This window comes from Desulfogranum mediterraneum DSM 13871 (assembly GCF_000429965.1).
Classification (GTDB): domain Bacteria; phylum Desulfobacterota; class Desulfobulbia; order Desulfobulbales; family Desulfobulbaceae; genus Desulfogranum; species Desulfogranum mediterraneum.
In genome coordinates this window covers 57,672-115,342 of record NZ_AUCW01000014.1, presented here as the reverse complement: position 1 = coordinate 115,342, position 57,671 = coordinate 57,672, and the positions used below count along the sequence as shown (strand labels likewise).

General features: G+C 61.4%; 34 protein-coding genes and 1 tRNA gene (2 of these 35 cut by a window edge). 19 read left to right on the top strand and 16 right to left on the bottom strand.

Features of this window, described 5'->3' with window-relative positions; genetic code table 11:
• A protein-coding gene (locus G494_RS0106965) for a PfkB family carbohydrate kinase (RefSeq protein WP_028583954.1) crosses the window boundary here: on the bottom strand, positions 1–589 show its 5' portion. 278 nt of this gene lie to the left of the window's left edge; only the first 589 of its 867 coding nucleotides appear in the window; the start codon lies at positions 587–589; its stop codon lies off the left edge, out of view.
• 613 nt (positions 590–1,202) lie between these two features.
• Here G494_RS0106965 and G494_RS0106960 point away from each other — a divergent pair.
• On the top strand, positions 1,203–1,787 hold the full coding sequence (locus G494_RS0106960) for a thioredoxin family protein (RefSeq protein WP_028583953.1): 585 nt from the start codon (positions 1,203–1,205) through the stop codon (positions 1,785–1,787).
• Positions 1,788–1,969: 182 nt separating this feature from the next.
• Here the strand turns inward: G494_RS0106960 and G494_RS0106955 are convergent, their stop codons facing one another.
• Positions 1,970–2,563: a nucleoside deaminase gene (locus tag G494_RS0106955; protein WP_028583952.1), complete on the bottom strand. Its 594-nt coding sequence runs from the start codon at positions 2,561–2,563 to the stop codon at positions 1,970–1,972.
• Between the two features lie 255 nt (positions 2,564–2,818).
• Between G494_RS0106955 and G494_RS0106945 the strand changes: the two genes are divergently transcribed.
• Together G494_RS0106945 and G494_RS0106940 are read left to right on the top strand one after the other, a co-directional pair.
• A complete protein-coding gene (locus G494_RS0106945) occupies positions 2,819–3,340 on the top strand; it encodes a CYTH domain-containing protein (RefSeq protein WP_028583950.1) in 522 nt (173 codons plus the stop codon).
• Positions 3,337–3,792 carry a YaiI/YqxD family protein gene (locus G494_RS0106940; RefSeq protein ID WP_028583949.1) on the top strand — a complete coding sequence of 152 codons (456 nt, stop codon included), beginning with the start codon at positions 3,337–3,339 and terminating at the stop codon, positions 3,790–3,792. The genes G494_RS0106945 and G494_RS0106940 overlap by 4 nt, the downstream gene beginning before the upstream one ends.
• A gap of 51 nt (positions 3,793–3,843) precedes the next feature.
• On the opposite strand, the gene G494_RS0106935 is transcribed toward G494_RS0106940, so the two are convergent.
• Genes G494_RS0106935 through G494_RS0106925 form a run of 3 tightly spaced genes read right to left on the bottom strand, consistent with a single transcriptional unit; the run spans position 3,844 to position 7,707 of the window.
• Entirely contained in the window at positions 3,844–4,755 is a 912-nt protein-coding gene (locus tag G494_RS0106935; protein WP_028583948.1) for a TIGR02285 family protein, read from the bottom strand.
• Between the two features lie 59 nt (positions 4,756–4,814).
• The gene (locus G494_RS0106930) at positions 4,815–6,842 is read right to left on the bottom strand and encodes a hybrid sensor histidine kinase/response regulator (protein ID WP_028583947.1); all 2,028 of its coding nucleotides are present in this window, start codon (positions 6,840–6,842) and stop codon (positions 4,815–4,817) included.
• A gap of 4 nt (positions 6,843–6,846) precedes the next feature.
• Positions 6,847–7,707, bottom strand: coding sequence for a substrate-binding periplasmic protein (locus tag G494_RS0106925; protein WP_028583946.1), 861 nt, complete (start codon positions 7,705–7,707; stop codon positions 6,847–6,849).
• Between the two features lie 449 nt (positions 7,708–8,156).
• On the opposite strand from G494_RS0106925, the gene G494_RS0106920 reads away from it, so the two are divergent.
• The 3 genes from G494_RS0106920 (at position 8,157) to G494_RS0106910 (ending at position 16,340) form a co-directional block, all read left to right on the top strand.
• A complete protein-coding gene (locus tag G494_RS0106920; protein ID WP_028583945.1) occupies positions 8,157–12,410 on the top strand; it encodes a PEP/pyruvate-binding domain-containing protein in 4,254 nt (1,417 codons plus the stop codon).
• A 105-nt stretch (positions 12,411–12,515) separates the two neighbouring features.
• Positions 12,516–15,440 carry a heavy metal translocating P-type ATPase gene (locus G494_RS0106915; RefSeq protein WP_051305485.1) on the top strand — a complete coding sequence of 975 codons (2,925 nt, stop codon included), beginning with the start codon at positions 12,516–12,518 and terminating at the stop codon, positions 15,438–15,440.
• A gap of 24 nt (positions 15,441–15,464) precedes the next feature.
• Positions 15,465–16,340, top strand: a complete 876-nt coding sequence (locus tag G494_RS0106910) for a hypothetical protein (RefSeq protein ID WP_028583943.1) — start codon at positions 15,465–15,467, stop codon at positions 16,338–16,340.
• A gap of 69 nt (positions 16,341–16,409) precedes the next feature.
• Here G494_RS0106910 and G494_RS0106905 read toward each other — a convergent pair whose 3' ends face one another.
• The 3 genes from G494_RS0106905 to G494_RS25230 form a co-directional block, all read right to left on the bottom strand.
• Positions 16,410–19,199 (bottom strand): MlaD family protein, encoded by a 2,790-nt coding sequence (locus tag G494_RS0106905; protein ID WP_028583942.1) that lies wholly within the window; start codon positions 19,197–19,199, stop codon positions 16,410–16,412.
• A 5-nt stretch (positions 19,200–19,204) separates the two neighbouring features.
• Positions 19,205–20,476: a paraquat-inducible protein A gene (locus G494_RS0106900; protein WP_028583941.1), complete on the bottom strand. Its 1,272-nt coding sequence runs from the start codon at positions 20,474–20,476 to the stop codon at positions 19,205–19,207.
• A 61-nt stretch (positions 20,477–20,537) separates the two neighbouring features.
• On the bottom strand, positions 20,538–23,480 hold the full coding sequence (locus G494_RS25230) for an EAL domain-containing protein (RefSeq protein ID WP_051305471.1): 2,943 nt from the start codon (positions 23,478–23,480) through the stop codon (positions 20,538–20,540).
• A 435-nt stretch (positions 23,481–23,915) separates the two neighbouring features.
• Between G494_RS25230 and G494_RS0106885 the strand changes: the two genes are divergently transcribed.
• Positions 23,916–25,295, top strand: coding sequence for an MFS transporter (locus G494_RS0106885; RefSeq protein WP_028583939.1), 1,380 nt, complete (start codon positions 23,916–23,918; stop codon positions 25,293–25,295).
• Between the two features lie 87 nt (positions 25,296–25,382).
• Here G494_RS0106885 and G494_RS0106880 read toward each other — a convergent pair whose 3' ends face one another.
• Complete coding sequence (locus G494_RS0106880; RefSeq protein WP_028583938.1) at positions 25,383–28,529, bottom strand: efflux RND transporter permease subunit; 3,147 nt, start codon at positions 28,527–28,529, stop codon at positions 25,383–25,385.
• Between the two features lie 61 nt (positions 28,530–28,590).
• Positions 28,591–29,781 (bottom strand): efflux RND transporter periplasmic adaptor subunit, encoded by a 1,191-nt coding sequence (locus tag G494_RS0106875; RefSeq protein WP_161629949.1) that lies wholly within the window; start codon positions 29,779–29,781, stop codon positions 28,591–28,593.
• Positions 29,782–30,173: 392 nt separating this feature from the next.
• On the opposite strand from G494_RS0106875, the gene G494_RS0106870 reads away from it, so the two are divergent.
• From G494_RS0106870 to G494_RS22315, 3 genes are all read left to right on the top strand, one after another.
• Complete coding sequence (locus G494_RS0106870) at positions 30,174–31,544, top strand: TolC family protein (RefSeq protein WP_028583936.1); 1,371 nt, start codon at positions 30,174–30,176, stop codon at positions 31,542–31,544.
• Positions 31,545–31,727: 183 nt separating this feature from the next.
• On the top strand, positions 31,728–34,031 hold the full coding sequence (locus tag G494_RS25225; RefSeq protein ID WP_161629948.1) for a mechanosensitive ion channel family protein: 2,304 nt from the start codon (positions 31,728–31,730) through the stop codon (positions 34,029–34,031).
• Between the two features lie 216 nt (positions 34,032–34,247).
• A complete protein-coding gene (locus G494_RS22315) occupies positions 34,248–36,452 on the top strand; it encodes an alpha/beta fold hydrolase (protein ID WP_051305469.1) in 2,205 nt (734 codons plus the stop codon).
• A gap of 120 nt (positions 36,453–36,572) precedes the next feature.
• On the opposite strand, the gene G494_RS0106855 is transcribed toward G494_RS22315, so the two are convergent.
• From G494_RS0106855 to G494_RS22305, 5 genes are all read right to left on the bottom strand, one after another.
• Entirely contained in the window at positions 36,573–38,387 is a 1,815-nt protein-coding gene (locus G494_RS0106855; RefSeq protein WP_028583935.1) for an AMP-dependent synthetase/ligase, read from the bottom strand.
• Between the two features lie 150 nt (positions 38,388–38,537).
• On the bottom strand, positions 38,538–40,580 hold the full coding sequence (locus tag G494_RS0106850; RefSeq protein ID WP_028583934.1) for a 3-hydroxyacyl-CoA dehydrogenase NAD-binding domain-containing protein: 2,043 nt from the start codon (positions 40,578–40,580) through the stop codon (positions 38,538–38,540).
• Positions 40,581–40,615: 35 nt separating this feature from the next.
• Entirely contained in the window at positions 40,616–41,947 is a 1,332-nt protein-coding gene (locus G494_RS22310) for an acetyl-CoA C-acetyltransferase (protein WP_051305468.1), read from the bottom strand.
• The gene (locus tag G494_RS0106840; RefSeq protein ID WP_035245738.1) at positions 41,944–44,367 is read right to left on the bottom strand and encodes an acyl-CoA dehydrogenase; all 2,424 of its coding nucleotides are present in this window, start codon (positions 44,365–44,367) and stop codon (positions 41,944–41,946) included. Before G494_RS0106840 ends, G494_RS22310 begins: the two co-directional genes overlap by 4 nt.
• A 369-nt stretch (positions 44,368–44,736) precedes the next feature.
• Complete coding sequence (locus tag G494_RS22305; protein WP_084456507.1) at positions 44,737–45,759, bottom strand: mechanosensitive ion channel family protein; 1,023 nt, start codon at positions 45,757–45,759, stop codon at positions 44,737–44,739.
• A gap of 536 nt (positions 45,760–46,295) precedes the next feature.
• Between G494_RS22305 and G494_RS0106825 the strand changes: the two genes are divergently transcribed.
• The 7 genes from G494_RS0106825 to thpR all read left to right on the top strand — a co-directional run bounded on the left by G494_RS0106825 (position 46,296) and on the right by thpR (position 55,545).
• On the top strand, positions 46,296–47,171 hold the full coding sequence (locus tag G494_RS0106825) for a hemolysin family protein (protein WP_028583931.1): 876 nt from the start codon (positions 46,296–46,298) through the stop codon (positions 47,169–47,171).
• A complete protein-coding gene (gene lnt / locus G494_RS0106820) occupies positions 47,158–48,762 on the top strand; it encodes an apolipoprotein N-acyltransferase (RefSeq protein ID WP_028583930.1) in 1,605 nt (534 codons plus the stop codon). Before G494_RS0106825 ends, lnt begins: the two co-directional genes overlap by 14 nt.
• A gap of 276 nt (positions 48,763–49,038) precedes the next feature.
• Positions 49,039–50,149, top strand: a protein-coding gene (prfB, locus tag G494_RS0106805; protein WP_153305783.1) for a peptide chain release factor 2 whose coding sequence is annotated in 2 segments (ribosomal slippage) — positions 49,039–49,122 and positions 49,124–50,149 — 1,110 coding nt in all. Because the reading frame shifts where the segments join, the coding sequence is not laid out codon by codon here.
• Positions 50,150–50,259: 110 nt separating this feature from the next.
• Positions 50,260–51,342 carry a deoxyguanosinetriphosphate triphosphohydrolase gene (locus G494_RS0106800; protein WP_035245735.1) on the top strand — a complete coding sequence of 361 codons (1,083 nt, stop codon included), beginning with the start codon at positions 50,260–50,262 and terminating at the stop codon, positions 51,340–51,342.
• Positions 51,343–51,443: 101 nt separating this feature from the next.
• Complete coding sequence (locus tag G494_RS0106795) at positions 51,444–54,128, top strand: valine--tRNA ligase (RefSeq protein WP_035245776.1); 2,685 nt, start codon at positions 51,444–51,446, stop codon at positions 54,126–54,128.
• 1 nt (position 54,129) lies between these two features.
• Complete coding sequence (nadC, locus tag G494_RS0106790; protein WP_028583925.1) at positions 54,130–54,987, top strand: carboxylating nicotinate-nucleotide diphosphorylase; 858 nt, start codon at positions 54,130–54,132, stop codon at positions 54,985–54,987.
• A 12-nt stretch (positions 54,988–54,999) separates the two neighbouring features.
• Complete coding sequence (thpR, locus tag G494_RS0106785; RefSeq protein ID WP_028583924.1) at positions 55,000–55,545, top strand: RNA 2',3'-cyclic phosphodiesterase; 546 nt, start codon at positions 55,000–55,002, stop codon at positions 55,543–55,545.
• A 231-nt stretch (positions 55,546–55,776) separates the two neighbouring features.
• Here the strand turns inward: thpR and G494_RS0106780 are convergent.
• Positions 55,777–55,851, bottom strand: a tRNA-Cys gene (locus G494_RS0106780).
• 61 nt (positions 55,852–55,912) lie between these two features.
• Between G494_RS0106780 and rnc the strand changes: the two genes are divergently transcribed.
• Both rnc and G494_RS22300 read left to right on the top strand, forming a co-directional pair.
• A complete protein-coding gene (gene rnc, locus G494_RS0106775; protein WP_028583923.1) occupies positions 55,913–56,653 on the top strand; it encodes a ribonuclease III in 741 nt (246 codons plus the stop codon).
• A gap of 6 nt (positions 56,654–56,659) precedes the next feature.
• Positions 56,660–57,671, top strand: partial view of an elongator complex protein 3 gene (locus G494_RS22300; protein WP_051305466.1) — the 5' portion only. It continues 23 nt past the right edge of the window; the window shows 1,012 of its 1,035 coding nt (coding positions 1–1,012); its start codon is at positions 56,660–56,662; its stop codon lies beyond the right edge, outside the window.

Sequence of the window (57,671 nt, the reverse complement as noted above, 5' to 3'; positions counted from 1 at the left end):
TGACCTCCTCCTGATTGCTGCAACCAGGGGGACTGAAGTCCGCGGAGCAGATGGCATAGTCGATGAAAGGGAGCAGCTCTTCCTCACCCTCCTTCCAGCTGCCCCCGTCCAGGACCGTAGGGATCCCCATGGACCTGGCCCGTGCTGCCATCTCCACTGCCCGGCGGATATAGTGGCCGTCCAAAAGGAGGATGTCGGCGTCTTCCAGGAGGCTCTGGTGGGCGGCCTTTCGCCTGAGACGTCTGGCATCGGTGTTGGCGTAGACCACGGTCCGGCTGCCGGAGGAGAGGTCGACGATGATCGAGGCGATCACCGGGGGGCGGTCGGGTTGATCGGTATAGTCCTTTAGATTAACGCCAAAGCGGTTGATCTCTTCCCGCACATACTGACTGGCGGTGTGGTTGCCCAGGCCGCTGATCAGGGAGCAGGGGTTGCCAAAGGAGGCAAAGGCGATGGCTGCGTTGGTCGCCGGCCCTCCGGCATAGGAGAGCAGCCGTTCACTCTTCAGCTTCTCGTTGATCCCAGGAAAACGGGGGACATAGTGAATGATATCAAGGGTTGCTAAACCAAAAAAAACGCCATGGTGCATGGGCTGACCTGTGCTGTGGGTAGGGTGTCAAAAGGGTATCGTGTTCAAGCTCTGCTGAGCGCCAGCACCAAGGCCTGGAAAAAAGGGGCCGCAGGCATCTGCCTGGTGTTGCAGGCTCGGTGCAGCTCAGAGAAAAAGAGTATTGGCCAAAGATTGGCCAAAAGAGCAACTGTGTAGGCTGGTCTCAAACCCCTTGCAGCTCTTTCCGGCAGAAGCTCCCGGGGCTATTTGCTTGGACTTTGCCAGGACTCTGCCAGGACTTGCTCATCCCTGCTCATCCCTGGTCCGAGCAGTCTCCTGCTGCTTGTCTTGACTGTATCCTATATCCTATAATAAGATCCTGTGGTTATCAATAGATAACTGTTGAGCACCGGAGCAGAGAGCCCGCGGGAATGGTTTGGGCTCCCTCGATTCAGTGGACCCTTCTCTGGCAAGGTCAGGGGGGAATCTGGTAAAAGGATGGATCATGGTTATGGTTTGGCTGCAATCAGAGGTGGTGATCTGCTCCAGCTTTCCTGCCGATATCTAGCGGCGGGTGATCTTGCCCGCGGCCGGAGCAAGCAGAGCACTCTATCTGCCTCAGCCTGCCCATTTTTTTGTGGAGGAGCATACCATGGTTTTGACCGCTTCAAATATGTTGGCCCTGGGCACCAGGGCCCCTGCCTTTTTCCTGGCCGATACCAGCGACCGCATGGTTGCCTTGGACGATATCCCCGCCACCAAGGGGCTGCTGGTGGTGTTTATGTGCAACCACTGCCCCTATGTGCAGCATGTCCTGGCCGAGCTCATTGCCCTGGGCCGGGAGTATGTTGCCAAGGGGATCGGTATGGTCGGCATCAACGCCAACGATGACCAGGCCTACCCCAATGACAGTCATGACCAGATGAAGACGCTGTTTCGGCGGAAAGGATTATCCTTCCCCTACCTCCACGACGCTTCCCAGGAGGTGGCCAGGCGTTATCAGGCGGCCTGTACCCCGGATATTTTTCTCTTTGATGGCGACAAGAGGCTGGTGTATCGTGGTCAGTTGGATGATGCCCGGCCCGGCAATCAGGTGGCGGTCAGCGGCAGGGACCTGCGCAGGGCCCTGGACGCCCTGCTCAAGGGGGAACCTATAGCCGGGGAGCAGAAACCTGCCATGGGCTGCAACATCAAATGGCGGCCCGGCAACGAGCCTGATTATTTTTCTCTGGCTTGAATAACGCGGCTCCAAAACCGATCGAGCCGCTGAGCCAGCAGAAGCACCCGTTTCGTCGCAACTCCCGGAGCAGGCGTCTACCGCAGCGGCCGCCCTTCAGGCTCATGGCCCTGTTCAGGAGAACGGTGGTGCTGAAAAAGAGGCCTGCCAACAGGCCGATGAGGATGACACGGATCAGAGGGCTAGCCTTGGCGGCCGTTGTAGACCGGTTGTCCGGAGGCGGCAAAGGTCTTGAACTGGGCGATGGCCTCTTCCCGGAGGATATTTTCCTGAAGGGTTATACCCCGCCGGGCCAGTTCCTCCCGCCATTGGGGGTGAAGGGGGCCTTCGTCAAAGCCGGTGAGTTCCTCCAGGGGGGGGCCTGAACCGGAGATGGCCAGGGAACGGATCCCGGACCAGAGCAGCGCGCCAAAGCACATGGCACAGGGGCACCAGTTGACCACCAGCTGATGGGCGTCGGATCCCGGGGCACCCAGGTCGTAGCTGCCCAGCCTCTGCTGGGCCAGGGAGAGGGCCATGATCTCGGCATGGGCCGAAGAGCAGTTGCCGGGCATGACCCGGTTGACTCCCATGGCAACCAGTCGGCCTGAATCCGCGCTAAAGACCCCGGCGGCAAAGGGCCCTCCGCTCTGGTGTCGGACGTTGAGGCCTGCAAAGAGGAGCACTGCCTCCATCCGTTCTTCAAGGGTGGACAGCTTGGCAGGCAGGCTGTTCAGCTGGTCGGTGGCCCAGTGGGGGAGGGAGAGGGTGAATTGGTTGCTTTCTGGAGTGAACATGGGGGCGCTAAGGGCTGATGATTGAGGGAATGATAGGTGTCGGGACAGGGGAGAGGGGAATCGGTTTTTCGACCCAGCCCAGCTGCGTTGCTCTGGAAGCGGGCTGTGGCCCTCTTCATCCCTTTTCCGGGAGAGTAGCAAAAATCGGAAGCAAGGGCTTTCTTTATCTGCTCCGGACGAGGCTTCGGGGTCGCTGGGGAGCTTTTTTTTCAAGGGTTGAACCGTTTCAGGCTGAGGCCGAGATCGAGGTGAATGGTGGGTATTGAAATTGAACGAAAGTTTTTAGTCAGCAGTGAGGAGTGGAGGCAGCAGGGGCGGGGAAAGGTCTACTGTCAGGGCTATATCCACGCCTCCAAGGAGCGCACCGTGCGGGTACGGCTTGTCGGCGATCAGGGTTACCTGACCATCAAGGGGGCCAGTGTGGGACCCTCCAGGATGGAGTTTGAGTACCCGATTCCTCCGGAGGATGCCATGGTCATGCTGGAGCAACTCTGTGAGCCGCCCCTGATCGAGAAGAAGCGCTATCTGGTGGAGCATGAGGGCTTCACCTGGGAGGTGGATGAGTTTTTTGGGGAAAATCAGGGACTGATTGTGGCTGAAATAGAACTGGAAAGCGAAGAGCAGTCCTTTGCCCGGCCTCCCTGGCTGGGCATGGAGGTGACCGATGACTCGCGTTACTTTAATGCCAGGTTGGCCAGTTACCCCTATTCCAGCTGGCCCAGGGAGTCGCTCCCCAGGCAGGTTGATCCAGGATCCGGGAGCAGGGAACAGCGATGAAGATATGGGTGGATGGTGACGCCTGTCCGGCGGTGATCAAGGAGATCCTGTTCAAGGCTGCCGAGCGGGTGGGGGTGGCATTGACCCTGGTGGCTAATCGTCGCTTGCAGGTGCCGCCCTCACCCTGGATCTCTTTTCTTCAGGTGCCCTCGGGATTTGATGCGGCGGATAACGCCATCGTCCAGCGCCTGGAACCAGGTGACCTGGTGGTTACCGCCGATATTCCCCTGGCCGCCGAGGTGGTCGCCAGGGGAGGCGTCGGCCTCAATCCCAGGGGGGAACGCTATAGTGAAGAGACCATCGCCGCCCGTCTGAGCATGCGGGATTTCATGGAGGAGTTGCGCAGCAGCGGCGTCGATACCGGTGGGCCTCGCTCGCTCAGTCGGCGGGATCGTCAGCTCTTTGCCAATCAGCTGGACTCGCTCCTGGCCGCTCAGGCCGGGCAGAGCTAGAGGGGAGCTCCGGCCCTGTGACCTGTCGCCGTTTGCCCGGCTGGGCCGTTTTTATTGATGTTCCAAACTCTTCTCCGCAGTGTTGGCTTGCGGTTCGTCAAGGAACACCTCCTGATAGAATTTTCGGTACAGGGGGATGCTGGCGGGATCCAACCAGCGTTCATAGGCCCGGCGGTAGCGCTCTGTTGGGCGTTGCTGTTTGAGGACCGTGTTGATGACCGCAATGGTCTGCTGGCCCCACTCGGTCTTGGAGCAGGCCACATGGGTCAGCATGGCCCGGGGGTTGCTGAGGTTTTCGACAATCCCCAGGGTCATGATCCGGTCGCGGATCCCCATGGTCTCGGCCAGGTACATCGCCTCTTCCGGCAGCCCCGGGAGGGCGTCGATTCGGCCCGCTAAGAGCATCTTAAAGAGATTGAGGGTCAGCTCCGGTCCTTCATAGGAAAAGATGGTAGCCTCACTGCCATGGGTGTCGAGGATCTCATCCATGGTGGTGCCATAGGAACGGTTTCTGGCCCTGCCGATGAGGTAGCGTTTGCTGTTGAGCAGATCCTTCAACAGGACGGTGGATTGGTTGTCGAACTTTTCCCAGTTGTCCTTACTGATGATCAGCACCGGAGGGAGGGTGATCACGCTGGGGATGGAGAAGTAGGCAAATTCCTCTCGTTCCGGAGTCTTGTACATGGCCAGGCTGCAGGCGTTTTCGCCCTGTTTCCACTGCTGATAGTGTCTGGAGATGTTGGCCGGCAGGTGGCGGTGCTCATAGTCCGGGAGTTGTTCCTTTAAGAGTGCTGTGAGGAGATCTTCGTATCCCTGGCCCTTCAGCGCTCCCTGGTGAATGAAGAAGGGCGGCGCCACTGCCTCCAACCAGTAGAGGGGCTCCTTGGCCAGGCCGGCGGTGGCGCTGAGCAGACCGAGGATGGCGGCCAGGATAATCGGTCGGATAGGGCAGACGATGTTCATCGGCAAATCTCTCAAAAGGCAGAAGATCGTTGTTGCTTGGGGATTCCCCTCTGAGCGCATTAATGCAGGGTCTCGGAGAGCGCGGTCCCGATCTGATCAAGGGTGTATGGCTTGGCCAGAAAATGGGTGGCTCCCAGCTGCCGGGTCAAGCGGACGTCATGGTCTTCGGCAAAGCCGCTGACGATGATCGCCTTTTGGCCCGGCTTGACCTGGAGAATCTGCTCAAAGGTCTTGCGGCCATTGTATTGTCCGGGCGTCATCAACATGTCCAGGAGGATAACATCGGCGTGGTAGGATTTCAACCATTCCACAGCTGCTTCACCCGAGGAGACCGCATTGACGTTGTAGCCCAGGGAGTGGAGCAGCTGGCCGGCTATCTCCCGCTGGTTGGCTTGGTCGTCAATGATCAGGACCGTCTCACCCTGGCCCTGGTGGAGTTGTTGCCTGGCCCCGGGCAGCGGCTGGAGCTTCCGGCTGTCCACGCTTGGAAAGCTGAGGGTAAAGGTGGAGCCTTGGGCGGAGCTGACCACCTCGACGCTGCCGCCATGATCCCGCATGGTGTTCCAGACCACGGCCAGGCCCAGTCCGCTCCCGCTGCGGCCCATGATCTTCTTGGTATAGAAGGGCTCAAAGATGTGTTCGATTTCATGGCTGCTGATGCCCTGGCCGCTATCACTGACCAGGATCTGAGCAGAGATAGCTCCTGGCCCTGCTTCTCTGCTGCTGCTTTGCTGCTCCAGCTCGTTTCTGGTGACGATCTTGATCAATCCCTTGCCGTGAATGGCCTCCATGCCGTTGATGATCAGGTTCATCAGAGATTTGCGCACATGGATGGGAGAGCAGGAGATGGGGAGGAGCCCGGGCTCCAGCTCGGTCTCCACCGTGATCAGCGGATAACGACTCTGCAGTTGCCGAAAGTCGGGTGAGTCGAGATAGGCGAGGATCAGATCGTTGGCTGTGCTGATCTCTGTGGTGGCAGGCACCCCCCGGGCAACGGCGAGCAGGTCGGCGACCACCTCAGAGGCCTCCAGGCCTGCCCTGCGGATAGCCTCCAGCGGCGGACGCAGGGGGCTCTCTTCGTCCTGTTCCAGGAGCATCAGCTCCGGATAGCTGACGATGCCGGAGAGGATGTTGTTCAGATCGTGGGCCACCCCGCCGGCCATCAGGCCGATGGCCTTCATCTTCTGGTCCCGCCGCAGTTGCTCCTCCAGCTGATACCGTTCGCTGATGTCGATGGCTATGGACCTGGCCCCGGCGAGTTTGTTGCCCTGGATAATCGGCGCTGTCCGAAAGAGAATGGGAAAGGGGCGACCCTCGCGGTCCAGGGCCGTCAGCTCCTCCAGGCTGGAGTCAGGGGCCTGGAGAGCACGCTGGAAACCGTCCCTGGCCCTGTTGCGGAGCTGATCCTGGATAAAGGAAAACAGGTTGATCTCGGTGGAGCGGCCGGTGCTGAATCCCAGCCGCTCCTGGGCAATGGTGTTGGCATAGAGGATCGTGCCCTCCAGGTCGGTCTCAAAGACCATCTCCGGGAGCAGGTTGACCAGGTCCTGGAAGCGCCCCTCGCTCTCCCAGAGTTTGCGGGTACGTTCCCGGACCAGCTCCTCCAGGGTCCTGCGTCGCCTGAGCAGGTAGCCTATGAGGCCCAGGACCAGCACCACCAGCAGGAAGAGGGCCAGGATATTGAGCAGGGGGAAGATCACCCGCACATACTGTTTTCCCTGGAGGCTGCCGATGGTGAGTTCGCCATGGACGAGCTGCTCTTCAAGGGGCTTGAGGGCAATGATGCCGGCGGTAAAGAGCAGTTTGTTCAAGCCTTCCAGGTGGGGGGCCGTGAGTTGGAGGAATGCCGGGTTGCCCGGGATAGTGACCGTCAAGGACTCGTAGGCATGGGCCTCCATGGCCAAACGGAGGTAGTTTTTCGGTCCGGCGGGGTTGAGGGCCCAGATGTCGTCGCTGATGATCACGGCATGGTTGTGGAAGGTCTGCCGGTCAAGCAGCTCCTGGTGTCGGATATAGGCGGCGCAGATCAGGGCGTAGCTGAGGAGCAGGGCGAGGCCGGCGAGCAGGCAGCGGGAGGGAGTTTTCATCTCTTCACCTGGGCGCATCGCCTGGAGGCATAGCTGGGCTGCTCTCCCTGCCGTCCGGGGGGGCGGGTTGATACTGTGCGCGGATCTCCTGGAAGGTCCCGGCGGCGGAGAGGCTTGCCAGGGCCAGGTTGATCTCCTCCAGCCGCCGGGTCAGGGGCGACTTTTTCCCCAGGAGCAGGAAGAACTCGACGGGGCCAAAGCTGACCTCGGTCTGGACCAGGCCCTGGGAGAGCTGCAGCTGCCTGCTCATCAGGTTCATTGCCGCAGGGACCTCGATGGTGGCATCGGCCCGCTTCAGGGCCAGAAAGCGGATGATCTGCTCATCGGTGTTGACCCAGGTGGTGGGGATGCCTTGGGCCTCGATATTGGTCTTGAACCAGTTGTTGCCCTGGTTGCTCACCATCTGCAGGTCCAGCTCTCTGATCGCTTCAACCGAGCGGATCTCTCTGATCTGTTCCAGCCTGGGATGATCGGCATAGGTGTAGAGCTTCAGGGAGAGCCGGAGAAAGGGGAGGGCGGTGCTCCGGGTGTAGCCCAGTCTGGTCGCCGTGGGCACGGTGAGGAGAATATCGGCATTGCCCAGTCTGACCTCGTTCTGGGCCCGGCTCCACGGTTGGTAGAGGTAGCGGAGCTGCCAGCCCAGCTCCTCGACAAAGAGGGCCTTCAGCATTGCCGGCAACATGCCCTGGGGGCAGGCCGTTGCCTCTGGTCTGGAGAAAAAGGGCGGCCAGTCGGTTTCAGCCATGGCGATGGTTAGCGTGGGAGGCGGCTCAGAGGCGCTGCCGTGGCCTGGGGGAACGAGGGACATCAGCAGGAGGAGCAGGAGAACAACAGGGATAGGGGCAGAGATCCTGGTAAGGGGCATGGAGTGCTCTTCATAAAGATCAGGTTGGGGCGCGGCCCGGCACAGTTGACCCGGACCGCAGCCATGGGAAAGCGGGAAAACCCGGTTCCAGCCGCTTGCTCTTAAGAGTAGCAGCTTCAGTTTTTTTGACAAGGCTTTAAGGCGCGTTCCGGGTCCCTTGGATCCCCTCCCGCCATGACGCGACTGCCCCACTTTCCCGGACGTCCCAGCTGTTCCGAGAGGCTCGAGCTGCCGTTGTCCTGCTTAAAAGGCGATCTCCATCCAGGAGAAGGGAGACCTTTTTCCAGCCTTGCCGTGGGTGGACCCCTTGCTCGCCGGCAAAGGGAAAACCAGCCAGAGGCCGGCAGGGGATTCCTGCTCTGAAAAACAAGAGCTGACTTTCCAGCCAATCCGTTTTACACTTCCTGGGTATCAGGATGTTTTCTCCCCATTTTCCATAGAGGTTCTGTATGTCTGCCCAAGGATCATCGCCGGCCATCGAGTCTGATGCCTTAAAAGCCAATCTTCAGGAAACCGCGGGCGAGGTTGAGATCAACCCCGCCTACCTGCCGCTCTCCGCCATTGTGGCCGGCTATAAAGGCCTGACGACCAAGATTGAAGCCCTGCTCTATGAGGTGAGTCACCCCTACCGCAACTGGAAGTTGCTTATTCCGGAGTTGCGGGCCTTTGTCTTGAAGAACCTCCACCACTACCACCGTCATGACCAGGGCCCTGAGGCCTTTTCTCTCTTTGTCGGCATCTTTTTCGAGGCCCTGGAAGATACCGTCAAGAATGAGCAGCTGGTGGCCCGGACTGTGGATGCCATGCTTGCCTGTGGCGATAAGCTGATCAACTCCCTGGAGCCAGCGGGTCTGCTCCGCTACGAGGAGGAACTCAACCGCTTCTTTCGCCGTCTCTGCCGGCTTGAGAGCACCCATCCCCAGGTGATGATGTTCATCGTCCAGGGACATCATCCGGTCAGGCGGATCGCCAAGAAGGTGCTGGCCCTGGACGATGGCCTGGTAGATAAATCCTTTGACTTCGGCCCATTGTCCCGGTTGATGGAGACCATCCTGCGATGCAACTACGACTACTGGCTGGGGGAAGAGGATCCCCTGCCCTGGTTTGAACAGCGCTGCGGCGAGTATTGCAGCAATTGGCAGGCCGGCGCCCAACTGATCGCCATCTCCCACGAGCAGATCCGGACCCACCGTCGTGCCCTGGATGGGATCGACTCCAGCCATGATCCCCGGGCCGGCCTGGTCACCATGGTCCAGCTGCCCAATCACATGGATATCGTCCGGCTCTACCGGGGCATTCCCGCCCATCTGGTGGCCGAGGGCAACGAGGCAGAGTCCCACTTTGTGGAAAACCGGAAGCTGCTCTTTCTCTTTCGGATCATGGACACCGGCGGCCTCTACCTGATCCACGAGGAGACCCTCCGGGAGATCAACCGCTCCCTGGTCCAGCTGATCCGCAGCCAGAGCTTTGAAGAGATCGAACGTTTTTTCATCACCACCTTTCAGCTGCTCAAGGCCAATGTCAAGCGCTATCCCCATACCTCCCTGCAGTGTATCCAGGTGATCGGCAACGAGGTCTTTAAGAAGGACAGCTCCAGCCTGGTGGAGGCCTTTCTCTGGGAGGCGGTGCGCTTCGGCTTCCAGTATGCCGGGGTCCGCGGCGTGGACGAAGACTGGCAGCCCATCGCCAATCCGGCCCACCTGACCAATATCCGGATCTGGCTCAACCTGATCCAGCAGGAGCCCAAGTGGTGCTCCACCCTGTTTTCCGCCCTGATCATCAATATCCAGCTCTCCGGGATCTGCGTCAAGGATACCGATCTCTTTCAGCGGGATATCACCGACCTGCTCAACCATCCCATTGAACCGATCTACAACCTGGCCAAGCAGTTTACTAAGCTGATGCCGGTGTTCTTCAACGAGATCGGGGCAGAGGGGGAGCTGAGAGACGTCTCCACCGAGATCGATGAGATCCATCAGCGACGGGACGTGCTGGTCCATTTCCTGCGCAAACAGGCCCATGTGGAGTCCAGTAACCTGATTGTCGGTTTTATCGAGGCCATCTTCACCTTCTGGCTCACCCTGGATAAGGGCTATCTGGAAGAGTATCTTCCCGAGGAGGTCCTCCAGGAGGTGGCGGTGAGCGGCCCCTATGTGGAGGATCAGCATCGCCTGGGTCAACGGATCCAGGAGGAGCTGCGCTTCAACAGGATGACCAACATCCTCCAGTGGGGTGATCTGGAGCGGCAGGCCTACCTGGACCAGCAGGAGGATATCAGTGAGGCGGAACGTCGTCGTTTCAACCTGCTGGTCAAGATGTACAAGCTGCTCCATCTCAAGTATCACCTCAGCCTGCCCGAACTCCATCTCCAGCTGGAACACGCCATCCTCAATGGCTTTCCCGAACTGGAACAGCTCCTGGCGGTCCTGGAGGAGGACGATCCCTTCCGCTGCCTGGACGCTCTCTTGGATCAGCTGGCCCACCTGCGTCAGGTCATCCTCAGTGAGGAGTGCTTTGAACCCAATGAAGAGATCTACTACAAGCGCCACATCGCCGTGGATATCCCCTCGGTCTATGGCCGTTACTCGGAGCGCAAGTTTGATGCCCTGGGCCTGACCTTCCGCCTGGAGAGCCTGGCCAACATCTACCTGGAGCGCCTCTTTGAATCGGTCAACCTCTCCTTCATCACCCAGGCCACCTTTATCCTGATCCTCAAGTGTCTGCGCTTCTTCTCCAAGGCTCTGCAGGTGGATGGCATCACCAGTCGCCGGCTGGATACCTCCATCAGCCTGCTCGGTTCCTCCATCGGGCTTAAGCGCTTCTCCTACACCCAGCACCTGGATATCATGCGGGGGCTTTCCGAGGGGATCAAGGACATCATCTATGCCTACTATACCAACATCCACCAGAACAACCTTTCGATCATCGTGCCCCAGATCGGTCGGGAGAATATCTGTCCCAAGTACCGCAGCCTCTGGGATGAGGAGAATATGCCCGAATCCGTGCTCCGGATCTCGGAATCCTTTTTCCGGGAGCTGATTGCCACCGCCTTCGGACTCCAGCATCTGGACAACTTCATCGGCAAGATCATCCAGACCCTGGAGGCCCAGAAGGATCTCCTGGACGAGGAGACCCTGGACCTGTTGATGTCCTATAACCCGGAAAAGGCGATCAGCTCCCTCCATGCCGAGAACATGCGGACCCATAACCTGATCCACCTGGGCAACAAGGGCTTCAACCTGGTGGTCATGGCCAGGGAGGACAAACCGGTGCCCCCGGCTTTCATCATCACCACCGAGATCTTCCGCTGCTATGAGGCGGTGCGCAAGTTCGACCGGGCCCGGGACGAGTTCATGCAGCGGGTCCGGGCCTCCATCACCGAGATCGAAAGGCTCACCAACGCCAACTTCGGTTCCCCAGAGAAACCGCTGCTGCTCTCGGTGCGCTCCGGTTCGGCCATCTCCATGCCCGGGATGATGACCACCATCCACAATGTGGGTACCAATGCCGAGCTGGTGGAGGAATTTGTGGCTCGCAACCCCCAGCTGGAGTCCTTTGCCTGGGACAACTTCCGCCGCTTTCTCCAGTCATGGGGGATGTCCCATGGCATGGACCGGGAAGACTTTCAGGAGCTGATGAACGAACACAAGCTCAAGCATAACGTTCATCTCAAGCGGGAGTTCTCGCCGGCGCAGATGCGGCAACTGGCCCTCAACTACCAGCGGGCGGTCCGCAAGCGCGGCTACGGCATGCCCGAAGACCCCTGGCTCCAGTTGGTCGGGGCCGTGGAGATGGTGCTCGATTCCTGGAACACTGCCAAGGCCAGGGAATATCGACGGTTGATGGATGTCTCCGACGACTGGGGCACCGCCGTGATCGTCCAGGCCATGGTCTACGGCAATATCAGCCTCCAGGCGGGCAGCGGCGTCCTCTTCACTGCCCACCCCTACCGCAAGGTCCGGCGGGTGGCCCTCTGGGGCGATTATGCCCCGGGTGATCAGGGTGAGGATATCGTCTCGGGTCTGGTGACCAGTTATCCGGTCTCGGTGGAGCAGGCAGAGCTGGATGGCCGGGATGCCGATAACAGCCTGGAGCTGCGTTTTCCTGAGATCTATAACCGCTTGCGGGAGATCAGCCGGGAGTTGGTCTACGACAAGGGCTGGAACCCCCAGGAGATCGAGTTTACCTTTGAGGGGCCCCGGCCGGAACATCTCTACATCCTCCAGACCAGGGATATGATCACCATCAAGAAGAAGGAGCACCTCAATGTCTTCACCGACAGCGACCTGGCCCACAAAAATATCCTCACCAAGGGGATCGGGGTCTCGGGCTCGGCCATGTCCGGTCGGGCCGTGTTCACCGAGGAGAATATCCGCCAGCTGCGGGCCGAGGATGGGGAGGCGGTGCTGATCCTCCTGAGGCAGGATACGGTTCCCGAGGATATCCGGGAGATTTCCATGGTCGACGGCCTGGTGACCTCCCGTGGCGGCCAGACCTCCCATGCCTCGGTGGTGGCCACCCGGCTGGAGAAGACCTGCGTGGTCGGCTGTCGGGATATGCAGGTCTACGAAACCGGAGAGTACGCCGAGATCAACGGCTTTCAGATCCATTTCGGAGATCCGGTCTCCATCGATGGACGCCATGGCCTCCTGATCCAGGGCAACTATCCGCTCCAGGAAGAGATCCATATCCTGCCCATCTGAGGCTGCGGTGGGGAGAAGAGAAGCGAGACAGCTCTTTCAGGCTGGAGCGCCGAGAAGAGACGAGCTGTATGGGGGACATGAGCAATGAACAGGGATGAGAATGGGATGAAGACAGGACTTGAAGCGGGGGACTATCTGCTCTCGGTTCCGGATATGAGCTGCCCGCACTGCGAACAGCGCATCGCTGAGCTGGTCGGCTCCATGGCCGGAGTGACTGAGGTCCGCATCGACCTGGAGCGTACCCTGGTGAGGGTCCGGGGCGGGGAGGTGGAGAAGGTGATGGCTGCCATCCGCGAGGCCGGCTATGCGCCTCAGTATCTTCCAGCAGGTGCTGGAACCGATTGGGCGGAGTCGGCCGAACCGTCTCCCGGCGAGTCGGCCACACCTGAAAAGGTCTACACCCTGGCGGTTGCCGACATGAGCTGTGCCAGCTGCGTGGCCCGGATCGAGGAGATTGCCGCCCAGGCGGCAGGGGTCTCTGCGGTCACGGCTCATCTGCTGGAGAAGAGCGTCCGGGTCAGCGGCGGAGAACCGGAGGCGGTGATCCGTGCCCTGGCGGACCAGGGCTATCAGGCCGTGCTCTCCGCTCCTGCCGAGGAGCCATCTTCAGAGGCGGACTATGAGCTGGAACTCAGCGGGATGACCTGCGCCAGTTGTGTGGCTGCGGTGGAACAGGCTATTCTGGCAAGCAGCGGGGTTGTCAGCGCCCAGGTCAACCTCCTGGAACAGAAGGCCCGAGTCAGGGGAGGTGACCCCCTGGAAGTGGTCCGGGCCGTGGCGGCCAGGGGCTATCAGGCCGAGTTGTCCCCAGCAGGGGCTGCATCGGGGACTTTCTTTATCCGCTTTGCCGGGCCCATGGCCCCTGAAGAAAGAGTCCGGATCCAGGATCTCCTGAGCAGCGCTGACAGGCGGGCCCAGATGGAGTGGCGGGATGACCGGCTTGAGCTGAGCAGCAGCGAACATCCGGGAGACCTGCTCCTTCGGCTCAAGGCCTTGGGCCTCAAGGCAAGGATTGAAGAGCGCTACCAGGATCCGGCCGTCCGGCAGGCCGCAGAGAGCCGCAGAGCGATCAGGCAGGCCTGGCGACGCGCCCTGGTGGCCATCACCGTGGGTGCTGGGGTGATGGCTGGTCAGATGAGCGGTCTCTTTCCGCCGGTTGTGGGACATCGGGGCTTCTGGTTGACCATGGCCCTGGTCTGTCTGGCCACCATGGCCTACAGCGGCGGCAACTACTACAAGACCGCCTGGAGACAGGCGCGTCACCTGGGGGCCAACATGGACACCCTGGTGGCCCTGGGGACTGCGGCGGCCTGGTTCTCCTCCTTGCTGGTGATCCTCTTTCCCGAACTCCTCCCTGGTCAGAGTCGCCATCTCTACCTGGACGCCTCGGTGATGATCCTCTCCTTCTTGCAGCTCGGCCATGGCCTGGAGGTGCGGGCCAAACGCAAGTCCAGCGAGGCCATCGGCTCCCTGGTGGGGATGCAGGCCCGGCGAGGACGGGTCGAGCGGCCTCTGGGGGTGGTGGAACTGCCCATCTCCCTGATCCGTGTCCGCGACCTGCTCCGCGTCCGTCCCGGCGAGACCGTGCCCCTGGACGGGGTGGTGGTGGAGGGGCGCTCCACCGTGGACGAGTCCATGCTCACCGGTGAGCCCCTGGCCGTTAAAAAGACAGTCGCCGATCAGGTCACCGGCGGCACCATGAACCGTGCCGGTGCCTTTCTCATGGAGGTGCGGCGCAGCAGCGAAGAGACCACCCTCTCCCAGATCATCCGGCTGGTCAGAGAGGCCCAGCTCTCCAAGCCGCCCATCGGCAGGCTGGTGGATCGGGTGGCCGGCGTCTTTGTGCCGGTGGTGATCGGCATCGCCCTCCTCAGCTGCGCCCTCTGGCTGCTTCTCGGGCCCGAACCCAGACTGGCCTATGCCCTGACCACGGCCATCAGCGTCCTGGTCATTGCCTGTCCCTGTTCCCTGGGGCTGGCCACGCCCATCGCCATCATGGTGGGAATGAGCAGGGCTGCGGAATGTCAGGTCCTGATCAAGAACTCCGACGCACTCCAGACCGCCGCCTCCCTGAGCCATCTGGTGGTGGATAAGACCGGCACCCTCACCCAGGGCAGGCCCACGGTCACCAGTCTGATGGCGGCCGCTGAACTGGACGAAGAGGCCCTGCTCCAGGTGGCGGCCGGCTTGGAGGCCCAGTCCGAGCATCCCCTGGCCGAGGCCGTGGTTCGGGCAGCAGAGGAGCGATCACTCCGCCCGGCAGAGATGGTCGATTTTCAGGCCGTGCCCGGTCGAGGTGTCCTGGCCCGCTGTCAGGGCAGGCTCTGGTCCTTGGGCAACGAGCAGCTGATGGCAGAGCAGGGGGCGGAGCTGCCCGTGGTCTTGGCCGAGGCGGCTGAGCAGGAGGCCAGGAGCGGGGGAACCCCGGTCTGGCTGGCCCGCGAGGGGGAGTTGGTCGGCCTCCTGATCCTCAAGGATCCCGTCCGCGTAGATTCGGCCGCAGCGGTGGCAGCCCTCCAGCAGCGGGGTATCCGGGTGGTGATGTGCACCGGCGATAACCGGGCCACGGCCCGGGCCGTGGCTGCCCAGCTCAAGATCGAGATCGTCCACAGCGAGATGTTGCCTGCCGGCAAGCAGGAGGTGATCCAGGCGCTCCAGCAGCAGGGGGCGAGGGTCGGGATGGTGGGCGACGGGGTCAACGATGCCCCGGCCCTGGCCCAGGCCGATACCGGCTTTGCCATCGGCTCCGGCACCGATGTGGCCATCGAAAACGCCGATATCACCCTCACCGGGGACTCACTCCACCATGTGGCAGCGGCGGTGGCCATCTCCCGGGCCACCATCACCAACATCAAACAGAATCTCTTTGGCGCCTTTATCTACAACACCCTGGGCATCCCCCTGGCAGCCGGCCTCTTCTTTCCCCTGACCGGCTGGTTGCTCCATCCCATGTTTGCCAGTGCGGCCATGGCCCTCTCCTCGGTCACGGTGGTGACCAATGCCAACCGGCTGCGCTTCTTTAAACCCTGAGACCGACAGAGGCTGAGCTTTGGTATGGCTGTGATGCATAGGGTCTATGACCGGATTACCTTTATCTTTGACCCGCTCCATAACTTTTACGAACATGAGCAGCTCCATCGGAAGTTATCCGCAGCCCTGGTGCTCCTCTTTGTGGTCAACCTGCTGGTGATCGAACTTAAGCGGCGTCAGCTCCTGCCCGCGCCCCTGGCCGAGCTGGTGCCTGGGAACCATTTTTATGCGGTCCAGGCCGCCTTTTCCCTGATCCTGGTGCTGGAGGTGATCAGCCTGATCTTTGTCCTACCCTGTTCCTTTTCCAGCTCCCTGGGCAAGCAGTTTGAGATCCTCTCCCTGATCCTGATCCGCAACGCCTTCAAGGAACTCTCCTATTTCCCCGAGCCCATTACCTACCTGGGTAACGAGGAAAAGATCCTCCATATCCTTTCCAACGGTTTTGGGGCCCTCCTGATCTTCGGCCTCCTGGGCCTCTACTACAAGATCCAGACCCGGACCGAGGAGAGCAGCCATGGGGTGGATCTCTACGGTTTTGTGGCCGCCAAGAAGGGGATCTCCCTGCTGCTGCTCTCTGCCTTCTTTGTGATGGGCGGCTACAGCGTCACCAAGATCCCGGCTGGGCAGGAACAGGCGGATTTCTTCCACGACTTCTATACCCTGCTGATCCTCACCGATATCCTGATCGTCCTGATCTCCCAGTGCTTTCATCCCTCGGCCAAGTTTGTCTTCCGCAACTCAGGCTATGCCCTGGCCACCCTGATGATCCGGATCGCCCTGGTCGCCCCGGTCTACTTCAACGTCCTCCTGGGCAGTGCCGCCATAGGCTTTGCCATCTGCCTCTCGCTGGTCAGCAACCATCTCTTTGCCGAGACCAAGGCCTCATCCTCCGCCCTCTGATGGCCGTGCCCGGACGGCTTGCTCCGGGGCGGCCTGGCAAGAAGGGTGCTTAGAGGGAGTAGGCGGTAGCTAGAGGTAGTCGTCCCCGGGATCTTCCTGACCCAGGGCTGGTTGTCGCTCTCGCTGCCGGGGCGACCTCTTCCCGGCTGCGGCAGGCTGTTCTGCTGAGGCTTGGGTCGCTGGGACCGCCTTCGGGGGCAGGACCGGTTGCCAGAGGAGCCACTCCTTTTCCCCACTGGCTGCCAGGGGAAAGTGGTCGCCATCCCTGGCCCTGGTTCCCATGGCAGCTCCTTCGGGAGTGGCCAGGGCGATCCCGCCTTTGACCAGGGCGGTCATGGATTCCGAGGCCACGCTGATGCCGCTGAAGAGGCCGGCCTTGACGGTCAGACCGCTGGCCTGCCAGAAGCGGCTGTTGCTGTAGATCAGATGCGAGAAGGCGGGATCGATGGTGACCTGGATCCAGACCGTCTGGGCGGTGGGTGAGAGCTTGAAGCCGGTGACCCTGCCAACCTGGATCCGGCGGTAATAGAGGGGGCTGCCCATGGTCAGCGAGCCCAGCCGCGGGCTCTCCAGGACCAGGGTCAGCCCAGGGCCGGTGGCGCTGGTCCGGGGCGGTCGCTCTAGGACGGTAAACTCGCTGCGGGGAGGGCCGCTCCCCCTGCTGACCGCAATCTGGGGGCCGCTGAGGATGGTGTCCAGATGACGGATGCCGTTGAGGCTGACCTCCGGTTTGATCAGCCAGAGCTGGCTGTCGCTGCAGAAGAGGTGGGCGGCCTTGGCCACAATGTAGGCCTTGCCTACCAGGGCGTCGCTCTCGGGGTCCAGCTCCACCTCTTCCACCCGGCCGATCTCCAAGCCCTGGTAGGTGATCTCGGTCTGGGGATCGACCCGGGCCCCTGGGCTGAAGCGGAGGCTTAAGCGGAGGTCCTTGGCATGGAGGGCCTCCTGGTAGCCGGCATGGAGGGGAAAGGTGCTGGTCTCGTCAACAGGGCTGCCGCCGGGGGGGGTATAGAAGGCCAGGCCGCCGGAGAGGATGGCGTCCATGGAGCCGGCCCTGATCTTCACCCCCTTGAGGGAGGCGGCGATCTCTATGCCTGAGCGATCATAGAAGCGGGAGCTGCTGGTCACCAGCCGGCGGTGTTCCTCGGAAATAAGGACCACCACCTGGGCCGTCTGCTCACCTTGGGCCAGCTGAACCTCCAGGACCTGGCCGACCTTGATGTTGTTATAGAACAGCGGCGAGCCGACCACCAGCGGCGGCAGCTGGCGGGTGGTAAGCCGGAGGCGCAGGCCCTGGGGCTGGAGGGCCTGGTTGGCCTGGAGGGCCTGGTTGAAGTCGTCGTAGAGCGGGAAGATGCTGCCGGCGATGGCCGGAATCGGCGGGCTCCCCACTGTTTTGGGGTTGGTAAAGGCGATCCCCCCGGCCAGCAGGGCCTGGAGGGAGGCCAGGTTGATACTGAAGTCGGACAGGCGGCCGTCGATGGAGATGCCGGAGACGTTCCAGAAGACCGTGTCCCTGTGGATGAGCCGGTCATAGGGCTGGTAGAGGAAGATGGAGATGGTGACCGTTTCGCCCCCGGGGCTGAGGGCAATCTCGGAGATCTCCCCCACCACCAGTTGTTTGTAGAGAATCGGCGCCCCAAGCTCCAGGGAACCGCTCTCCTCGGCCTGGAGCTGGAAGCTGGTGCCCTCCCGGACAATCTGGTTGGGCATGGGATCGGGCTCTTCGCTGAAGTGATTCTGGTAGGCCCCCTCACCCGGGGTAAAGGTGATGTAGTTGCCTCCCAAAAGGGTGCCCAGGTTGGTGATGCCGGTGACCGAGACCTTGGGTTTGATCACCCAGAAGCGGGTGGACTCCCGGAGGATCGGTTCGGCCCGGGGATCCAGGAGGATGGTGGCGGTGACGGTATGGAACTGATCGTGGTTGATGTCGAGTCGCTTGACGATCCCGACCTTGAGGCCACGGAACAGGACCTGGGTCTTGCCGGCGATGATGCCTTCACCCGAGGTGATCCGCAGGCTCATGGGCACCCCGTACTCGGCGGCTTCAAAATCCTTATACAGGGTAAAGTGGCTGTCCTGTCCCGCTGCCGGGGTATCCTTGAGGGAGGCATGGGTGGCGCAGGTAACCCCGCCGTAGACCAGGGAGGCCAGGGACTCGATGTTGACGCTCAACCCCTGGCGGAGGTCGCCGCTGAGGGAGAGGCCGCTGGCATTCCAGAATCGGGTGCCGGTCTTGATCAGGTGGGCAAAGCCGGGCTTGATATGGGCGGTGAACAGGATCTTGCCGTTGTCCTGGAGGGCGTAGTCTTCGATTTGGCCGATCTGGAGGTTCTGGCTGTAGATGTAGGAACCGCGCTGCAGGGAATAGAGGGTATCGCTCTCCAGGGTGAAGCGGAGCCCCGGGATGTTCGGATTGAGGGGCGGTGGTGTTTCCAGGCCCTGGAAGTGGAAGGCAGCTTCGCCGGAGCTCCCCTGGCGGGCACCGATATAGGAGCCTCCGAACAGGGTCTCCAGACCGCTGATCTTACCGGCCGAGACCTCCGGCTTGACCACCCAGAAGAGGGTGTCCTTCACCAGGAAGGGCTGGGCCCGATTTTCCATCTCCACCACCAGGTTGACCCCCTGCATGTCCTTGTCGATCTCTATGTCCTTGACCGTGCCGATGGGGATCCCCCTGAAGATCACCTTGGTCTTGCCAGGGGTGATGCCCTTGGCATTGGCCAGGTGGATGGTGATTTCGATGCCCGCATTTTGGATACTGGTATAGAGCAGCCAGGAGCCGATTAAGAGGGCGACCAGGGGCAGGATCCAGATGGGCGAGAGCAGGTACTTGGGGCGGAGTGTGGGCTGTTGCATGGCCGTTATCGTTGGTTGATGTTGCTGCTTGCATCCCAGAGGAGTCTGGGGTCAAAGGTGATGGCCGCCAGCATGGTGGAGAGCACTACTCCGGTGAAATAGAGGGTTGCCGGTGCGGTCTTGATGGTGGAGAGAAAACCGAACTGGACCAGGCCGCAGAGCAGAGCGATGACAAAGATGTCCAGCATGGACCAGCGGCCGATGAACTCGATGAAGCGGAACATGGCGGCCTTGTGCCGCAGGCCCCGCTGCCAGCGGCAATGGATGGAGAGCAGGATGATGATCATGCCGATAATCTTGAACAGCGGCACCAGGATGGAGGCGGTGAGGATGATGATCCCGATGCCGTAGGAACCATCCTGGAAAAAGTAGACGATGCCGTCCATGATGGTGGAGCGTTCCGGCACACCAAAAGAGGCGACCTCCATGATCGGCAGCAGGTTGGCCGGCAGGGAGAGGAGCATGGCCGTGACCAGCAGGGCCCAGGTCCGGCTGAGGCTGTTTTTTTTCCGGCGGTGGAGGAGGGCCCGGCAGCGTGGACACTTCAGGGGAGGGGGTTGGCCCTGGGGCAACCAGAGGGTCTGGTGGCAGCTGTGGCAGACGGTATGTTTCCTTGGTTGCTCCCGGTTTGCGCTCTCGGGCTCTTCCGGCCCAGGTCGGGCAGGGTCGAGCAGGGCCCAGAACAGGGTGCGGTCAACCGCGCTGCGGGCCGCGATGATCACCAGCACCAGGCCGCTGAAACAGTAAAATCCCAGGTTGAAGTCGATGGTGGCGGAATGGTTCATCTTGATCACGGTGATGAAGACGGCCACCAGGTAGATATCGCTCATGGCCCACTCGCCCAGCTGGTTGTAGTGGCGAAAGAGGGTGGCCAGCCAGGGGGGACGTCGACGGGTGAGGAGCCCCAGTGAGACCAGGGAGAGGCTTGTCAGGAGATAGAGGGGAAAGAGGATCGCTGTGCAGAGGACCACCGTGCCCACCAGCAGCTGTTGCTGCCGGATCAGCTGGAGGGTGGAGCCGATGATCGAGGCCTCGCTCTGACTGCCGAGAATCCCCATGGTCAGCAGGGGCAGGCAGATGGCCGGCAGGTAGAGCAGGAGGCCGGTCAGGCTCAGGGCCATGGTCTTGACCACGGGGTTATGTTTGTCCCGGTGGAGGAGGTGGCGACAACGGGGGCAGAGGGCGGCATGATGTTCCGGAGTCGGTATCGCAGCCAGGATCAGGTCACAACCGGGACAGGCGGCGGCAGGGGGGTGGTGTTGCTGGGTCGAGGACAATGGCTTTAGCTGATGGTTGGGATGGTAAGGGTGCGCCGCGCTGGGTGGCTGAGGCAAGGTTTCATCTCTCAGAACACTCCTCTGCTGCTCCCCGGAGAAAACGGATGATCTCTTTTTCCGGTAATGGCCGGGAAAAATAGTAGCCCTGGGCCTCGTGGCAGCCCAGGGTCTGCAGCCAGTTGAGCTGCTCCATGGTTTCAACGCCTTCGGCAACCACCTTGAGCTCCATCTGTTTGGCCATGGCCGTAATGGTGGAGACAATGCTGCGGCTGTTGCTGTCTTCGGCGCTGATGAACCGCTTGTCGATCTTGAGGGTGGAGACCGGCATCTCGTTGAGGTAACTGAGGGAGGAGTAACCGGTGCCAAAGTCATCGATGGAGAAGCTGATGCCCCGTTGACGGAAGCGGTTCATGGTCGAGAGGGTGTGCTGGATATCCTGCATGGCCGTGGTCTCGGTGACTTCAAAGTCGATGTAGCGATGATCGATCCGGTGTCTTTCCAGGATAGCGTCAATGGTCTCGACGATATCCAGGTTGTTGAAGGTTCTGGGAGCCATGTTGACGCTCACCGGAGCCATGGGCATGGCCTGCCCCTTGAGGCTGTTGAGGAAGATACAGACCTCTTCCAGGACATAGAGGCTCATCTGGTCGATCAGCCCCGACTCCTCGGCCACCGGGATAAACTTATCCGGGGTGATGATCAGCCCGTTCTTCTCCCAGCGGATCAGGGCCTCCAGGGAGGTGGGCTGTTGGCTGACTATATCAATTTTTGGTTGATAGTACAGCAGGAATTCCCGCTGCTCCAGGCCGATGCGGATGGAGTTCTCGATGCGGACATGGGCCAGGAACTTTTCATGCATCTCCTGGGTGAACATCACAAACTTGTTTTTCCCCTCCTTCTTGGCCCTGTACATGGCCAGATCGGCGTTCTTGATCAACTCAGAGGTGGTCTGGCCGTCGTTGGGATAGGTGGAGATTCCGATGCTGGCGTTGATGAAGAGCTTGCCGGCACCGATGGTAAAGGAGTGCTTGAGGCTGTGGAGGATGCGGCCGGCCAGGTTGAAGATCCTGCTCTCATTCTCAATGGATTCGCTGAGCAGGATAAACTCATCGCCTCCCAGGCGGGAGAGGGTGTCCTCACTGCGGATGGTCTGGCCAATCCGTTCCGCCACCAGGATCAGGAGTTGATCACCCTTGTCGTGTCCCAGGGTATCGTTGATGTTTTTAAAGTTATCCAGGTCTATGAAGAGCACTGCCAGGATGCCGGCCTCGCGCTTGGCCCGGGCAATGGCCTTGGTCAGGCGCGATTCCAGGGCGGCACGGTTGGGAAGTTTGGTCAGGGCGTCCCGGTAGGCCATGATCGAGATCTGCTTTTCCCGTCGCTTGAGTTCGCTGATGTCATGGAAAAAGGCAAAGTAGTGGCTGGTGCGGCTGTCCCCATCGCGGATCTCACTGATGGAGAGCCACTCGGGCCAGATGGTGCCGTCCTTCTTGCGGTTCCAGATCTCGCCGGACCAGGAACCTCTTTTCCGGAGCGACTCCCACAGCTTGCGGTAAAAGTTCTTGGACTGTTTACCCGAGTTGAGCAGGTTGGGATTCTTGCCGATGGCCTCTTCTGCCTGATAGCCGGTGATATCGCTGAAGGATTGGTTGACTGCCAGGATCTTGGCCTCGCTGTCGGTGATGATGATCCCCTCGATGGCGTTGTCAAAGATATTCTTGAAGAGCTGGAGATAGTTCTGGGCGCTCTTTCTGGTACTGATTTCCGCCAGCAGCTGCTGCTGGGCCTGCTCTCTGCTCAGGACCTCCTGGCTGAGCTGGCGGTGTACGGCCTCACTGATCTCTAGCTCTTGCTCCGTGCGCAGCCTGGATTGCTCCAAGCGTTCCAGCAGGGTGTTGAAGGCCCAGGCCACCTGCTGCAGTTCGGCGGGATCTCTGCGGCTGACCTGGATGGCCTCTTCCTTGCTGCTCTGCTCAAGGGTGTGGCCGGCAAAGCGGCGAAACGGCCGGCTCAACAGCGCTGCAGCAAGGGTGGCCAGTAGCGGGAGCAGGAGGAGGAGCAGCAGCGCCGGAACCAGGAGGCCTTGCCGCTCTCCGAGCAGTCGACTCAGGCCGCCTGAGGTTGGTCCGGCCATGCCGACAATCAGTTGGGCCCCTTTGATCTCGTGGAAAAAGAGGGTGTTCTTCCGGGGGGTGTCGCCGGATTGATCCATCCAGTCGTAGGAGTAGCTGCCCTCTCTTTGGCTCTGGATGGTCTTGATCAGGGGGCTGAGCTGCTCGGCCGGGCCGGGGCCTGAGGAGGGCGGGCACCAGAGCCTGCCGTCGGGGTAGAGCAGAAAGGGGAGGGCCTGTTCCAGGCCCGGCGGCGGCATCACGCTCTGTTCGATGGCAGGAAAATCCACCAGTTGAGCGGCACTGCTCCAGGGGATGACCGCCACCACCAGCCAGTCCCAGTGTTGGAAGTAGCTGTGGCTGCTCAGCATCTCCAGCGGCTGGGAGGAGAGCTCCGCTCCCAGGGGAAAAAAGTCGAGCCGCTCCATCCGCTGCTGCTCGAGCCTGTGGTCAAGGAGCAGGCGAACAGGCTCCAGCTGGGAAAGATCCCGACCCAGCAGTGCTCTGTCCGGGTGAACCATGACTCTCCCACGGCTGTTGAGGACAAAGATGTAGCCGTCCTGCCCCACCTCCGTACCGGTGAGGAGGTCGGCTGCCAGCCACTGGGCCTCGTCCCTGGACAGGCTGCCCAGGTGATTCTTAGCGGCCAGGGTGATCAGGGACTCCCTGGCCTGTTCCACCAGGGTGGTGAGCACCTGATCCTGGCTCAGCCTGATGGCGGTGGCCACCTGATTGCGCAGGCCGTTGGCCAGCAGCTGGAGTCGGCTGAGTTGTTCGTTGGAGTCGTTGTGGAGCAGGTAGGGCGAGAAGAGAGCCGTCACCCCCAGAGCCGTTACGGCCAGGATCAGGGCCTGGAGGAGGGCGAAATATCTGGTAATGGAAAATGGTCGCATAGATCTTACAAGATCGACTGTGGTGTCGGCGCCCCTGGTCCGTGCCATGGGCTGGATCCGGACCGGAAAGAGCACCTGGTCATGGTCGTATGGGAACGCTCAGCGTCCTGCAGCTCCCTGCTTCCCGGTCTGCTCCTTTCCAGTATAGGCAAAGAAAATGAAATGCACCATTCCATTCTCTCTTTTGCGGCCTGGATCAGCCTCCGGGGTGGGGGGCGTCGGGCGCGATGGCGCTTGGATCTCTTGAGCGAGCAGGCCCTTGAAGGGATCGGTTGCTCTCCGCCCCTGTCTGGGAAAAAGGCGCTCTTTTTGCCGACGGGTGCCAAAAAGAAGTGCAGCAAGGAGGCGGCAGCGGTAAGGTGTCCCCTGTTTTTCTCCTGATCAGCGGCCAACTCCCCGAATGGAGTGATCATCGTGCAACCAGAGAAGCCAGCCATGCAGACAACGATATCTCCCTTTTCCCTGACCAATATCCGGCTGTTCATCCTCTTTCGGGTCCTCTTCAACGCCCGTTTCTACTATCCGGTATTTACCATCCTCTTCCTGGATTACGGCCTGAGTATTGAACAGTTTGCCCTGCTCAACACGGTCTGGGCCTTTACCATCGTTCTGGCAGAGGTACCCTCCGGTGCCCTGGCCGATCTCCTGGGACGCAAGCGTCTGCTGGTGGGCACCACCCTTTTGATGATGGCAGAGATGGCCCTGATAGCCTTTGTCCCCCTGGGCAACATCAGCCTGATCTTTTCCGTCTTCCTGGTCAACCGGATCCTCAGCGGCCTGGCCGAGGCCATGGCCAGCGGCGCGGATGAGGCCATGGCCTATGACACCCTGGTGGAGGCCGGAATCGCCGATCAGTGGCCCCGGGTGCTGGATCTGCAGATGCGGGCCCAGAATATCGGCTATATCTTCGCCATGACCCTGGGCGCCCTGGCCTATGATCCCGGTATGGTCAACACCTGTATCCACTGGCTGGGTTGGGAGGGGAGTGTGGACCAGCAGGTGACCATGCGCTATCCGCTCTACCTGACCCTGCTCCTGGGGATCCTGGCCTGGCTGACCACCCTGCAGATGCGGGATCCCCAGGTGGTCAATGGCAGCATCAACCTGGATACCGCTGGCAGGGTCAGGATGATCGAGGTCCTGCGGATGACCCTGGGTGCAGGGGGGTGGATCCTCAGGACGCCCTTTGCCCTGGCCATCATCCTCTTTGCCATGAGCTTTGATCATACCCTGCGGATGATCGTCACCATGACCAGCCAGTACTATCGGCTGATCCAGCTGCCCGAGGCCAGTTTCGGGCTGATCGGCTCTGCCGTGGCCCTCTTGGGCCTGTTTGTCCCCAGGGTTGCCCGCTGGCTGAGCGAACACTACTCACCCCAAAAGAATGTCCTCCTCCTTCTGGCCCTGGCCCTGGCCACCCTCTTTGGCCTGACCCTCTTCATTCCCTACCTGGGGCTCTTTCCGATGATGCTGGTCTTCATCGGCATGATGCTGACCTCTTTTTTCACCAGCCACTACCTCAACCAGATTACCTCCTCGGATCACCGGGCCACGGTACTCAGCTTCAAGGGGCTGGCCTTTAACGCGGCCTATGGCCTGATCGGGATCTTTTATGCCCTCCTGATCAGCCGTCTCCGGGCGCAGCAGGGGGCGCTTCACCCGGACTGGCTCCCGGAGGAGGTGGGGGATGCGGCCTTTGAGGCCTCAATCTCCTGGTTCCCATGGTACCTGTTGGCGGTGTTGGCCCTGGTGGCCCTGCTCTCCCTGCCCAGGATGAGGAAAAAGGAGTTGGAGCAGATCGGCAAGGGCCGCTAAGGCCTGTTCAGCCCCAAAAAAAAACCTCCCAACTGCTCCGGGGAGGGAGCAGCCGGGAGGCCTGGTTGCTGAACCGCAAGGGGTGGGCTAGAGCAGCTGCCGGTTGCGGACCTCCTCCTCCACATCCACGAATACCTCCCGCAGGGTCTCCAGGAGGACATAGATCACCGGCACCAGCAGGGTGGAGACAAAGGTGGCGGCGATCATCCCGCCCATGATCACCACCCCGATGGAGCGCATGGTCATGGCTCCGGCCCCCGAGGCAAAGGCCAGGGGCAGCACCCCCAGGAGAAAGGAGAGGATCGTCATCATGATCGGCCGAAAGCGCAGCCGGGCAGCGGTGGTGGCTGCCTCGATGATGGCCACCCCCTCCTCCCTTTGCTCCTTGCAGAACTCGATGATCAGAATCGAGTTCTTGGCCGACATCCCGATCAGGAGCACCAGACCCACCTGGGCAAAGAGGTTGAGGTCCAGGCCGGCCAGGTTCTGGGCCACCAGGGCCCCCAGCATGACCAGCGGTACCGGCAGCAGGATCATCACCGGCATCATCCAGGACTCGTACTGGGCACAGAGAAAGAGGTAGACCACCACCAGGGCAAAGGTGAAGACATAGACGGTCATGTTGCCGGCCAGCTGTTCCTGATAGCTCATCCCGGACCAGTCAAAGCCAAAGGTCTTGCCAGGAACCTTCTCCTGGGTGATCTCCGCCATGGCAGCCATGGCCTGACCCGAGGAAAAGCCCGGGGCAGCGGCCCCGTTGATGGTGATGGAGCGGTACATGTTATGGTGCTGGAGGTTCTGGGGACCGATCTGGTAGCGGACCTTGACCAGGGTGTTGAGGGGCACCATCTGGCCATAGACGTTCTTGACAAAGAGGCGGTCGATGTCGTCACTCTCGCTGCGGTACTCCCTGTCAGCCTGGGCAAAGACCCGGAATACCTTGCCGAATTTGTTGAAATCATTGATATAGACCGAGCCTAGGTAGGTCTGCATGGTGGTAAAGAGCTCGGCCATGTTTACGCCCAGGGCAGCGGCCTTCCTGCGGTCGATATCGATGTAGAGCATCGGATAGTTGGCCGCATAGGAGGTGTAGGCCATGCCGATCCGGGGGTCCTGGTTGGCGGCCTGGATGATGGAGCCGGTCCGCTCGATGAAGGTGTCGATGTCGCCAGCCAGGTAATCCTGGTAGCGGAAGTCAAAGCCGCCCACCGTGCCCAGCCCCGGAATGCCTGGGAGGTTGAAGGCCGCGATATTGGCGTCGGTGATGGCCTGGGCCTTGATGTTGATGGTCTTGATGATCTCAGCCGCCGACATCCCGGGTTTACTGCGTTCCTCCCAGGGCGTCAGGGAGATGAAACCTGCGCCGGCGCTGGCGTCCAGGGTGGAGCTGAGGATGTTGTAGCCGTCGATCATGACCACGTCCTTGACCCCGGGAATCCCGGCCACCATCTTCTCCACCTGGCTGCGGACCAGGACGGTCTGTTCGATGGAGGAGCCTGGCTTGAGGTTGAGCATCACCATCAGGGCGCCCTTGTCCTCTTCCGGGACAAAACCTGTGGGGGTGGTGACAAACATCCAGTAGGTGGCACCCAGGAGTGCGAAGAAGGCCAGGATCACCCCGTAGCGGAGCTTGATCAGCAGCCGGACCGTTGCCATATAGATGGTGGTCACCCTCTCAAAGAAGGAGTCAAAGAGCCTGAAGAGGATAAATTTTTTACTGCCCTCTTTGGGGCGTTTGATCAGGATGGCGGCCAGGGCCGGCGAGAGGGTCAGGGCGTTGATCGAGGAGATCAGCACCGAGAAACTGATGGTCAGGGAAAACTGGCGGTAGATGGAACCGGTCAGGCCGGGCATGAAAGAGACCGGCACAAAGACCGCAACCAGCACCAGGGTGGTGGCGATGATCGGGGCCGTCAGCTGGAGCATGGCCTCCTTGACCACCTGGGGGATGGTCAGTGCGGGGTTGTCGTGGATCAAGCGTTCCACGTTCTCCACCACCAGGATGACGTCATCCACCACGATGCCGATGGCCAGGATCAGGCCGAAGAGGGTGAGGAAGTTGATGGAGAAGCCAAAGGCCTTCATGATGGCAAAGGTGCCGATCAGGGAGACCGGCACGGCCACGGCCGCGATGATGGTGGGCCGGACGGCGCCCAGGAAGACCAGGATCACCAGGATCACCAGGACCACGGCAATAAAGAGCGATTCCACCACGTTGTCGATGGCCACCTCCACAAAGAGGGTGGTGTCGTAGGGGATGGTCCAGGAGACTCCGTCCGGAAAGCGGCTCTCCAGTCCCTTCATCTTTTCCACCACCGCCTGCTTGATCTGGAGGGAGTTGGAGCCCGGCAGCTGATAGATGCCGATAATGGCCGCTCCCTTCTGGTTGAGGATGGCGTTCCAGTCATAGCTCTCAGAGCCCAGTTCGATCTCACCCACATCCCTGAGATAGACCAGGGTGCCGTCTTCGTTGTACTTGACGATGATACTGCCGAACTCATCCGTGTTCTCCAGCTGACCCCGGGTGGTGAGCACATATTCGATCTTCTGGTCGCTGAAGGTCGGCGAGGCACCGATCCGGCCGATGGCGGCCTGGCGGTTCTGGGCCTGGACCGCCTCCACGATCTCGGAAGGAGAGAGTCCCAGGGACTTGACCTTGTCCGGGTTGAGCCAGATCCGCATGGAGTACTTCTTCTCCCCCAGGTTGTCGGCCTTGCCGACCCCGGGAATCCGGCGCAGTTCGTCCAGGATGTTCAGGGTGGCAAAGTTGCTGAGGAACTTGTCGTCATAGCGCTCGTCGCCGGTGATCCCCACCAGACAGACCGTGGAGGCCGACTGTTTATCCACCGTTACCCCCTGCTGGCGCACCTCTGCCGGCAGCTGGGGGGTGGCCATGGAGACCTTGTTCTGGACGTCCACGGCCGCGATATCCAAATCATAGCCCGGTTCAAAGTAGACGTTGATGGTGGCCTGGCCGGTACTTGTGGACGAGGACTGCATGTAGATCATGCCCTTGACCCCGTTGATCTTGTCTTCCAGGGGACGGGTGACCGATTCCTCGACGGCGTAGGCATTGGCGCCAACATAGCTGGCCGAGACCATGACCGTGGGCGGGGTGACATCGGGATACTCCTGGATGGGCAGGGTAAGGATACAGACCCCGCCGGCAATCACGATGATCAGCGAGATCACCATGGCAAAGATCGGCCGTTTAATAAAAAAGACAGGTAGCATAGGGTTGCCCTTGATCTGGGGTTAGGGGAGGATAACTATCTGGGCCTGTTGGGTCCTGTACCTATTCCATTTCAGGGAGCATCCCCTTGTCCCGCATGATCGCCAGGACCCCCTTGGTGTCGGTGACATCGTGGGGTTGGACCTTCAGCCCCTCCTTGACCTTGGCCAGACCACTGATGATCACCCGGGTGTTGTCCTCGAGTCCTTGGGGTACGGTCAGGTAGTAGCGGCTGGAATGGCCCCGTCTGATGTCTATCCGGACCACGGTGTCGTTGTCGTCCACCCCATAGACATAGCTGCCCCGCTGGTCATCAAAGACCACCTCGGGCGGGATGATGGTAAAGGGCCGTTTCTGGGTGACAAAGACCTCGGTGTAGACAAAGGTCCCTTCCAGGAGCAGGTGCTCGGGGTTGTCGATCAGGGCCCGCATGGTGATGGTCCCGGTCTGGGGATCGACCCGGTTGTCGCTGAAGTCGACCTGGCCGCTGAAGTGGGGACGTTTGAGGATGGCGGCCATGGTATCCGGGGCCCGCACCCGGGCCTCCATTCGATCCTGATCCCGGTAGCGACGCATGACCTGGAAGACCTCTTCCGTGGGGTTGAAGTAGGCGTAGATGGGGTCATCGGCGATGATGGTGGTCAGGGCCGTGGTCTGGCCATAGCCGACAATGTTGCCGATATCCACCAGCTTTCTGCCGATCCGGCCGTCGATCGGTGCGGTCACCTCGGTGTAGCTGAGGTTCAACTCAGCGTCACGGATGGCGGCCTTATCCCCCAGGATGGTGGCCTCCAGCTCTCCCTGGCGGGCAAGATACTGTTCCAGTGTGGCCCGGGGAGCCAGGCCCTCGGCAACCAGAGGACGGTAGCGCTCGACATCGGCTATGGCCAGGGCCAGGGAGGCCTGGTCCTTCTGGAGCACGGCCTTGGCCCGGGCAAGCTCGGCCTGATAACTGGTTTTTTCAATGGCAAAGAGCGCTTGGCCCTGTTCAACAATATCTCCCTCTTTGAAGAAGATCTTTTCCAGGCGTCCGGAAACCCGGGCCTGCACCTCGATCCGCTTGGTGGCGGCGGTCTTGCCGGTGAATTCCAGCCAGATAGGGACCTGTTGTTTTTTGGCGATGATGGTTTCAACGGGCATGGGCGGCCGTTCTGGCGCGGGTTGGCTCGCCTGTTTGTCGGCCTCATTGGAGCAGCCGGAGGCCATCAACAGCAGGGAGGTGCACAGGGAGAGCAGGAGTAATCTTCGCATCATAGTATTCCTGGCAGTGAGCTTGAACGATCTGGAGCGGGTCCAGCTCAGGAAACAGTTCAGGGCAAAAAACGATCCAGCCTGGTGTTTACTCGTTGGTTCAAACGAGAGAAAAAACATGATTATAAAAATAATTCCCAATAGTTTTATTATTTTTTTTGGCTTTTGAAAAGGTCTGTGTTTGAATAATTGAGAGAAAAATGGTTGGCCGGCAGGATGTCCGGGCCTGGCTGCTCCCCTGCTCCCCCTTTCGCCGGCGCCAGCTGAGCGTGTTTTTCCTTGGCTCTGCAGTTCGGAAGTTATAGTAAAGTTATTATGTGTCATTATTCTAACTCAGTTGCTTCGGGTGTATCTCCGAGGAGCAATCTCTTTTAATACTTACCTGCAGGAAAACAATGAGAAAGGCAACACGCTGGCTCTCCTGGTGGATCGGGTCTACCCTGGTCTTTTTTTTGGCTCAACCCCTGCTTGCTGCGGAAACATCACTGCCCCTGAACAGGGCCGTTGAGCTGGCACTGGCTAATAATCCACAGGTCGAGATTGCCCGGGAACAGTGCGTCCAGGGCCAGGGGGGCTTTACCCAGGCAAAATCAGGCTATCTGCCCCAGGTCTCAGCAGGTGGGGAATATGGGCGCCAGTGGGTCAAGGATCTGCAACCGGAAGATGAGGGCACGGTCGGTCATGGTTCCATCTCCCTTAGCCAGTTGATCTACGACTTCGGCAAGACCACCGGCGCCATCGATGCCGGTCGTTTCCGGCTCCAGGCCGCTGACGCCAACTTTCAGCAGTTCATCCAGGATGTGGTCCTGGACGTGCGTCAGGCCTTTTACACGGTGCTGGAGAAGCGACGCCTGGTCGATGTGGCCCTGGAGGCTGTGGCCAACTATGAAAAGCACCTCTACCGGGCCAGGCGTTACTACCAGGCCGGCGTCCGGACCAAGATCGATGTGACCAATGCCCAGGTCAACCTCTCCAATGCCAAGCTTGATCTTTTACGGGCTGAGTCCAACCTCAAGGCCGCCAGGGTGGATTTTGAGAAGGTGGTGGGCAACAGGCCTCACAATGGCCAATACCGACTGCAGGCCGACGAGGCCCCCCTGGATCAGTTGGCCGCGACCAAGCCGGTGGTGAGCAACTCCCTGGATCTCCTCCTGGCCACAGCCTTTGAGCACCGGGCCGATATGCGCCAGGTCCAGCTGCTCGGTCAGGCCTCTGCGGCCGAGGTCACCACGGCCAAGAGCGGCTACTTTCCCTCCATCGACGCCAAGGCCCTCTATGATACCTATGATACCGACCTGGCCACGCTCAAGGATCAGTGGAACGTCTCGGTGGGGCTGACCTGGGAACTCTTTTCCGGTTTCCGCACCCAGGGAGAGGTGGTCGAGGCCAAGGCCCGTTACCGGGAACTGCTGGCCAGTCTCAACGATCTTCGCCTGGCTGTGACCCAGGAGGTGACCGAGCGCTATCTCCGGGGGGAGGAAAACCGCCAGGCCGTGGATCTGGCCGATGAATCCCTGGGGCTTGCCGAAGAGAACCTTGAGCTGGCCGAGGGCCGCTACAAGGCCGGTTTAAATGATATGATCGAGTTCAACGATGCCCAGCTGAGCCTGACCCAGGCCCAGTCCACCCTGGTGACGACCTATTACAGCTACCTGACTGCCCTGGCGCGGATCGAACGGGCCGTGGGGGTGACCTCCGGCCTGGAGGTGGACCAGGAACAGGAGGTCTACTGCCAGGCCCTGGAGTGGACCGGGGCGGAGGAGTAAGCATGCCTGTGGCCCGGTGGGCTCATTCAATCGGGCGGCGCACGGTCCACGCTGAGGAGTGGGGAGCAAGGCTCCTCACGATCTTGAGAGGAACTGGCCAAGCCCCTTACCAACCCCCCCTTGCATGGGAGAGATGAGATGATCCAGATGTTATCCCGATGTCCACTTTTGTGGGTGCTGCCCTTGCTGCTGTTTTCAGTGATCAGCTTGAATGGCCCCTGTCTGGCGGAAGAGACCAGCAGCGAAGTCGAGGCCAGCTTGAGTGCTGCCGCGACCCCGGCGGAACGGGACGGGATCCTGGCCAGGTTGAGCGATCAGCAGATCCGGGAGCTGCTGATCGCCGAGCTGAGCACAGCCGCAGCCGCTGAGACCGCGGAGCCTGCGATCAGGACCGGTCTGAATGCCCGCCTGCACCAGTGGCTGCACGTCATCGACAGTAGAGAGGGTCAGCTGGAGGTGGGCGCGGTCAGTCTGCTGGGTCGTCTCGACGATGTGCCTGCAGATCTGAGCCGGGTGCTGGGAAGCATCGGCGGTGGCAACCTCGAGCGGACGGCGATCAACCTTGCCCTGATGGTGCTGATGCTGGTACTCAGTTTTGGGGTGGAGTTGTTTTTTCGGAGGCTGGTGGCCAGGACCATCCTTCAACTCCCCCAGGTGGGTGGGGAAGGGGATGGTGGCATGAGCCGGTTGTGGGGAGCCCTGGCGGCCCTGTTGCCTTCGGTGGTACAGATCACCGTCTTTGCCTTTAGCGCGGTTATTCTCTTCTTCCTGGTGGATGTGGAATCTCTGCCTATCCGGCTGACCTTCATGGCCCTTTTGGGTACGGTGATTGCCGGCAGGACCCTGAGCCTGCTTTCCCAGTTGTTTTGCGCCCCCCGTCAGCCGGGGCTGCGCCTCTTTCCCCTGGATGATGGACTGGCCCGTGCCCTGGACCAGGGCATCCGGTTCTTTGTCTGGTATATAGCCGCCACCATGATGTTTATCACCCTCTATCGGGAGCTGGGCGGAGCCAAAGTCAGCATCCAGGCCATGGGGGCCATGCTGGGGTCCCTGCTGCTGGCGCTGATTGCCCTGAAGATGATCGCCAAGAGGAAGGTGGTCCAGGCCGCCCTGCTTCGGGAAAAGGAGGGGGAAACGATCTCCTGGGCCAAGCAGCAGCTTGCCTCCATGTGGCATGTTCTGGCCGTGCTCTATCTCTTCGGAATCTGGCTGATCTGGATGAGTACCCTGGTGACCGGCAGTGGCAAGGATAACGGCGCGCTCCTGATCAGCCTGCTGGTGGTCCCCCTCTACCTGATCCTGGATCAGATCGGTCGCTGGATCATCGGCAACATCATCACCACCCTGGGTATCCAGCGTGCAGAGGAAGATGAGGAGCAGCAGAAGGCGGCCCTGGGCGAGAACTATCAGAGTCCCGAGGAAAAGGCCCGCAGGGCGGATCAGCTGCTGACCCGGGTCTTTCGGGGGTTCATCGCCCTGGTGCTGGTCCTGTGGGTGCTGGCCCTCTGGGGATTTCAGTTCCCCTTTGCCCTCAACATCGTCAACGCCGCCTTTGATATCATCGTTACCCTGGCCCTGGCCCTCTTGATCTGGCGATTGGTTGCCCGCTATATCGAAGGCAAGCTCGCCGAATCCATGCCTGAAGAGGAAGAGGGGGCAGCAGATGACGGCGGCGAGTTCGGCAGTGCCCGGCAACTGGGCCGCTCCTACACCCTGCTGCCGATGATCCGCAAGTTCATCGCCATTACCATGCTGGTGATGGTGGCCCTGATCGTGCTCTCCTCCATAGGTGTGGATATCGGCCCCCTGCTGGCCGGTGCCGGGGTGGTGGGCCTGGCCGTTGGCTTTGGGGCCCAGAAGCTGGTCAGCGATATCCTCTCCGGGGTGTTTTATCTCCTGGATGATGCCTTTCGGGTGGGGGAATATATCCAGGCCGGTTCCATCAAGGGTGCGGTGGAGGGTATTACCCTAAGGAACGTGATGCTCCGCCATCACCGGGGGATGCTCCAGATCGTACCCCACAGCGAACTGGGGACCATAACCAACTTCATGCGTGGGGGGATCGTGGTCAAATTCAACCTTGAATTTCCCTATGATACCAACGTGGATCTGGTTCGCAGGATCATCAAGAAGGTGGGCCAGGCCATGCTCCAGGACGAAGAGCTGGGCCCTGATTTTATCCTGCCGGTCAAGTCCCAGGGGGTGAGTGAGATCACCAACTCGGTGATGGTGATCCGGGTGAAGTTTACCGCCCATCCCGGTCGTCAGTTCCTTATCCGCAGAGAGGCCTATCGTCGGATCACCGAGGCCCTGGCAGCCAAGAATATCCACTACGCCCATCGCAAGGTCATCGTCGAGGTCCCTTCGGTCAGCGAGCAGGCCCTTTCCCCCGGGCAGCGGCAGAGTATCGCCGAGGCCGGTGCCGCCGCCGCCCAGGCGCTTCAGGGGCCTGGTTCCCAGGAGGGTGGACAAACTCAACCCGCCTGATGCCTTGGGCAGCTTCCCTCCACCTCTGCCACGGCAGGGGCGGTGGGGAGTTTCATTTTCCCCCTTTGCCGCAATACCCTTCCTGCCGGCCGCTCAGCCAGCGGCAGAGGGCTGCCGCCTCCCTGCCTTGATCAATCCGGTTAACGGCCCTATAGTATATTGTAACTTCCCGTACATTCAGCAGATCTGCTTGGAGCTCAACCGGAGCACTCTTCTATGAACCGTTCTGCGTATCTGACCACAGGACTGGCCATCAAAACGCTCTCCCGTCTTTCCAAGGCGCGTATCGCCATCCACGGCCAGGAACACCTGCCTGACGCACCGGTGGTCTTTGTGATCAATCACTTCACCCGGATTGAAACCTTTCTCCTGCCCTATCATCTCTTTGTCCTCACCGGCACCCCCATCTGGTCCCTGGCCAATGCCGATCTCTTCCAGGGTGGTTTCGCCCACTTCCTGGAACTGGTGGGGGCGGTGTCCACCAGAGACCCGCTGCGTGATGAGTTGATCATCAAGACCCTGCTCACCGGCGAGGCCAACTGGATCATCTTTCCCGAGGGGAGCATGATCAAGACCAAGAAGATCATGCATGGCTCCAACTACATGGTCGCCAATCCCAAGGGGATGCGGCAGCCCCATACCGGAGCCGCCACCCTGGCCCTGCGGACCGAGCTGTTCAGGCGCTACCTCCTGCTCCATGCCCAAAAAGGGTCACCCCAGGTCGGCTGTACCCTGGACTACCTGGAGCTGAAATCCCTGGAAGAGGTCCTGGGCAAGAGCCCCATGATCGTGCCGGTCAACCTGACCTACTATCCCATCCGGGCCCATGAGAATTTTGCCTCCACCCTGGCGGAGAAGATGATCAAGGATGTCTCGGGCAGACTCCTGGAGGAGTTGATGACCGAGGGGACCATGCTCTTTTCCGGGGTGGACCTGGATATCCGTTTCGGCCCCCCCATCGATGTGGCCGCTGCCCTGGATGCGGCCATCTCCGACCGTAGCCTGCTGGACTCCTCCTTTTCCAGCTTTATCGGGGCCCCCTTTTTCAGCGCATCCCTGCGTAAGGCGGGCAAGGCATTGATGCAGCGCTATATGCATAGCATCTACACCATGACCACGGTGAATCATGAGCACCTCTTTGCCGCCTTCTTACGGATGTATCCCTATAAAAAGATCAAGGTCAGCGACCTGCAGCGGAGGGTCTACTACGGGTCCCTGCTGCTCCAACGTACCGCCAACCAGGAGATCTATCTCCATAAATCCCTGCAGGAGGATCAGAGCCATCTGGTCAGCGATGACCGCTTCGCTAAATGTGATAACTTCTTCCAGCTCGCCCGGGACAAGGGGATCGTCAGCCAGGAGGGGGAGATGCTGGTCCGGGACCGCTCCAAGCTCTCTGCGCCGGTGAGTTTTCATCGGGGCCGGATCGATAATCCGGTGGAGGTGATTGCCAACGAGGTCGAGCCCCTGAAGATCCTCCAGAAGGTGGTCTTCTCCCTGGCCTGGCAGCCCGATTTTTTGATCAGGCTGACCCTGAGCCGCTACCTGCTGCGCAAGGCCAGGGAGGAGTATCAGCGGGCTCTCCTGCAGTGGGGAGACCAGTCTCCCTTTGCAGCCAAGCCCCAGCCTCAGCGGTTCTATCCCAGCCTGCGGCGACGCACCGGTATCGTCCTGGTCCACAGCTACCTGGCCAATCCCGGTGAGGTGGAACAGTTCGGCCGCTATCTCCGGGGACTGGGATACTGGGTCTATCTGCCCCGTCTGGCTGGGCACGGTACCTGTGCCGCCGATCTGGCCCAGTACCACTACCAGGACTGGCTCAACGGGGTGGAGCAGGGCTATGCCCTGTTGCGTAACCTCTGTTCCAGGGTCGTGCTGGGCGGGCTGTCCGTGGGCGGCTGCCTGGCCCTGCACCTGGCCTCAAGGGTGAGTGATCTGGCCGGGGTCTTTTCCCTGGCCGCTCCCTCTCGACTCAAGGATTACTCCAGCCGCTTCATGCCCAGCCGGGATGTCCGCCAGCAGATGGTGCGCACCATGAAGGGGACCTCGGCCGAGAAACAGTTTCTGGCCTTCAGTGCCGACCAGCCCCATATCAACTACAGTCACAACCCGGTCCATGGGATTCGCGAGGTGGGGCGACTCCTGGAGGATCTCCGCCCTCGCCTGGCCAAGGTTACCACACCGACCCTGTTGATCCACGGTGCCCAGGACTCCCTGGTCAGTGCCAAGGGTTCCAGGCGACTCTTCGAGGGGCTGGGCAGCCGGCGTAAGGAGTACTGTCTCTTGGGCACGGATCGTCATATCCTGACCCAGGGGGATGACAGGGAGCAGGTCCTTGCCAAGGTCAGGTGCTTCCTCGCCCAGGTGAGGCGCGGGACCCGGATCGGTGAAGGACAAGACCGGCAGCCAGGTCTGGGTTGACTGCTTCGGGACAGTGGCGGCCAGGCTTGGATAAGCGTGCGGCCCGGGGTGTTGTCCCCTGATGATGCTCTTCCCCTGCCATCAGGGGAGATGCAGGGGAGATTTGGAGCAAGGGATCGTTTACCCCGGTTTTGGGGAGCTCGCCTGGTACATGGCCTTGATGGCCGGCTCCATCCGGGCGGCGACCTGCTCCCGTTTGATTTTCAGGGTTGGGGTCAACAGCCCGTTTTCCACGGTCCATGGCTCCAGGGTGAGGGCCACCTCCTTGATCCAGGCAAAGCCGGGAAAGGGGGTGAGCCTGGCCTCCACCCTGCTCAGCACCGCCTGTTGGACCGTCTCTGAACCAAGGGATGCCTCGCTGTAGGGGAGTTTGAGTTCTGCACAGAGTTTGTTCCAGTGTTTGCGGTTGAGCACCGCCACCATGGTGAGGTAGGGGCGGCCCTCGCCCACCACCATGACCTGTTCCAGGAGGGGATCGGTGGCCACTGCCAACTCCAGGTCCACGGGCGCCACCTTCTCGCTGTTGCTCATGACGATGATCTCTTTGAGCCGGCCGGTGATCCGGATCAGGCCCTCCCTGATCATGGCCTTGTCGCCGGTGTGCAGCCAGCCCTGGTCGTCGATTATCTCTGCGGTGGCCTCCGGGTTCTTCCAGTAACCGAGCATCACGCAGCTGCCCCGGACCAGGAGCTCATCGTTGCTGCCCACCCGAACCTCTACGCCGGGCAGGGGCGGGCCCACCGTGCTGGGCTCGTTGCGTTCCGGCCGGTTGACGCTGACCACCGGGCTGGTTTCGGTCAGCCCATAGCCTTGGAAGAGCGGCAGTCCCAGGCCGATAAAGCATTGAGCGATCTTGGGGGAAAGGGGCGCGCCGCCGCTGATGATGACCCGCATCCGGCCCCCCAGCTGTGCCCGCACCTTGCTGCCGATGAGCCGGTCCAGCAGGGGGTGGAGCAGCAGCTCGGGGCGCCAGCCCTGGCGGCCCTGGGCATGGCGAAAACGGCTCCAGCCGATCTTCACCGCCAGGGCGAACAGCGTTCTGGCCAAGGGCCCTCTGTTCTGGAGGGACTCTTCAATCCGAGCATGGATCCGTTCAAAGATCCTGGGCACCGCGATCAGGGCGGTCGGCTGCAGCTGCTGAATATCCTCGGCCAGCTGGGGGATGGAGCGGGCAAAGGCCACCGTGGCCCCGGCCATGATGGCCAGGTAATAGCCCACGGTGCGCTCCAGCATATGGGACATGGGCAGAAAGGAGAGAAAGAGGTCATCCGGGTAGATGGCGATGGCCTCCAGACCGGCATAGCTGTTCTCCAGGATGTTGCGATGGCTGAGCATGACCCCCTTGGGCGGTCCGGTGGTGCCGGAGGTAAAGACGATGGAGGCCAGGGTGTCGCCGTCGTGGCCCCGGGGAGCGATGGGCTCGGCCAGCCGGTTCAGCCAGTCGCTGGCGCAGATGATCCTGGTCTCCTGATCCTGGGGTCTGCAGTGGTCCAGGGTGACGATGGTCTGGATATGCTGTAGCCGGTGGAGGACGGGGTCCAGATCCTTCCAGTAGGCCAGCCCCGGACAGAGCAGCACCCTGGATTGGGTGGCCTCCAGGATATAGGCGATGTTTTCCGGCCGATCGTTGGCAAAGAGGGGGACCACCACCAGTCCCAGGGCCAGGGCAGCCAGATCGAAGCAGGCCCACTCCGGACTGTTGGCGAGCATCAGGGCCACCCGGTCACCGGGGTTGAGTCGTTCATGGCGCAGGGCCGTGTACCAGCCGGCCAGCCGTTGCTGCATGGCCTGCCAGCTGAGCTCCTGCCAGCTGGAGTCGTGGTGGTCAAAGAAGCGGTAGGCGATCTGTTCCGGGGTCCTGGCGACCCGTTCCAGAAAGAGCTCATGGATGGTCTGGACCTGGTTGGGGGTGATATAGTCGGTTGCTTGGTGCATGGATGGTCTCCTCGCAGCTACGGATTGACTGGAACCGCCGACAGGGGGGGCCTCCTCCGGCGCCTCCCCTTTAAGAAAATGGGTATCTTGGACAAAGGGTTCTCTGTTTCAAGCCCAAGCATAAGAACAATGACTTGAGTTGCCCTGGGCTCAGGCGGCCATGAGCTGCTCCCATCCCGGATCAGGGGTAAAACGGGGACCAAACTGCTGTTCCAGTCGGCGCAGTCGGGTCAGCAGCATGCCTGCTCCCTGGTCGTGGAGATAGTGGATCAGCCCGCCCCGGAAGGGGGCAAAACCGGTGGCAAAGATCATCCCTGCATCGAGAAGGTCCCCGTCGTCGACCACCCCTTCCCGCAGGCAGGTGACCCCCTCGTTGAGCAGACGCAGAAGCAACCGTTCCTCCAGCTCTTTCGGAGGGGCGTGCTTGGGATCTGGTGTGGGTTTCAGCGCTTTGTGGGCGTGATACTCATAGTAGCCTGCCCCGCTCTTTTTACCCAGGCGACCGGCCTCGATGAGCTCGGTCAGTCGTCTGGGCATGTACTCTTCACCCTCGGCAGCCATGAAACGGGCCACCGACTGGCAGATGTCCAGGCCAACCAGGTCGATCAGCTCGATGGGGCCAACCGGCATGCCGAACTCTTCGGCCACCTGGTCAATGAGCTGGGGGGCGATCCCCTCGGCCTCCATCAGGGCCGCCTCATGGAGGTAGGGCATCAGGATCCGGTTGACCAGGAAACCCGGGCCGCTCTGCACCGGCAGGGGCAGTTTGCCGATGGTCTTGGTCAGCTGAATGGCCTTATGCTGTTGCTCTTCAGTGGTATAGGAGGTGCTGACCACCTCCACCAAAAGCATCTTGGCCACTGGGTTGAAGAAATGGAGACCCAACAGCCGTCCCGGATCCTCCAGGGCTGCGGCCAGGGTCTCGATGGGGATGGAGGAGGTGTTGGTGGCCAGCAGGGTGCTGGGCTTGAGCCTGGGCTCCAGGGAGCGGAGGAGCTCCTGCTTGGCCGTGACATCCTCAAAGATGGCCTCTATGACCACCTCGGCCCTGGTCAGCCCGTGCCCCTCCCGGTCCGGGGTGAAACGGTCCAGGGCCGCCTTAACCAGATGGGGGGTCTTGAGTTTACGGCGAAAGAGGTCGTGGCTGCGCTTGACTGCCCGGGCCAGGACCTCGACGGAGGTATCCTGGAGAGTCACACGCAGCCCCTTGAGGGCGCACCAGGCGGCAATGTCACCGCCCATGACCCCTGCCCCGATCACGTGAATATGTTGGGGTGCGAAGCTGCGATCCGCGGGCAGGGACTTGAGCCGTTCCTGGAGCAGGAAGGCCCGGATCAGGTTCCGGGCCGTGGGGCTTCGGATCAATTCGGCCACCGAGGCGGCCTCCTGAGTCATCATCCTGGCCGGCTTGTTGCCATATTCTTCCCAGAGTTTCAGCAGGGCAAAGGGGGCCGGATAGTGCTCTTCCCTGACCTTCTGACGGAGCTTCCTGCGTGCCATTGCAGCGACCAGCGGGCGCACCGGGCTGCTGTTAACCAGCCGGCAGCGCCAGTTCGGCAGCGCGGATGGAGGGGTTTGGATGAGGTGCTGGACCGCTGTCTGGAGCAGGCGTGGGGCCACGGCATGGGTGATCACCCCGGCCCGGGCCGCCTGGCGGGCAGAGAGGGTCCTGCCGGAGAGCATCAGGGGCAGGGCCCGGTCCCCTCCCAGCAGGCGGCTGAGCCGGACCGTGCCGCCAAAACCGGGATGGATGCCCAGCTTGACCTCTGGCAGGCCGATCCGGGTGGCCGGGGTATCGGCGGCCAGCCGGTAATCGCAGGCCAGGGCCAGCTCCAGTCCTCCCCCCAGACAGAAGCCGTGGATCTGGCAGATGGTGGTCATGGGCAGCTCTTCGAGCTGGCTGAAGATCTCCTGGCCCTGCCGGATCAGTTCCAGGGCCTCCTCCCGGGAAGAGAGCCGGGTAAAGGAGTGGATGTCTGCCCCGGCAATGAAGCCGTTTTGCTTGGCAGAGCTGATCAGCAGGGCCGTCGCTTGGTCCCGGCGGCAGCGCTGCACCAGGGAGCCCAGCTCTTCCAGCACCTCCCGGCTGAGTACATTGGTGGATCGGCCGGCCACGTCGATGGTGAGGCGGCAGAGCTTATGGTCATCAATCCGGTAGTGCCAGTGTTGACAGGTGCTGGTGGGTGCATCCATGGCAGATCTCCGTAGGGGGCGTTCTGGGGAGTGCTTCAGCTCTCGGCTGTGACTGACGATTGGTATTTGTTGGAGCAGGCCTGGTTCCTGAGCAGCATGGCGCCGCCTTGGCCGCCGCCGATGCAGAGGGTGGCGATCCCCAGCCGTGCCTGCTGGCGGCGGAGCACATGGAGCAGGTGGAGTACGATCCTGGCCCCACTTGCTCCCACCGGGTGTCCCAGGCTGATGGCGCCGCCATCGATGTTGATGCGCTCCTGGTCAATGTTGCCCCAGGGAATGGGGCGCTTGAGCTGACTGGCGCAGTACTCCGGGTCAGCAAAGGCCTTGAGGCAGGCCAGGACCTGGGCAGCAAAGGCCTCGTTCAGCTCCCAGTAATCGATATCCTCGAGGCCGAGGTCATTCCGCTCCAGCAGTGGAGCGACGGCATGTACCGGGCCCAGGCCCATCTGGGCCGGATCCAGCCCTGCCCAGTGGGTGTCTTCGATGGAGCCCAGAACCTCCAGCTGGAAACGATCCACCGCCTCTGCCCCGGCCAGGAGGAGCAGGGCCGCGCCATCGGTGATCTGGGCGCCGTTGCCTGCGCTTATTCGGCCGAATCTGGGGTCAAATACCGGTCTGAGCCTGGCCAGCCGCTCCAGGCTGGAGTCCCGGCGGAGGCCGTCGTCCTCTTCATAGACCTGCCCCGAGGGTGCATAGAGCGGCACCACCTCATCCAGCCAGCCCTGGTCCATGGCCCGGGCCAAGCGTTGATGACTGCGCAGGCTGTAGCGGTCCATCTCCCCACGGGAGATGGCGAACATCTCGGCCAGGATCTCGGCAGTCTGGCCCATGTTGAGCCTGACCACCGGATCGGTCAGTCCCTGGAGGATGCCGAAGACCAGCCGGAAGTGGCCGGGGCGCAGCTCCAGCAGCCTGCGGAGCTTGGCCAGGCCGCCCCTGGCCCGGGTGAAATCGCTGAGCCAGGCCACCATCTTCGGGTTGACCAGCACCGGGGCGTGGCTCATGGCATCGACTCCGCCCACCAGCACCAGGCTGGAGTGGCCGTCACGGATCCGGTCGGCACCGGTCTCCAGGGCCTGCATCCCGGAGCCGCAGTTACGCTGTACGGTCCAGGCCGGCACCCTGGGGCCGCAGCCCAAGCGCTGGGAAAAGACCCTGGCAATGTTGACCTCGTCAGGGGCCGGGATGACGCTGCCGATGATCACCTCGCTCAAGGTCTCGGGGGCAAAGGGCTGGCGGCCCAGCAGGGTCCTGCCGGCAGCCACCAGCAGATCGGCGGCAGCAAAGGGGCCTGGTCGGCCTGTGGCCTTTAAGAAGGGGGTGCGGCAGCCGTCGACGATGTATACCGCTGTCTGTTGTCTGTTCATGGGTCACTCTCCGCTGAGAGGGAGGCAAAGTCGTCCACTGCGATGATCTCCTGGCGGCAGCTCTCCTTGCTGAGGAGCAGCTCGATCTCCTCCGGGGGCAGCAGTTGCCGTTCTCCAGCCTCCTGGATTCGTCCGAGCCGGTCACGGGCGCTGAAGCTGTTGCTGCGCACGGCCTGGTGAAGACGCTCCTCCGCTCCTTGGGACTGTTGTTCCAGTTTCAGAAAATGGTCCAGGCGGTGGAGTGGTTCGTCCGGATCCTGGGGCAGGAAGACCTCGGAGGTCAGTCGGTCCCTGGCCGCCGAGGCGCTGAGGATGACCCCTGCCACCTCTTTGCCCAACTGGTCATCGGGTGGGGCAAAGCTTCTCCCCAGGGGGAAGATGGTACGGGCCAGCAGCTGACCCAGGATGGGCTGGGGGAAGTTGCTGCACAAGGCCAGCAAGCCTTCCTGGGCCCCGTAGAGGCACTTTTGGCAGCCCCAGTCAACCAGGGGCAGATCCTCGGCAGGTTCACCCTGGTCATGGAAATGTTTGATCACCGCCATGGCCAGGAAGATCTCGCCCAGGACGTCGCTGAGGCGGCCGGTCAGTTTTTCCCGCCGTTTCAGCTCGGCCCCCAGCACCAATAGGGCCAGGTCTCCGGCCAGGGCAAAGGCTGCCGACATCCGGCTCAGCTGACGGAGGTAGCTGCGGGTCGCCTGGTTGCCCGGGACCCTGAGCAGCCTGCCGGCTCCGAGTCCCAGGAGCAGACTGCGGCTGAAGTTGCTGCTCAAAAAGCCCAGGTGACCCATCAGGGCACGGTCAAAGTGCGCCGGATCCTGGTTCCGGATGGCATCGATCTCCTCCTTGATAAAGGGGTGGCAGCGCAGCAGGCTCTGGTTGAAGATGATAAAGGTGCGGGTCAGGATGTTGGCCCCCTCCACGGTGATGCCGATGGGTATGGACTGGTAGACCCTGCCCAGGAGGTTGCGTGGTCCCAGGCAGATGCCGGCCCCGCCCTGGATGTCCATGGCATCGTTGATCACCCGGCGCATCAACTCGGTGAGCTGGTACTTGACGATGCCGGTGACCACTGCCGGTCGCTGGCCCTGGTCGATCCCCTGGACCGTGATGGCCCGGGCGCTGTCCATCAGGTAGGTGTTGCCGGCAACACGGCTCAGGGCCTCTTCCACACCTTCAAACCTGTGGATCGCCAGGTTGAATTGCTGCCTGGCCACACCATAGGCGCCCACGGCCCGGCTGGCCAGCTTGGCCCCGCCGGTGGAGAGGGCCGGCAGGGAGATGCCCCGACCTGCGGCCAGGGCCTCCATCAGCATGGACCAGCCCCTGCCCAGGCCGGCCTCCTCGCCGATCACCATGGAGAGGGGGATAAAGACATCGTTGCCGCTGTTGGGGCCGTTCTGGAAGGGACAGTTCAGGGGGAGGTGGCGGTGGCCTGTCCGGATGCCGGGGGTATCACGGGGGACCAGGGCAAAGGTGATGCCCAGTTCCCGACGACTGCCCAGGATCGCGTCCGGGTCGTAGAGCTGAAAGGCCAGGCCGAAGAGGGTGGCGATCGGGCCCAGGGTGATATAGCGCTTGTCCCAGTTGAGGCGAATACCCAGGGTCTGCTCCCCCTGATAGTCGTCGTAACAGAGCACCCCGCTGTCCGGGGTGGCGCTGGCATCGCTGCCTGCCGTGGGGCCGGTCAGGCCGAAGCAGGGGATCTCCTCGCCGCTGGCCAGGCGAGGCAGGTAGTACTCCTTCTGCCGCTGGCTGCCATGGTGAAAGAGCAGCTCTGCCGGCCCGATGGAGTTGGGGACCATCACGGTCACCGCCACTGCCACGCTGCGGCTGGCGATCTTGGAGATGATGGCCGAGTGGGCCGTGGCAGAGAACTGGAGTCCGCCGTATTGGCGGGGGATGATCATCCCGAAAAAGTTGTGCTCCCGGAGAAAGGTCCAGAGCTCCGGGGGGAGATCCTGACGCTGGTGACATATCTCCCAGTCATTGATCCTTTGGCAGAGTTCTTCCGTCGGCCCATCCAGAAAGGCCTGCTCCTCAGGGCTCAGCTGGATGGGCGGTGGGGCGAGCAGCTCTTCCCATGCCGGGGAACCGCTCCAGATCTGCTGATCCCACCAGACCGTCCCTGCACCCAGGGCTTCCTCTTCGGTGGCACTGATCCTGGGCATGATGGTGCCGGCGCGGGCAAAGATCTCCCCGCTGAGGAAACGTTGCCTGTAGGGGGGGTGGTTCAAGAGGGTTGCCAGGGCCAGGGCGCCTGCCAGGAGCAGGAAGAAGGGCCAGAAGCCGGGTGCAGCCAGCGAAAACCAGACCAGGATTGCGCCGATGAAGAGGATGGATCCCCTGATCAGGGAGACCCGGAAGAAGGAGAGTGCCAGGAAAAGAGCGATAAAGATCAGAACGAGAAGCAGATACCCCATGCCGTACCTCCGGAAAAGTGACGAGCTGCATGGCCTGGTGAGAGAACCCCAACGGCCACGATCTTTGCTGTGGATCGAGACTTTCCTGCCCATTATCAGATATCATTACTTGATATCATAAGCAGAAAATTCGATGATGCACTCTTCAGGGCTGTTTTTTAGCTGGATCGTGGAGAAGAAATTCTACAGAAGTCGACTGCTTGTCGCTGCAGGGTCATGGGGGCCTTGCAGCTGTCGGGGAAGTGGGGACAGACCCTTGGGGGGCGTTCCGGGCTTCGAGTTCCGGGTTCGCTTCGGGGGCGTCTCTGTTCCGTTCCCCGGGACCGCCCCCCTGGAGCCGGGCAACTCCAGGGGGGCGGGCGATTCGCTTCAGGAGGCGGGCGCCCGGTGGAGGTGGACATCCTGCTGGGGAAAGGGGAAGGAGATGTTGTTGTCGTCGAAACAGAGTTTGATCTTCTCGGTCAACTCCAGGCGAACACTCCAGTAGTCGGCGGTTTGCACCCAGGGGCGGACAACCAGATTGACGCTGGACTCTGCCAGTTCGGTCACGGCAATCATGGGGGCAGGTTCGCTCAGCACCCGGGGCTCGGCCCGGACCAGCTCCTGGAGCAGCTCTTTGGCGAGCCGGAGGTCATCATCGTAGCCGATGCCGATGGTCAGATCGATGCGTCGGGTGGGTTCGGCGTTGACGTTGGTGATGACATTGGCGGTGATGGAGCTGTTGGGAACGATGAACTGCTGGTTGTCCGGGGTGAGGATGATGGTGCTGAAGATGTCGACCTGCTCCACCTTGCCGCTGACCCCGCCGGCGGTGACGAAGTCGTTGACCTTGAAGGGCCGGAAGAGGATCAGCATGATGCCGGAGGCAAAGTTGGAGAGGGAATCCTTGAGGGCCAGGCCGATGGCCAGACTGGCCGCACCAAAGATGGCCACAAAGGAGGTGGTCTTGATGCCCATCTGATCTGCTGCAGCGATGAGTACCGCAGCCAGCATGGCATAGTAGATCAGTTTTGCCAGGAAACGGGCCAGGGTCACATCGACATTCCCCCGGACCATGGCCTTCTTGCCCAGGGAGGCAAGCCACATGGCCAGCCAGCGGCCGATGATCAGGATGGCCACGGCCAGGATGATGTTCGGTCCATGGGTCAAGAGCCACTCCTTGGCCAGCTGAAGCAGCTCCAGATACTTGTCCGGATCCAGTGCATCCTGGGGGTTGGAGAGGTCTATCAATTTTTTGGCCGGAGCTTCTTCCGGGGCGGCGGCAGTCTCCGGGGCCGCGGCTCCCGTCACCTTCTCAGCGGCGAGCGCCAGAGATGAGGGCAGGGCCGTCAGGGCGGCAAGCACGGCGGCTGCCAGGGAGTATCGGAGCTGTTCTATGGTTTGCCTGATCATGGTGCGGCGGATCTCCTTCGGGAATGAGGGTTCATGGGGGCTTGGGAATGGTTGTGCTGGCATTGTCCAGGAGCGGTTTGCGGCCGTCCCTCTTCTTCTACCGGCTCAGGGATCCTATTTCAAGCAGATTATGTTCGCTGCTGCTGTGGTAAGTTTCGGAATATCCGGAGGAAAAATACGGGGTCCTTCCCCAAGGGAGCAGGAGCAGCCCTGCCAGGCTCCCTGGCCGCAGGCTCCCAGGCAGGAAGATGGGTCCTCTGGCCGGTGTGGGCAGCATCGCCTGGGGAGCGGACTTTGGCGCTGCTGGCCCGAATTCCCCTTGACATTGGCGGCAACGGCTCTATTTTTCAGGCTTATTCTTATGGCTATCTTGATCCGTGAGATCTCTTGACCAAGGTCCAGGCCGCTGGAAGCTTGTGCAGCAGCCAGAGAGCTGCTGAGCCGAGGATAGATTGCATCCCAGAGGTCGAAGCCGGCAGCTGGAGTAGCTGTTCAACCTGCCAAAATTGTATGATAAACCAATAGCCCCCCAATCCATGGACAGATCATCTGAGAGTACCACCTCCGAGGACGCACCCTCGGAAAAGAGCCTGCTGGACCGGCTGCGCTCCCTGTTGCGTTTCAAGGCAGCTCCTGACACCACCAAAGAGCTGGAGAGCGAAATTCATGAACTCCTGGAGGAGGGTGAGGAGCAGGGTTTGATCACCCGTCAGGAGGAACGGCTGATCAGTTCGATCTTTGACTTTCGGGAAACCATGGCCTCGGAGATCATGACCCCTTCGGCTGAGCTGGTCTGTGCCGAAGAGGGGGCCACGGTGGAGGAACTGGTCCGGATCATCAACGAGGAGGGCTATACCCGGATCCCCATCTATCGGGAAAACCAGGATCAGGTCATCGGTATCCTCCATGCCAAGGACCTGCTCAAGCTCTGTGCCGGCGGCAGCTCCGAGCTGAGTGTGGCGGAGTTGTTGAATCCGCCCACCTTTGTCTCCGAGTCAAAGCCGATCACCGAGTTGCTCCGTGAGTTCCAGGCCACAAAGAACCACATGGCCATTGTGGTGGATGAGTTCCACGGCGTCCGCGGCCTGATTACCCTGGAAGATGTGATCGAAGAGATCGTCGGTGAGATCGATGACGAGCATGACCAGGAGGAGAGTGAGTTGAGGGTGGTGGATGAACATTCGGTGATCGTGGATGCCAAGATCGATATCGAAGAGGTGGAGGCTCACTTCGGGGTAGCCTTGCCCGAAGGCCCCTACGAGTCTGTAGGCGGCTTCATCATCCATCGGCTGGGCAAGGTGCCGGAAACCGGGGCCCAGGTGGAGGAGGGGATCCTGTTGTTTCGGGTTCTGGGCGCTGATCAGCGTCGGATCAAGACCGTCAGGGTGGCCCGACAGCATGGAGATGCCTAGTCAGGGGGGCTGGTCCCGGGGCCGGACGCTCGGCCTGGGCCTGCTCAGCAGCCTGCTGCTCTCTGCGGCCATGCCCGGCCTGCTGGGCTGGTGGCCGCTGCTGTTCGTGGCCCTGGTGCCGCTGCTGCTGCTCTGTCTCCACCGCCCTCCCCGCACCAGCGGCCTGGTCGGCTTCGGGGCCGGCCTGCTCTATCACCTCGGCCTGCTCTACTGGATCGTCATCGTCCTGGGGCGCTATGGCGGGCTGCCCCTCTGGCTCTCCCTGGCCGCCCTGTTCCTCCTGGCTGTCTACATGAGTTGTTTCAGCGGCCTGTTCTGCTGGCTGCTCAGCAGCCTTGCCGGCCGCTACTGGCACAGGGAGCGCTCCATTGCCGCCCTGGTCTGGACGGCCCCCCTGCTCTGGGTCGCGCTGGATTATCTGCGCAGCTTCCTCTTGAGCGGTTTCCCCTGGATGGACCTGGGCTATGGCCTCTACAGCCAGCCGCGCCTGATCCAGGCCGCCGACCTGGGCGGTCATCATGCGGTCAGCTTTGCCCTCGTCCTCGGCAACGGCCTGATCCTGGCCATCATGGATCGCCAACGGTCCGATGTCCGTTGGAACCTGCGCCTGGAGCGGCGGCTGCTGCTGTTGGCCTGCGGCTTTCTGGTCTTCATCGGCGGCTATTCCATGCTGCGCTATGATATCGTCAGCCAGGCCCTGGCCAGCGGCCTCAGCAGTCTCCAGGCCCGGGTGGCCGTGGTTCAGGGCAATGTGGATCAGGCCCGCAAGTGGTCAGCGCAGGCCAAGGAGCAGACCCTGCACGCCTATGTCCGTCTCTCTGAAACCGCCCTGGCCAGGCGGGATACCGAGCTGGTGGTCTGGCCGGAGACGGCCCTGCCCTTTTATCTCCAGTCCGATGGTCTGGGTCGAGTGGTCCGTCAGTTTGTCCGCGCCAATAACATCTGGCTCCTGACCGGTACCCCCAGCTATACCATCAGGGGAGCCACCGCCGCGACCCCCCGTCAGGTGGACTACTATAATGCCGCCGCCCTCCTTGCTGCCTCGGGCAGAGTGGTTGGCCAGTATCGCAAACAGCACCTGGTTCCCTTTGGCGAATATGTTCCCCTGAAACAGTACCTGGCCTTTCTGGAACCCCTGGTGGCCGGGGCCGGTGATTTCAGTGCCGGCCGCTCCGCTGCGCCCCTGGAGATGGGTCGGCTCCGCCTGGGGGTGTTGATCTGTTTTGAATCGATCTTTCCGGAGATCGCCCGCCAGAGCGTGGTCCAGGGGGCGAACCTGCTGGTCAACCTGACCAACGATGCCTGGTATGGTCGATCCAGCGCCCCTGAGCAGACCCTGGCCATGTCGGTATTCAGGGCTGTGGAGAGCAAACGCTCCCTGGTGCGGGCGGCCAATACAGGGACCAGTGCCCTGATCGATCCCCTGGGCAATATCTCCCAGGCCTCGGCCCTGTTTGAAGAGGCGGTGCTCAGCGGATCGGTGGCGGTTTGGGAGAGGCCGACCGTGTTCACCGATTCGGGCCACCTCTTTGGCGCCGGCTGTCTGGCTGCCACGGCGGCAGTGCTTCTCTTCAGGAGGAGGGAGTTCTAGCCAGGTGCAGAGCGAGATGGTGGCCAGGACAAGGGGTACTTTTTTTCTCTTGCCACTTGAGAGTTGCGGCGTAACTGTTTACTATGCTTCATTTGTCATTATGGGCCACCTGGAAAAGTTGGTTTTTCTTCCGGTCTTGGCGTTGCAGTCAAAGTTTTGTCCTCGGGATATCAGGCAGATGGCTGCTGTAGAGTTTGTCGCGCGCCTTGACCTTGATCGGAAATCTCTTTTTTCAAGGTACCCTATGGAATTCAGCGATCAGGAGTAAACAAGGATATGGCAGCAATAAGTGAATCTGCAGATGCCAGACAGGTGCTCAGTGAGCTCAGGGGCAAGATGCTTGCCCTGAAGGAGCATCTTTGACTTAGCCGATAAGAGGGAACAGGTGGAACTGCTGGAGCGTCAGACCCTGAGCCCTGACTTCTGGAATGACCAGGCCACTGCCAAGAAGGTCCAGCGTCAACTGGGCCAGCTCCAGGAGGTGATCGCCAGCTGGGAAAAGAATTTCAGTGCGATCGAAGACACCGAGATGCTCCTGGAGATGGCGGTTGAGGAACAGGATGGCGAGGCCATCCAGGAGGTCTTTGGCGACCTTCCGCCGCTGCAGGAGCGGATCGAGATGGTTGAGCTGGAGTGTATGTTCAGCGGTGACCATGACCAGGGCAACGGGATCGTCACCATCCATGCCGGGGCCGGCGGTACCGAAGCCCAGGACTGGGTGGGGATGTTGATGCGGATGTACCTCCGCTGGGGCGAGGACAAGGGGTTCAAGAGCGAGATCCTGGATCTGCTCCCCGGTGATGAGGCCGGGACCAAGAGCGTCACCATCCTGTTCAAGGGCAAGTATGCTTATGGCTATCTCCGTTCCGAGATCGGCATCCATCGTCTGGTGCGGATCTCACCCTTTGACGCCAGCGGCCGCCGCCATACCTCCTTTGCCTCGGTGATGGTCCTGCCTGAGCTGGATGACAGCGTTGAGGTCAATATCCTGGATAAGGACATTCGGATCGATACCTACCGCGCCAGCGGTGCCGGCGGTCAGCATGTCAACAAGACCGATTCCGCCATCCGGATTACCCATCTGGAGAGCGGTATCGTGGTCCAGTGCCAGAATGAGCGTTCCCAGCATCGCAACAAGGATATGGCCATGAAGATGCTGATGGCCCGCCTGCTGGAGAGGGAAAAGGAGGAACAGGCCAAGGAGCATGAGAGCCTCCAGGGGGACAAGAAGGAGATCGGCTGGGGCTCCCAGATCCGCTCCTATGTCCTTCAGCCCTATCGGTTGATCAAGGATCACCGGACCAACTGTGAAGAGGGTAACGTGGATGCGGTCCTGGACGGTAAGCTGGATCGCTTTATCAAGGCCTACCTGCTCTGGCAGCCGTAACAGCTCTCGGCGGCAGCGCCCCTGGCGCTGCCGCCGGAACTGGAACGACCGTGGCAAGGGTTCAGGGGAGCTGCAACAAGAATCAAATAAGGTGCTGACCCTCCTTTGTTATGAAACGTACAATCCGGCAGCAACAAGAGGAGCTTGAAGAACAGACGCTTTCTCCCCATGCCTGCCTGAGCAGTCGTTCCCGGGGACGATTCTCACCCAGACAGGAGCATCAGCCGTGTGACTTGCGCACGGCCTTTCAACGCGACCGGGATCGTATCATCCACTCCAAGACCTTTCGCCGCTTAAAACATAAGACCCAGGTCTTTCTGGCCCCTGCCGGAGACCACTACCGGACCCGTCTTACCCATGTCCTGGAGGTCTCCCAGATCGCCCGGACCATGGCGGCCTGTCTGCGCCTCAACGAGTACCTCACCGAGGCCATCGCCCTGGGCCATGACCTGGGCCATACCCCCTTTGGTCATGCCGGCGAGTTCAGCCTCAACCAGCTGCATCCCAAGGGCTTCAAGCACTACCACCAGAGCCTGCGAATTGTCGATTTCCTGGAAGATGACGGCAAGGGGCTGAACCTGACCTGGGAGGTCCGTAACGGCATCCTCAAACACTCCAAGGGGTATGGCGATGTCCTGCCCGAGGATACCGGCGCCCTGGCCGCCACCCTGGAGGGGCAGCTGGTGCGGGTCGCGGACATCATGGCCTATATCAATCATGACCTGGACGATGCGGTCCGGGCAGAGATGGTCAAGAGCAGTGATCTGCCCAGCGACCTGCGGCGGGTGGTGGGTGACCACTCTTCCCAGCGGATTCGGGTGATGGTGGGCGACCTGATCAAGACCACCCTGGAGATGGATGACGGCCACCTCCACCTCAGTGCGGGTATGAACGAGACCATCAACGAGCTGCGCCGCTACCTCTACGACAATGTCTATCGCAACTGGCGGGTCCACAATGAGTTTGAAAAGGCCCAGCGGATCATCCGTGATCTCTACGCCTACTTCCTCCAGTACGAGTTTCCGGTCCATGGCAGCGGTGCCTGTTGCCAGCTGCGCCAACCCTTGACCTCCAAGAGCGAAGAAAAGAAACGCCATAGGAAGGTCTGTGACTTTATCGCCGGGATGACCGATCGCTATGCCCTGGGGCTCTACTCCAGGATTTTTATGCCCAAGCCCTGGAGCATGCTCTGATTCGGGGCTGTCGGGGCGAAGGGTGCCAGCCGATTTTTGGTTGAACTTATTTTGTTTATTTTACTATGTGGAGCCGGACTGCTACCGGTCTGATGGAGAAGATGGAAAAGACAACAGCGAGCCAGAACAAGAAGTACGACCTGCCCAAGGGCTATGAGTTTGATGAAGTGGAACAGCGCTGGTACAGCCGCTGGTTGGAGGAGAAGAGTTTTTCCGGCCAGATGGAAGAGGGGAGGGATTCTTTTTCCATCGTCATCCCCCCGCCCAATGTCACCGGGGTGCTCCACATCGGTCATGCCCTCAACAATACCCTCCAGGATGTCCTGGTTCGTTACCATCGGATGAAGGGGGACAACACCCTCTGGGTGCCGGGGACCGACCATGCCGGGATCGCCACCCAGAACGTGGTGGAGCGGCAGCTGGCCACGGAAGAGAAGACCCGCCATGACCTGGGCCGGGAAAAATTCATCGAGCGGGTCTGGCAGTGGCGCGAGGAGAAGGGCGGCACCATCATCAATCAGCTCAAACGGATGGGCGCCTCCTGTGACTGGGACCGGGAACGGTTCACCATGGACGAGGGCCTCTCCACGGCGGTGAAGGAGGTCTTTGTCCGCCTCTATAAGGAGGGGCTGATCTATAAGGGCGACTACATCGTCAACTGGTGTCCCCGCTGCCATACGGCCCTGGCCGATGACGAGGTGGAGCATGATCCCACCGACGGCAAGCTCTATCATGTCCGCTATCCCTATGCCGACGGCTCGGGTGAGGTGATCGTGGCCACCACCCGGCCCGAGACCATGCTGGGCGATACTGCGGTGGCGGTTCACCCCGAAGACGAGCGCTACCAGGGACTGGAGCAGGTGGGGATCACCCTGCCGCTCTCCGGCCGGACCATCCCGGTGGTCCTGGATCACCATGTCCAGCGGGAGTTCGGTACCGGGGCCTTGAAGGTCACTCCGGCCCATGACCGCGATGACTATGAGATCGGCCTGCGTCATGACCTGGAACGGCTCAAGGTCATGGACGACCACGGGGTGATGAACGAGGCTGCCGGCGAGTATGCCGGCCTGGATCGTTTTGTCTGCCGCAAGAAGATCGTCGCCGACCTGGAGGCCCAGGGCTTTCTGGAGAAGATCGAGCCCTACCAGCACAGCGTGGGCAAGTGTTACCGCTGCGCCACCGTGGTGGAGCCCACCACCTCCAAGCAGTGGTTTGTGGCGGTCCGGCCCCTGGCCGACAAGGCCGTGGCCGCGGTCCGGGACGGGCGGATGCGGATCCATCCCAAGACCTGGGACCGGACCTTCTATGCCTGGATGGACAACATCCGCGACTGGTGTATCTCCCGCCAGATCTGGTGGGGGCATCGGATCCCTGCCTGGAGCTGTGCAGAGTGCGGTGAGCTGATGGTGGAGCTGGAGACACCCAGCTCCTGCCCGGCCTGCGGCAGCGCCCAGCTCAGCCAGGAGACCGATGTCCTGGATACCTGGTTTTCCTCGGCCCTCTGGCCCTTCTCCACCCTGGGTTGGCCCGAGCAGACCCGGGAACTGGCCACCTTCTATCCCACCTCGGTGCTGATCACCAGCTTTGATATCCTCTTCTTCTGGGTGGCCAGGATGATGATGATGGGGCTCCACTTCATGGACGAGGTCCCCTTCCACGATGTCTATCTCCATGCCCTGGTCCGGGATAAGCACGGCAAGAAGATGTCCAAGTCCACGGGCAACGTCATCGATCCGCTGGTGATGATCGGCGAGTACGGCACCGATGCCTTCCGCTTCACCCTGACCGCCTTTGCCGCCCAGGGTCGTGAGATCCGGATGGACGAGGAGCGGGTGGACGGATACCGCCGCTTTATCAACAAGCTCTGGAACGCAGCCCGTTTCGCCCAGATGCACCTCAAGGAGGAGGGGGCCGGGATCACCCGGGTGACCGACGATCCTGCCCGTTTAAGCCTGGTGCACCGCTGGATCCTCCACCGGACCAACGCCACCATCCGGCGGGTCCGGGAGAGCCTGGACAACTACTACTTCAACGAGCTGGCCTCCACCATCTATCAGTTTATCTGGCATGAGTTCTGCGACTGGTACCTGGAGCTGATCAAGACCGATCTCTATGGCGATGATCCGCTCCAGCGGGAGAATGCCAAGGGGGTACTGCTGGCGGTGCTGGAGAATATCCTCAAGCTGATGCATCCGGTCTCTCCCTTTGTCACCGAAGAAATCTGGAGTCAGCTGCCCGGAGAGCGCAGCACCATCATGACCGCAGCCTTTCCCGAGGTGATGCCTGCCTGGGACGACGCCGAGGCCGAGGGTTCCATGGAGCTGATCATGGAGGTGATCTCGGGGCTGCGAACCATCCGCACCGAGGCCGAACTCCACCCCAACGTCAAGGTGGCGGCCACCATCCTCTGTGCAGATCCGGACAAGCGGGCGACCCTGGAGAGTTTTGTCCAGGGCATCGAGGGCATGGTCCGGGCCGAGCAGGTGGAGATCCTGGCTGAAGGTCAGGTCCCCGACGATGCCGGTCACGGGCTGGTCCAGGGCATTGAGCTGATCATTCCTCTCCAGGGGCTGATCGATGTGGAGGGGGAACTTACCAAGCTGGAGCGGGAGCAGACCAAGCTGGAAAAGGAACTCCAGCGGGTGCGCGCTAAGTTGAACAACGAGAAGTTTCTCAGCAATGCCCCGGCCGCCATCGTGGCCAAGGAAAAGGGGATCGAAGAGGAACTCCTGGAACGGCTGGCCAAGAACCAGGAATCACGCCAACGTCTGCTCAAGCTGCGCTGATATGGATAGCTACCTACTCGACCAACAGTTACACAGCTTTCTTCGTGAGGACCTGGAGCATGGCGATATCACCACCGATGCCATCTTCAGCGACAAGGACCAGGCCCGCGCCTACTTCACCGCCCGCCACCCCATGGTGGTGGTGGGCATGGAAAAGGTCGCCTGGCGGATCTTCACCCTCCTGGATCCAGGGGTCTCCACCGGCCGGCTGCTTCGGGACGGCAAGCGGGCGGATAAGGGCGACGTCCTGATGGAGCTCACCGGCCACACCCGCTCCCTGCTCCGGGGGGAACGGGTGGCCCTGAACCTGGTCCAGCGGATGTGCGGCATCGCCACCCTGACCGCGGCCTTTGTCGACCAGGTGGCCGACCTGGATGTCAAGATTGTCGATACCCGCAAGACCACCCCGGGCCTGCGGCTGTTGGAGAAGTACTCGGTCCGGGCCGGCGGCGGTCATAACCACCGCTACAGTCTCAGCGACGGGGTGATGATCAAGGACAACCATATTGCCGCCTGCGGCTCCATCACCAAGGCGGTGGAGCGGGTCAGGCGGAGGGTACCCCACACCATCAAGGTCGAGGTGGAGACGGACACCCTGGCCCAGGTGGAGGAGTGTCTGGCCTGTCAGGTGGGGGTGATCATGCTGGACAACATGGACCTGGCCACCATGAAGGAGGCGGTGGCCATGATCCAGGGGCGGGCCACGGTCGAGGCATCGGGCGGGGTCAGCCTGGAGACGGTCCGTGGGATTGCCGAGACCGGGGTGGATATCATCTCGGTGGGCGGTCTGACCCACTCGGCCACGGCCTGTGATATCGGCATGGACTGGTGCAGCGCCATGTCGGATCAGCAGCGCTAAGGTCGAGCGGTCATGCAGAAACGGCTCTTTGTCGCCCTGGACCTGCCCGAGTCGATCCGGGATGGGCTCCAGAGGCTGTGCCACGGCCTGCCGCGGGCCCGCTGGCTTGCCCCGGAGCAGCTTCACCTGACCCTCTCTTTCATCGGCGAGGTGGACGGGGCCGTCTTTGCAGATATCCGGGAAGTGCTGGCCGAGATCACGGCTGCCCCCTTTGAGCTGCAGCTGGACGGACTCGGCTTCTTTCCGCCCCGGGGCAAGCCGCGGGTTCTCTGGGCCGGGCTGGCGGCCAGTACGCCCCTGCTGGGCCTGCAGCAGCGCATCCAGGGGCGGCTCCTGGAGTTGGGCCTGGATCTGGAGACCCGGAAATATGCCCCCCATATCACCCTGGCCAGGATCCAGCAGACCCCGGTCAGCCGACTGAGCCGCTATCTGGAGAGCCATGGCCGCTTCTGTTCACCTCCCTTTTCGGTGGATCGTTTCCAGCTCTATTCCAGTGTCCTGAGCAGCAAGGGTGCGGTCCACTGGCTGGAACAGGAGTATCTGCTGACAGGGGCGTGAGCCCGGATCAGAGTCATGCTCAGCCGGCAGTGGAGCGATCTGGCTCTTGGCGCTGCCTGCAGCCTCCAAGGGTGAGAGGGTGAGCCAGGGGCACTGAGCTGCCTGCGGATGACGTCTCGAAGGGGCATAGAGTGCCCTGGGAGCGTTCTGGGATTTCGGCAACCAGCGCAGGGGGAAAAAGCAGGGATAAAAAAAGGGTCACAGTGTGTACACTGTGACCCTTGGAATTTCTGGAGGCGACGAGCGGATTTGAACCGCTGAATAATGGTTTTGCAGACCACTGCCTTACCACTTGGCTACGTCGCCTTGAGAATGTAGCGACACCTTATACCACAGATTTTAAATTTGACAAGAGGAAATTGAATAGATGGGAACAACACTTGCGGCCCTGGTCCAGGATCACGAAGAGGAACTGCAGGAGCTGCAGGAACGGATTGGCTATGATTTCCGTGACCTGCAGCTCCTGCAGCTCTCTCTGGTGCATAGTTCATTTGCCTTTGAGCGACTCGACGATAACAGCCATAATGAGACCCAGGAGTTTCTGGGTGATGCGGTCTTGGACCTGACCGTGGGCTATATTCTCTTTGTGAGCTTTCCCGATCTGCGGGAAGGCAAGCTGACCAGGATCCGTTCGGCCCTGGTCAACGAGGCCGGCCTGGCCCAGATGGCGCGGGAGATCGAGTTGGGCAAGTATCTCCTCCTGGGTCGGGGGGAGAATGCCTCTGCCGGTCGGGAAAAACCCTCCATCCTCTCCTGTGCCTATGAGGCCCTGGTGGGGGCGATCTTTCTGGATGGCGGCTATGACGCGGCCCTGGATTTTGTCCGTCGCTTCTTTTCGCCCCATATCGACGACCGCAGCGACAACCTGGTGATTGCCGATGCCAAGAGCCAGCTCCAGGAGTTTCTTCAGGAAAAGTACAACGAGGGGCCCGAGTACCTGCTTATCGAGGAGGAGGGACCGGCCCATGCCCGGCGCTTCTCCATTGCCGCCCTCTTCCAGGGCAGGGAGCTGGGGGTGGGCAAGGCCTCCTCCAAGAAGGAGGCCGAGCAGCAGGCTGCCCGGGCGGCCCTGCAACAGCTGCAGGCTGCAGAGGATGAGGTCGAGTAGCCCACCATGCCCTATATCATCCCCATCTTCATCGCCCACGAGGGTTGTCCCCACAGCTGCATCTTCTGTGATCAGCACTCCATCAGCGGCCGCTCCCGCCAGGAGGTGAGCGCCGAGGAGGTGGCCCTGACCATCGAAGAGTGGTTGCAGCGGCGGCCAGGCAGGCGGGACCAGGTCCAGGTGGCCTTCTACGGCGGCAGCTTCACCGCTCTGCCCAGGGCGCGCCAGCAGCAGCTCCTGGGGGCGGTTGCCCCCTTCCTGGCCCAGGGCCTGGTCGATGGGGTCCGGGTCTCCACCCGGCCCGACTGCATCGATCAAGAGTGCCTGGAGCTGCTCGCTGACCACGGGGTCAGGGTGGTGGAGCTCGGTGTCCAGTCCCTGGATGAGGCCGTGCTTAAGGGAGCGGGACGTGGCCATGGGGCCGAGGACGTGGCCGAGGCCGTGGGCCTGCTGCGGGGCTATCCCTTTCAGCTGGGGCTGCAGCTGATGCTGGGCCTGCCGGGCCAGAGCTTCGGCTCGCTCCGCCGGACCATGGCCCGGGTGGTGGGGCTGGCGCCCGAGATGGTCCGGATCTACCCGGTGCTGGTGATCGCCGGCAGCGGCCTGGAACGGGCCTTCCGCCAGGGCCGCTTTGTGCCCCTTTCCCTGGGAAAGGCGGTACTTCAGGCCCGATATATGAAAAAACAGTGTGACCGAAACGGGATCCGGGTTATACGCATGGGGTTGCAGCCGGGACCGTCCCTGGAGGACTCCCTGGTGGCCGGACCCTATCACCCGGCCTTTGGCGAGCTGGTCCTGGCCCGGGAGATGCTCCAGCAGACCAGGCGACTCCTGGCCCAGGGGCAGGGGAGAGCAGGGGAAGCTGAGGAGGAGCAGCACCTGGTGATTCACAGCAAGGATCAGTCCATCTTCCGGGGGCTGCGCTCGGCCAATATCCAGCGGCTCTCCGAGCTGGGTCTGCTGGCCTCTTTTTCCCTGGGCTGTGATGACCGCTTGCCGCGCTACCAGGTCCGGCGGG

What these genes read in the sequence shown, in the direction of transcription:
- G494_RS0106960 (WP_028583953.1), top strand. Translation starts at nt 1,203, where the DNA reads ATGGTTTTGACCGCTTCAAATATGTTGGCCCTGGGCACCAGGGCCCCT.
- G494_RS0106955 (WP_028583952.1), bottom strand. Translation starts at nt 2,563, where the DNA reads ATGTTCACTCCAGAAAGCAACCAATTCACCCTCTCCCTCCCCCACTGG.
- G494_RS0106940 (WP_028583949.1), top strand. Translation starts at nt 3,337, where the DNA reads ATGAAGATATGGGTGGATGGTGACGCCTGTCCGGCGGTGATCAAGGAG.
- G494_RS0106935 (WP_028583948.1), bottom strand. Translation starts at nt 4,755, where the DNA reads ATGAACATCGTCTGCCCTATCCGACCGATTATCCTGGCCGCCATCCTC.
- G494_RS0106930 (WP_028583947.1), bottom strand. Translation starts at nt 6,842, where the DNA reads ATGAAAACTCCCTCCCGCTGCCTGCTCGCCGGCCTCGCCCTGCTCCTC.
- G494_RS0106925 (WP_028583946.1), bottom strand. Translation starts at nt 7,707, where the DNA reads ATGCCCCTTACCAGGATCTCTGCCCCTATCCCTGTTGTTCTCCTGCTC.
- G494_RS0106920 (WP_028583945.1), top strand. Translation starts at nt 8,157, where the DNA reads ATGTCTGCCCAAGGATCATCGCCGGCCATCGAGTCTGATGCCTTAAAA.
- G494_RS0106915 (WP_051305485.1), top strand. Translation starts at nt 12,516, where the DNA reads ATGAAGACAGGACTTGAAGCGGGGGACTATCTGCTCTCGGTTCCGGAT.
- G494_RS0106910 (WP_028583943.1), top strand. Translation starts at nt 15,465, where the DNA reads ATGGCTGTGATGCATAGGGTCTATGACCGGATTACCTTTATCTTTGAC.
- G494_RS0106905 (WP_028583942.1), bottom strand. Translation starts at nt 19,199, where the DNA reads ATGCAACAGCCCACACTCCGCCCCAAGTACCTGCTCTCGCCCATCTGG.
- G494_RS25230 (WP_051305471.1), bottom strand. Translation starts at nt 23,480, where the DNA reads ATGCGACCATTTTCCATTACCAGATATTTCGCCCTCCTCCAGGCCCTG.
- G494_RS0106885 (WP_028583939.1), top strand. Translation starts at nt 23,916, where the DNA reads ATGCAGACAACGATATCTCCCTTTTCCCTGACCAATATCCGGCTGTTC.
- G494_RS0106880 (WP_028583938.1), bottom strand. Translation starts at nt 28,529, where the DNA reads ATGCTACCTGTCTTTTTTATTAAACGGCCGATCTTTGCCATGGTGATC.
- G494_RS0106875 (WP_161629949.1), bottom strand. Translation starts at nt 29,781, where the DNA reads ATGATGCGAAGATTACTCCTGCTCTCCCTGTGCACCTCCCTGCTGTTG.
- G494_RS0106870 (WP_028583936.1), top strand. Translation starts at nt 30,174, where the DNA reads ATGAGAAAGGCAACACGCTGGCTCTCCTGGTGGATCGGGTCTACCCTG.
- G494_RS22315 (WP_051305469.1), top strand. Translation starts at nt 34,248, where the DNA reads ATGAACCGTTCTGCGTATCTGACCACAGGACTGGCCATCAAAACGCTC.
- G494_RS0106855 (WP_028583935.1), bottom strand. Translation starts at nt 38,387, where the DNA reads ATGCACCAAGCAACCGACTATATCACCCCCAACCAGGTCCAGACCATC.
- G494_RS0106850 (WP_028583934.1), bottom strand. Translation starts at nt 40,580, where the DNA reads ATGGATGCACCCACCAGCACCTGTCAACACTGGCACTACCGGATTGAT.
- G494_RS22310 (WP_051305468.1), bottom strand. Translation starts at nt 41,947, where the DNA reads ATGAACAGACAACAGACAGCGGTATACATCGTCGACGGCTGCCGCACC.
- G494_RS0106840 (WP_035245738.1), bottom strand. Translation starts at nt 44,367, where the DNA reads ATGGGGTATCTGCTTCTCGTTCTGATCTTTATCGCTCTTTTCCTGGCA.
- G494_RS22305 (WP_084456507.1), bottom strand. Translation starts at nt 45,759, where the DNA reads ATGATCAGGCAAACCATAGAACAGCTCCGATACTCCCTGGCAGCCGCC.
- G494_RS0106825 (WP_028583931.1), top strand. Translation starts at nt 46,296, where the DNA reads ATGGACAGATCATCTGAGAGTACCACCTCCGAGGACGCACCCTCGGAA.
- lnt (WP_028583930.1), top strand. Translation starts at nt 47,158, where the DNA reads ATGGAGATGCCTAGTCAGGGGGGCTGGTCCCGGGGCCGGACGCTCGGC.
- G494_RS0106800 (WP_035245735.1), top strand. Translation starts at nt 50,260, where the DNA reads ATGAAACGTACAATCCGGCAGCAACAAGAGGAGCTTGAAGAACAGACG.
- G494_RS0106795 (WP_035245776.1), top strand. Translation starts at nt 51,444, where the DNA reads ATGGAAAAGACAACAGCGAGCCAGAACAAGAAGTACGACCTGCCCAAG.
- nadC (WP_028583925.1), top strand. Translation starts at nt 54,130, where the DNA reads ATGGATAGCTACCTACTCGACCAACAGTTACACAGCTTTCTTCGTGAG.
- thpR (WP_028583924.1), top strand. Translation starts at nt 55,000, where the DNA reads ATGCAGAAACGGCTCTTTGTCGCCCTGGACCTGCCCGAGTCGATCCGG.
- rnc (WP_028583923.1), top strand. Translation starts at nt 55,913, where the DNA reads ATGGGAACAACACTTGCGGCCCTGGTCCAGGATCACGAAGAGGAACTG.